Source organism: Cytophagales bacterium, from assembly GCA_033344775.1.
GTDB lineage: Bacteria > Bacteroidota > Bacteroidia > Cytophagales > Cyclobacteriaceae > JAWPMT01.
The window spans coordinates 807,402-865,072 of record JAWPMT010000001.1; the positions used below are offsets into that span (position 1 = coordinate 807,402).

A 57,671-nucleotide genomic window follows, 5' to 3' on the forward strand; every position below is an offset into this window, starting at 1 on the left:
TGGCGAGCATTTGTATATATCGATTATGTGGTTCTGGCGCTTCCGGATGAGTATCCTGGTATTTGCCCAGGTATTCGTCTTCATTGAAGCGTGGAGGGATTGCCAATCGCTCAAACTCCTCTACTTCGGCCTGATCTATATAGACCTTGCCATTAGCAATCAGGTGTTCAAATTTATGGAGCCGTTCATCAGGCGCATATTCACTGACTCCTGTATCGTACCGGTAGTCCCAGTTGTGGAGGCCACAGATCAAATTGTGTCCGTCAACAAATCCGTCGGATAGTAGTGCACCACGGTGCAGGCATCTTCCATATAGCACGGACACCTCTTCACCATAACGGATGATCACCAGGTCGGTGCCCAGTACTTGTCCATGTGTAGGTTCTTTATCGTTTAGCGAAGCCATTTCGGCGACAACAACTGGCTTCAAAAATTCTTGGTAATCACTCATAGGGCGATTTTGTAGTTAATGGGTTTCTTTCAAGTATCAAAGGAATGTCATGCTGAGCTTGTTGAAGTAGACATTCCGGTCTAATAAAACTAAAGGATTTTATCTGGTTGAACGTGTCTGCCTTTCGACAAGCTCAAGGTGACACGACATCAAATCAACATCGCATCGGTCATGATCTCTACGGTACCTGGTCCATCATGCTTCATGAGACGGTCCAGTGCCTCATCCAATTCAGAGGCCTTGGTGACCTTGATGCCCAGCGCTCCCGTGCTGCTCACAAAAGCTGCAAAATCAGGATTGACCAGGCTGGTTTGCCACACATCAAATTCCGCCGCTCGCTGTTCCTTTGAGATCTTTCCCAGCTCCTTGTTATTTAACAAGATATGTTTGATCGGCATGTTGTATTTAACTGCTGTAGTAACTTCCATGGGGTATTGTCCAAAGCCTCCGTCTCCAGTCACAGCGATGATCTGTCTGGAGTCTCCAACCGCAGCCCAAAGTCCCATGGCCGCAGGATAACCAAACCCAATGGACCCGAGGTAACCGGACATGACAATGGATTGCTTTTCACATTCAAAGTAGCGTCCGAAACTGTAGGTATTGTTTCCCACATCTACCGCCATCGCCGCATCATCCTTCACATGACGTTTCATGGCTTCAAAGACCGCTACCGAGCTTACCCCATTGCCATTGTCTTCTTTCAGTCGGACTTGTTTTTCTGCTCGCCAGATGGACCAACGTTCGGCAATGGCTGGTTTCTGATCTTTAGCATTCAGGCTTTGTCCCTTCAGGCCTTGCAGCATTTTATCAGCAGTTACACCAAGTTCGGCCCAGATAGGCACATCAATAGAATGGAATTTGGCCAAAGCCAGTCGATCAAAATCTACCTGGATGGTTGGTATCTTGGGTGTAATGCCTGTATGATTCGAAAAGGAAGCGCCAAAGACCAACAACAAGTCTGCTTCATTCATGAAATAAGAAGCAATGGGGGTTCCACTTCGACCTAGCACCCCACATCCCAATGGATGGGAATCTGAAATCAGCCCTTTCCCTTTGAAGGTCGTCAACACCGGAGCATTCAATCGCTCGGCCAGCTCCGTGATCCGGTCCATTTCGAATCGGGCGCCGTGACCAACGATGATGGTCGGCGTTTTGGATGCTTTGATTTTTTCGATTGCCTCGGCTAAAACGGCTGCCGCAGGTTCAATTTTTGGATTGGCAATTCTATTTTCCATGGTCCCGGCTTCCTTCCCTTCTGCTTTCAGGATCTGGACATCATCCGGAAAGGTGATGTGAGAAACATCCCGATTCACAATCGCATGCTTCACTGCTAAATTCATCAACTCGGCATGCTTGCTATCAGATTGTGTCCGATGATTAAAATCAGCCACCGCCTCGAATGCCGCTACCAGATCCACTTCCTGAAATGCGCCAGTTCCTACCACCTGGGTCTGAACTTGTCCAGAGAGAGCTAATAAAGGTGCCCGGTCATTTTTCGCATCCCACATGCCCGTGTACATGTTCGTCGCTCCGGGTCCGGCGATACCGAAACATGCAGCAGGCTTACCGGTCAGTTTTCCATAAGCCGAAGCTGCAAAAGCTGCCGCTCCTTCATGTCGAATGCCGAAATACTTAAGCCTTCCTGCTCTTTCTTGTTTCCTCATGGCATCGGCCACGCCCAGGTTGGAGTGTCCTACCATACCAAATACGGTATCCACACCTGCATTTACCATCGTTTCGATCATCACATCGGAGACCGTACGCGGCTGAGGGGCTTCTTCTTCCAATTGGATATAAACGCCATCATCGCGGATCTCTACCGGAAAAGATTCCACACCATCATCGAAACCTGGTGCTTTTCCGCTGATTGGATCATAGTCCCAACCGTGCCAGGGACATCTAAGCAATCCATTTTCAATGGATCCTTCCCCTAGCGGTCCTCCCTGATGGGGGCACTTGTTATCAAGGCATCCAAATTTTCCTTCGTGATGGGTGAGACAAAAACTCTTGTGTCCGGCGGTGACAGTCATTACCCGTTCGTCAAGTAGCTGATCGGCGTTTTCAAGCACTTTGACCCAGGTTAAATTCTTTTCAGACATGTAGTGGTAATTATTGGGTTTGGTGATTCAATGCTAAATATATTAAATCCACCGAGCAATTGATGATTGCCAAAACAATCTTCTTTGGTAGATGGAGGACACTTTGTTGAAAACATTTCTTTCCATCATCATGATATTCACATTTGACACCTAATTCAATGGAAAACTTTTGCTGATCCTAGAGTCCTGCTAGATTTGCGATCTGATTTTTGGAAAGATACTTCAATGATGAAAGATTTTGTAGCTGAATTGACCTGGAGAGGCATGATCCACGATTCCATGCCGGGTGTAGATGAGGAACTGAACAGTGGCATGACGGCTGGCTATATCGGTTTTGATCCTACCGCGGATTCACTGCACATTGGTAACCTGGTTCAGATCATGACGCTGGTGCACTTTCAGCGGTGTGGGCACAAACCTTTTGCATTGGTCGGTGGCGCTACTGGTATGGTAGGTGATCCTTCCGGAAAATCAGCAGAGCGTAACCTCCTCGATGAAAATACCCTGAACCACAACCTGAGTTGTGTCAAAGGTCAACTGGAAAAATTCCTGGACTTCTCGGGAGAAAATGCGGCGGAAGTGGTCAACAACTACGACTGGTTCAAGGAATTTAACTTTCTGGACTTCATCCGGGACGTGGGAAAACACATTTCTGTGAACTACATGATGTCCAAGGATGCTGTAAAGACCCGACTGGAAACGGGACTATCCTTTACAGAATTCAGCTACCAGTTGGTGCAGGGTTATGATTTCTACTGGCTTTGGAAAAACAAGAACATCAAATTGCAGTTAGGTGGTTCGGATCAATGGGGTAACATTGTCACCGGTACCGAACTCATCCGTAGAAAAGGACAAGGATCTGCTTTCGCCATCACTACGCCTTTGATCACCAAAGCAGATGGTACCAAATTTGGCAAGACGGAAGGCGGCAACATCTGGCTGGACCCTGAAAAAACCTCGCCCTACAAATTCTACCAATACTGGATCAATGCTTCGGACGAGGATGTGGAGAATTACATCAAGATCTTCAGCCTGAAATCCAAGGAAGAGATCGATGCATTAATCGAAGAACATCGTGATGCACCTCATATGAGACTGTTGCAAAAAACATTAGCAGAAGAGATCACCATTCGGGTGCATTCAGAAAAAGATCTGGAGACGGCCATCAAAGCTTCTTCCATCCTATTCGGAAAATCTACGAGTGAAGACCTGATCAGCCTGGATGAAACAACCTTCCTGCAAGTATTCGAAGGAGTGCCACAAACAGAAGTGAGTAAAGACGTCCTGTTGAATTCAGAAAATGCGATCAATTTACTCAGCGAAGAAACCAATGGCCTGGTGTTCAAATCAAAAGGGGAAGCTCGCAGGATGATCCAACAAGGGGCGGTAAGCATCAATAAGGAAAAAGTGACTAATGGCAATGCAAAGGCAGAATTCCAGTTGTTGAATGATCGCTATTTATTAGTTCAAAAAGGCAAGAAGCATTACTTCTTAGTTATCGCTGTGTAGCGGAATGGCATTACAATTGCCATAAAGTTCAGAGTACATGGCGGTTAACTCCCTCACTAGAGTGAAGGAGTTAATGGGTTATTTCGTTTTCCTACTTCTGAAATAATGATTTCCCGGTTCTGGATTTCCTGCCGAAGGCATGGTGAACCATTTTGGGTGGTACTTTCCCGTATGGCTGCATCATGCAATGATTGAAATTTCCTTGTTGGAGATAGCTACTTGAATGCAATTCGTGGACCAGTTTATGTCCTTTTTATTACGTATTCAAGTTCATTCCAAGCCTTCGTTTCAGTCTTTTGATTCCGTTCATAAAGTAGTACCACAAGCGTGGACACAAAAAAACCACGAACATGAACCTAAAGAACCACGCCCATGGATATTTTAAGAGATCACTATAATGAACGTTTGTAAAGGCGTCTAGACTTGTTAAGGGAGCCGGACATAGATTAGATTAGCCAGAATATATTAAAACCTTTATGGCTTTAGAGATTGAACGAAAGTTTTTGGTAAAGAATGACAAGTGGAAGTCTAATACAACTCGGACTCATGCCATGAAACAGGGCTATCTCAACTCTCATCCGGAGCGAACCGTTCGAGTCAGAATTTATGACGGGCAAGGTATACTGACGATCAAAGGAAAAAGTGAAAACCTGACGCGTAAGGAATATGAATACGATATTCCTGATTATGAAGCAGTGTCCTTGTTGGAATTATGCGAAAAACCACTCATTGAAAAGACGCGTCACCTCTGTCAGTACCATGGCCACGTTTGGGAGGTAGACGTTTTTGAAGGTGATAATAAAGGTTTGGTGCTCGCTGAAATTGAACTTACCCGTGAGGATGAGGATTTTTCTATACCGGAATGGGCGGGTGAAGAAGTATCCACTGATCCAAGGTATTTTAATTCGGCTTTGATCAAAGAGCCCTTTAGTAAGTGGTAGATCCGTTATTTTAAATAAATCGAATAAGATGAGGCATCCACGCAATTAGCGGCCGAAAGTAAATCGATTCAACCAGGTAGTAAATATCTGTACTAGTCAAACATATAAAGCAGTCCCAAGGTGAAGATGCTACTACCGCCACTGGGAGTATCTTGTGCACCATGGGGTGTTGAATAGCGATATTCTACCAAAAGGTTCCACCAATCCTCGGTGATAAGTATGGCCCCTACCCCAATATTCAATCCAATTTTATTGGTGGCGGGGCGGGAAAACTCCCCTTGTACCCGATAATCTGACGTAAAGCGCACTATTCCCAAGAGTCCGTATGTCTGCAACCAGTCCAGTCCACTGTCCAGATAGTACTTGCCATTTAAATTGATGTAAAGAGACTCATAGAAGTAATTTCTATTACCCACGCCGAATAACAATTGATTTCCACCGGACCGGAAATATTTGGTCATGCCTAAGTTGACACTAATGCCATCCACAACGAAAAACTCTAAACCGGCATTGAGTCCTATCCCAGTTTTAAATCCCCTGTCGCCACCAGCGAAATCTGAGTCGCCGACAGCAAGATTGCTTCCGAATGCTGCACCGGTATAAGCACGAATTTCATACTGATCCTGGGCAACCAAAGACAAACAGGTGATCAATAAAAGAAGGGTGAATAATGGTTTCATGAATGATGGATTATATATGTCTGGCAGTGAATTGATAAAGGATTGTAGGTTAGTTAAGCTCTTCCGTCAAAGGCATGTCTTCCAGCGTTCCCGACATTACGAAACTGGTATTATTATCGAGTACGGTACCATCTAACATGAATGAAAGGGTCAGCAATTGATTTTGGCGATCTACTTTTTCGATGGTAATAATGAAGGTATTGATTCCTCCCAGGTGTACAGCAGAATAACCAGCACCCTCTAGTCGTTGATAAGTTACACCCTCCTCGAAGATCGTTCCAGGATCCAGACGTACATCGGCATTGCCAAAAGGAAAATAATCCAGGTACAAATAGAATTGTTCTTCATTATTTCTGATGCGATGACTAAAGCGACTCATGACCCCACATTGATTGGTATTGTCACCAATGAGTAAGGTGGCTCCACTTTCACAAGGAGCTACTTCAGCATCCTCATCACAAGCGGTGAAAACCAAGGTCAGGAACGCGAAAAACAGGAATTTATGGGTCATATCAGTATTAATTTTATGACCCAAAGAAACCAGAACCCATCAGCCATTGTAATACCGTCATTCCCTGATATTTGACTGCCCCGGCCTACTGAGCGTCGGAAGTTTCAGCCTCTTAGTGGTACGGATTCCCTATTTTTCTATCATGAAGCATCAAGCGAAACCAACAGAAATTCCCTACAGCAAATCAGGATATATACTTGGCTTTTTGCTTTTACTTGCTGTCCTGGGGTTCTGAGAATCGTATTTCTCGCAACTATTAGGGGCTTCAGAGACATTCAATGGCTATTTTCATTTTCATGCGATCATGGCGTTGTTGTGGTTGCTCACCTTGATCATTCAGCCATTATTGATCCAAAGGAAACAATGGCAGCTTCATCGGAAGATCGGAATGCTTGCTCATTTCATTCTGGGGCTGTTCTTCGTCTCTGCTATTCTACTTACACACTACCAACAATCGAAAGACTTCCATTACATCGGAGTGTTGATCCCGTTTCGGGACATGACCATGATCTCTTTAGCTTATCTGATCGCCTTAAAGTATCGAAGTATACCTGGCATTCATGCGAGGGGAATGATCGCCACAGGCGTTGCCTTCATCGAACCCGCCCTCGTAAGGGCCCTTGGCTTCATGTTCCCAACCATGAGCAATACCTATTATTGGACAATTGCACTCATCTACCTCACACTTGTAGTACTCACTATCGCAGGAAGAAAATACCGAATGGGCCAATGGGTATTTCCACTGATTTTAGCACTGAACATGGTCTTTCATTCGGTCATTGTTTTCAGAATTCAAGTCGTTTGGTTCGAACGATTTGCAGAGTGGTTCATCAGCTTGCCTATGAGTTAATTGAATGGTTTTTGGTGCAAAAAAAACCAATGAGAAAGATGTATTATCCAGGCTATTCTTATTTAATTTCAGCCTTACGAAAGAACCAAGAAAATGAACTCCGATCGCCCCTTGCTCCTCACGAAAGACCTGCCAGTCAGAAGCTATGACATTGATGTACTCGGGATCGTCAGTAACATTGTCTACATCCGATGGTTTGAGGATTTACGCACTTATTTTCTGGATGAGTATTATCCTTTTCAGGAGATGCTAGAGGAAAACACTTCTCCCGTGCTGAAAGAAACACATATCGATTACCAATATCCGATCACCATTCAGGATCAGGTGAAAGGTCAGGTCTGGCTATCCAACGTAGGCAAAGCCAAATGGGAATGCGCCTTTGAGATCTTCAATGATTCCCGTGTATTTGCAACCGGCGAACAGATTGGCTACTTCATCGATGTAGAACGAAAACGTCCAGTGAGAGTCCCTTCTAGGTTTAAGGCGCTGTGGGACCATGCGGTGGATTTGCCATAAGGATCAACTGACTAAAGTATTTTAGAAAAGAAAATAGCCAACTGCAATGAAAGAAATTGACAAACTCGCGCTGATCGATCTTGAAAATGGTCAAATCCTTGGGACCCGATCCAAAGGAAAGACTACATTTTATCTCCCAGGAGGTAAAAGGGATCCTGGAGAGTCCGATGAACAAGCGTTGATCCGTGAAATCAAAGAAGAACTCAACGTAGACCTCCTTACGGATACAATTGATTATTTAGGCACCTTTCAGGCTCAGGCAGATGGAAAAGCTGCTGGCGTGACCGTAAAAATGACCTGTTACACGGCAAATTATGATGGCATCCCCGCCCCTACCAGTGAAATAGAAGAAATACGTTGGCTGACTTATCTGGACATTGATCTGGTATCAGAAGTCGACAAGAAGATCTTTGATTTCCTAAAAGAGAAAGGAATGCTGGTTTAGGGGTTGAGTACCCTCAATGATATTCATGACATCAATGAGCAAAATTTAGTGATGGCCAATTAGCTATTGACTCTCCCAGTGAAATAAGGTTGATCAAGAAAGTACGGAAAAAATGATGATCCATTTGACCTCTTGTATTTTTGATCCGTTAATAAACTAAACGATCAAATTAATTCTTTTGATGAAACAGAGACCCCTAACCGATCTCAGCGACGAACAATTGCAGCAACAGCATAAGAAAACAAAAAATGGCACCTGGTTCAGTGGGTTTGCTATTGGATTTTTGATTGGCGTGGCGATCTATAGTACCATCAGTAATGGCATTAGTTTCTGGTCCTTCTTCCCCGTATTTTTCATTTTGATTTTTGTCAACAACGCCCAAAAACTCAAAGAAACTAAAGCGGAGATGTCCAGTAGAAATTTGAATTAGGATATCTCAAATTGAACAGATGGAGCATTCGATTCTCGAAGATGTATTTACCGGCAATGGAATTTCTCAGAAAGACCTAACCACCATTGGTTCATACCTGAAAAAAATTGAACTGAATAAAGGTGATTTTCTCCTGCATAAAGGTGATACAGTTTCATACACACATTATGTTTATAAAGGATGTCTAAGGAGCTATGTCATAGACGAGACTGGGAAGGATCATACCTTACAATTTGCCATCAAAGACTGGTGGATCAGTGACTACACTTCCTTGTTTTCCGGAGGCCAGGCATTGATGACCATTCAGTGCATACAAGACACCACCTTGTATCGACTATCCCGAAAGCATATGGTAGAGCTCTATGAAGAAATTCCTGCTTTCGAGACCTATTTCCGAAAGAAACTGGAAAAACGAATTGAAGCTTTTCATCAACGAACCCTGGGTAATCTGGCCCAGACAGCTAAAGAAAGGTACAAGACCTTTATCCAAACTTATCCTATGATCGAACAGCAAGTGAAGAATTATCACATTGCCTCTTACCTGGGCATCACAACAGAAAGCCTAAGCAGGGTCCGCAAAGAAATGGCGCAATAGCCTTTTCTTACCATACATCAATTTTTAGCTGCTTATAGGCTTCTAGGTTTGCGTATTAAACATTAAATCAAGCCTTTGATCCATGGAAAATCATATCACGGTGGTTGTATCGCACTTTGTGAAAAAAGGAATAGAACAAGCATTTGAAGCAGCACTGAAAGAAGTCATTGAGAAAGCTAAATCTTTTCAAGGTTATGAGGGAATCCAGACCATGCAGGTCAATGGTAAAGGGGAAAATGAATACATTCTACTGGTACGATTTGATTCGGAATCAAGCTATCAGGTCTGGAAGCATTCGGCCACTCGAAAAGCCTGGTCCGTTGAATTAAAGTCATTCATCACCCGAGAAAGTGAAGTGTGTTATCAGGAAGGACTGGAATTCTGGTTTTCCATCCCTCAGGTTACTACCACCGAACCTCCTAAAAAATGGAAAATGGCCATACTGACCTGGATGGTGATTTACCCGCTGGTATTGACGCTCAGTTCTTTAGCCGGATTCTTCCTTGATTTCTTTCCCTTGTTTTTGCGAATGTTGCTCGTTTCCATGGTCATGGTTACTCTCATGACGTACCTGGTAATGCCAAAAATCACCGTTCTTTTTGCGCCCTGGATCTTTAAAAAACAAGTGAAAATGGTGTCTTGAAGAACAACCTTGTGCTTTCTTACCATACATCAATTTTTCAGCCGACCCCACATTCTAGGTTTGTCTCATCAATTAAAAATCAGAAAAAATGAGCAAGATATTATTGGTATTGACCAGTCATAGTGAGTTAGGCGATACAGGAGATAAAACCGGCTATTGGTTAGAGGAATTCGCAGCGCCATACTACTTCTTTAAAGATCGAGGTGTCGATGTTACCTTGGCCTCACCAAAAGGAGGTCTGCCTCCAGTGGATCCAAAAAGTGAATTACCGGACTTTCAAACAGACGCCACTCGTCGATTGGCATCGGATCCAGCAACAATGGATATTTTATCAAAAACGGTGACATTATCGTCCGTTAATTCAAGTTATTTTGATGCGGTCTTTTATAGTGGAGGATACGGTCCAATGTGGGACCTTGCAAATAATCAAGTATCGATTGACCTCATCGAATCATTTTACAACAGCGATAAGCCTGTCGCATCGGTGTGCCATGCTCCGGCAATTTTCAAGAACACCAAAGATTCGACAGGCATCCCATTGGTTAAGGGTAAAAAGGTCACTGCATACTCCAATTCGGAAGAAGAAGCAGTACAGTTCACCGAAATCGTCCCGTTCTCCGTTGAGGACATGTTGATCGCTAATGGAGGTATCTATTCCAAGGGAGAAGATTGGAGTTCCTACGCACAGGAAGATGGTAATTTGATCACTGGCCAAAACCCAGCTTCGGCGGAACTAGTAGCCAACTTGCTCTTGAAACAGCTGGCTTAAGTTTCTTGATTGCCAATTCCATGGATGCGGTCAGTCTAGCTTACTGACCGCATTTTTTGTTGGACTCCTTCGATCAGAACAACATAGCATTCTCACTTCCATTGATTCAAGTGGCTACCTTATCTTTGGTCCGACGCCAACCACTAGTACATGAAGCAAGTAAAGCTCTTAATCCGAGCAAGCACACCGCTGTTTATCTTACTGTTCTTTCGCATTACCGGAACCACCAAAGCAGAATATGAAGCCAATTTCCGCAAAGTCGGTGGTGATGTAAAAGGGCCTTACATCTTAATTTTTGAGAATTTTAATGTTGTGACCAACGACTCTCTTAGAGGTGGTGACAATGCATTCAGCGAATTCCAGTCCCTCATTTATCGGCATGACCTTGATCGTCCCTATCGCAAATTCCTAAAGGAAGTTAAACAACACGACATGAATTGGAACACACATCAAATCGACTCTTTGGGCACTTTGCCTACCGAAACAGCATGGAACCAGATAAAAGCCAGAGAAGAAGGTTTCGTTTATTCACGTGACACGGTCTTTCATTCTGAAGCTCGCTATCCGATTGATATTCCGGTGAAACTCAGTGTATTTCGCTCTATCTCGGCTCGGGTATTCTTTTCATTAGGTGAAAGTCCGGATAAGTTACAACTCGTCTTTCCGGATGACGAAGAGAAAGAAGACCCCTATGGATTGCGTAAACGCATCCGCATGTCACGGGGAGGTCAATTAGCAGGTAAATACACCTACCTGGCTGACTACTATGAACAACTCCAACAATTCACTTCGCAACATGCTACACTTACGGCAAAAAGACTGAATACAAAAGCCATCAATGGCCGGGTCTACAAAGTATGGAATGGGGGTGATGAGCTGATTTTTGAAGATGAAGAAGGGTTGAAAGGACTGGAATACCAAACCACCGCATATGGCATGATCGACGTAATGAGCGAGGAAGGAGATGGTCGATTCATCTTGTGGTACGATCACTGGTACATGTATCTGTTAATGGGTATTCAGCTCTTGATTTACGCAGGCTTACTACTCGATTGGAAAGATCCAAAAAAGTATGAACCCGAAGCTACGGATGAATGAATAAGCGAACCGTATGGCCAACATCGGATCAAATTGAATGGCTACTGATTTAAAGCAACCCCCTCCTACCAATCAACGCATAAAACTGCTCCTGATGGGTCTTCCCGATGGGGATTCTCTTGTCTCCTATCTGAATAACTGACCGTTCTATGCTGTCAATTTTATCGATAGCAACCAAGTAAGATCGATGCACCCGGACAAAGTAGTTTTCCGGTAACACTTCTTCAAAAGCAGAAAACTTCTGCAAACACATGATCGGTTTTCCATCCGTGACATGGATCCTCAGATAGTCGCTCATGCCTTCGATGTACAGGATCGAGTCCATCAGTACTTGTTCAATCCGGTATTCCGTTTTAACGAAAATGCAGTCATTCGCCCCTGGATGGTTAGAGGCGCGTAGTGTGAATTCCTCATAAACTTTGTCCACGGCTTTGAGGAATCGTGCAAAATCAAAAGGCTTGAGCAGGTAATCGCTCACGTGCAATTCGTATCCTTTTAAGGCATATTCCTGATAGGCAGTGGTCAGAATCACCAGTGGCTTTGTAGTCAGGCTTTCTAATAGTTCAATGCCAGTCATTTCATCCATCTGGATATCTAGAAACACCAGATCGACCTGATTTTCTTTGATGTACTGAAGTCCCTGAAGGCTGCTGTGGAAACTCTCCTGAAGCATCAAATACGGCGACCGCTTGATGAAACCTTTCAACTTTTCCGCAGCCAGCGGCTCATCTTCGATAATGATACAAGTGAGCTTCATTTTAGTTGTATAGACAAATTGACTTCAAACAAATTGGCTTTGGCATCAATCTGTAGATCAAAGGAATTTGGATAAAGTAATTCCAATCGCCTGCGGGCATTCGCCAGCCCGATGCCTGTTCGCTTTTCAGGATCTTTTTTAGCGTTTGGATTGAAATAGTTCTGACAATACAATTTCACCTCCTGATCTGAAGCATCTACATGAATCTTAATCGCTGGCATGGCCGTGGGTTGAGAAACGAATTTAAAAGCATTCTCGATAAACGGAAGGAATAACAGTGGAGCAATCGTAAGTTCTTTGTTTGTCTGACGCACCTCTAATGCTACATAATCCGGTTGTTCAAACCGCAACCGCTGCAATTCTGTTAATTGATAGATGTATTCAATCTCTTTTTCTAAAGGGACCTCCTTCCCATCACTGTCATAAAGCATGTACCGAAGTAGCGCCGACAATTTGATCAGCATCGCCGAAGCTTCATCTTGTGACTGGTAGATCAGCGAATCGATGTTATTGAGGGTATTGAAAAGAAAATGCGGACTCAATTGCGCTTTCAGCATGGCCAGTTCATTCCTCAAACTTTGGTTTTCAAGGGCTGTTCTGTTTTGCAGGTTTTCGTTCCAGCTGATGAATCCACGCAACAAGCTTCCACACTGACTGATCAAAAAGGAACCAGCAATACTCTCCAGGTACTTTTGCTGGGCATGTTCCCTAAACTCCGGATAGATCAGCCAGAAAATACCCACGAAAACGGCGGACATGACCACACTGAAGCTTACCGAAACCAATAAGTAACGAAAATATCTCCGAGTGTCCAGAAATCTGGGTTGGAAGTAGAAATAGAACGTATAAAAGTTAAAGGCTCCCCAAAGCATCAGGATAACGGGAGCCCAAAGACGACCGGTGATGAATGCAATTTCATCGGGATTTGATTTAATGCTCATCCATGACAATGCAATGAATGTCGACCAAAACAAAAAATGAACAATAAAATAGAGCAGTTTCTGCATGTACCCGGAAAGCTTCAAGATCTCTTGCAAATTAATGCACAGCAATCGGAGCTGTTAATTCCTGCTGATACTTGTTCCATTGCCGGCCGATCATTGCCAGCATGGCCGGATACACAATCATCAGACGAAAAGGCTTGATCAAGGCCATATAAAACCCACCAAACCAACCCTTTGGTTTGACATAAATGGTCATTTGTGCACCGTATTTTCCATTCGCCTGGAGCACCCGACCGAAGTGTGCTGCAGCCAGCACCGTTTCATTCTCGATCTCTGCCAACATTTCCTCCCTCAAGTCGTACACAGGCACGAAATCTCCAAAAGCCGGATAACTCATTTCTAACCGGGTCAATCTCTCCTGTTCTGCATAGCGCGCCCGAATGCTCCCTTCCGGAAATTTATCTTTGGCTTTCTCCTTGTCTTCCCATCCAAATACCCGTCCCAGAAAGAAACGCAAACGGAATAATGCACCCGCTGCACCAGTGGTAGCCGTTTTTTCCATCGCTTTGACAAAAGTGTGATACAATTCACCCACACCTTGGTGGTCATCCATTTCGACAGGAAGTTCCCAGACATCTTCAATTCGCAGGTCAGGGAGTAATCTATGAACCCGCCAGGGTTGTTTCAGGTGTTCCTCCTTATTAATGCGCATAACGTAGGTTTTTTGATTGGAACAATGGCACGACAAACAGTAGCACCGTAATGACAAGGAATACTGCAAATCCCAGGCTTTTTTCAGGAAAATAGAATTCCATGGCCAATCGGGAAGCATAAAGGACAGCCATCATCGCAAGGAAGTGCTGACCAATGGCAGAAGTAAATAGTTCTTTGGTCTTGAATAACAATACAAACGTCGTATAGCCTAAAAACACGATCGTAAACAAGTTGAGCATCTGCATGATGTTGCTATTCATCACCGTCAACTTGACCAGTTCTGAAGGCCAGCTGAAAAGCTTCCAAAAACTAATGTGCAGGATGGCGACCAGTAAATTGATCACTCCTCCTAATCGAATGAATATCAAAGCACGTTTCATCTTTTTTTTGGCAAAGGAATCTGTGAAACGAGTGGTGATCAAATGCAATCGGTGAACGTGCGAATTGTCTCTGCGAACTTCGATTGTAGGCGGAAAAATTGTAATTTGATGTCATGTCCGATTACTACAAGACTCAGGCATCCGTAGCTGAATACATCCAAATGGCAAAAGATGTGAATGGCGGAGCTTTGATCAAAAAACTACAAATGCATCTCCCTGCACCTGCCTCCATATTGGAAATTGGTAGCGGACCAGGCACGGATTGGAATTTACTCACAGCGCATTATGAGGTGACTGGATCTGACAATTCACCTGAATTCCTTAAGTATCTCCAAACTAACTATGCCAAAGGGCAGTTTTTGGAACTCGATGCGGTTACACTTGAGACCACAGAAAAGTTTGATGGACTGTATTCCAATAAAGTATTGCATCATTTACGAGACGAGGAACTCAAGACCTCAATTATCCGTCAAAAAGCAATCCTGAACCCTGATGGGATCATTTGTCACTCCTTTTGGAAGGGTGAAGGATCTGAGATGTTTAAAGGAATGTTGGTCAATTACCATGATCACACATCACTCCTCGATTTTTTTGGAAAAGATTTTGAACTTTTATTGACGGAACCCTATGCGGAATTCGAACCGGAAGATTCTATATTGATGATCGCTAAGCGGAAATAACCGAAAAACATGACCATTTAGTTAAGGATATCATCAGATTGAAGAAGTCACTCCAGAATGGAGTCTATAGAAATTTTGAGTAGCTTGTTTATAGAACTTCATAGCCTCTCTTCGAGAGTGACCTAAACTAAATGGCATGAGCCCAACAAAACCATATGGACACCCTGGAAAAACCAAGGATATCACGACTTACAGCCATCATCACGCAACTTCAATCAAGGAGATTGGTGACTGCCAACTACCTGGCTGAACACTATCAGGTCAGTATCCGAACCATCTATCGTGACATCCAGACCCTGATCAATTCTGGCATTCCTATCATCACGGAAGAAGGCAAAGGATACACTTTGATGGATGGCTATCAGCTGCCTCCCGTTCTGTTCTCGGAACAAGAAGCCAATGCCCTGATCACCGCTGAGCGACTCGTCCAGCAAAATAAAGATCAATCCCTCAGTGAAAATTATTCCAGTGCCATGACCAAAATCAAGTCGGTACTAAAGCGTTCACAAAAAGGAAAAGCAGACTTACTCACAGACCGGGTGTACATTGGAGAAAAGCCCATCCAAAAGTCGAGTGGGTTCCTTATAGAGATACAATCGGCAATAACCAATTTCCGATTTGTGAAAATCACGTACTTATCAACAGATAGTAAACTTACACAAAGGACCATTGAACCTTTTGGCTTGTACAGCACGCAGGGGAATTGGCTATTGATTGCCTATTGTCAGCTTAGAAAAGACTTCCGAGTATTCAGAATCGATTTCATTCAAAAACTTACGACCATGAATGAGACCTTCGAGCCCCATCAGCTTACCATGGAAGAATATTTTTTCAACTATGTTCAAAAAAAACGCACCACCCCTGACATACCCTTGTCATAGCCCCCTTCTAGCTTTGTGTTGAATAACAAAAACACATGACTAGAATGGAAATCATTAGCACGGTAACACTCTCACTTTCAGGACTTTTATTGACCATGGTCGGCACATTAAGGTTGACTAACCCTATCAAGAACTACGCAAAAAATTCTGGCATCCAATTGGCTCAGGATACAGATCTATTGAATGAAGTTCGCGGAGTAAGTGCTGTCATGCTCTTTGCGGGGACCATCCTTTTATCAGGAGCTTTCGTATCTGCAATCACCACTTCAGCCCTGATGATTGCAGCTTTGATTTTTCTTGGATTTGCGGTGGGAAGGATCCTGAGCATCTCGATAGATGGCAAGCCAAACAAACAATTGATTACTGGCCTGGTGACGGAATTGATTTTAGGTACGGCGAATGTCATTTGCCTGTTGCTTAACTTTGGGTAAAAACCAATGCACCCTCTGGTATCCGTAGACTGGCTCAATCAAAATCAGCACAATCCCGATCTGATCCTGTTGGACGCAAGCTTGCCAGGAACAGTCGAAGGAAAATCTGCGGATACCGGACAGGCGACTATTCCAGGGGCAAGGTTCTTTGATTTGAAAAAGAAATTCTCGGACCTTAATGCACCTTTCCCAAACACCATTCCTTCTCCGACACAGTTTGAAAAAGAATGCCGCGATTTGGGAGTCAACAACCACTCAACCATCATTGTCTTCGACAACATGGGCATTTACTCCAGCCCCAGAGTCTGGTGGCTTTTCAAAACCATGCGACATCAGAAGGTTTTTGTGTTAGATGGTGGCTTGCCGGAATGGATCAAAGCAGGTTTATCAACAACAACTACTCATGCCATCAGTGAAACATCGGGTGATTTAATTGCAAACTATCGTAGCGAATTCCTGAAGACTTTTGAAGATGTTGTAAATAATTGTGAACACCCACATTTCAAACTCATAGATGCCAGATCCGCGGGCAGATTTTCCGGGGAGCAATCGGAGCCAAGAAAGCACCTCAAAAGCGGGCATATTCCTGGTTCCGTCAACCTTCCTTTTGGAGAAGTCTTGGAAAACGGAAAGTTCAAATCCAAAGAAGATTTAGATGCGATCTTTCAAAACCTCGTAGGTAATGAACAAAATCTCGCTTTTAGCTGTGGTTCTGGACTTACAGCTTGTATCATCCTATTAGCCGCACACCTTACAGGCAGGGAAAGCAAACTACTCTATGACGGATCCTGGACCGAATGGGCAGAAAGAAAGAGGTTAATAACAACTTGACCTCACCTTAGGGTTTTACCTTTATTCCCTCTCATTGCCAATCGCTTGATAATCCCTTAAAAGTTTTGTTCAACATCACTTGTTTTTCGTTCTTTGCATGAGGTATACAGCCGCACCAATTGTTATTGCAAAAACTCGATCGAACCAGTGGAGGTATTTTTTTACGGTCTGTTCATGGATACTGCTATTTTATGGGAAAGAGGAATCGAACCCTTACATCCAAGAAAAGCCTATTTGAAAGATTACACCCTGAAGATAGGAGAACGCGCATCACTGATTCACTCCAAAGGCGACTCCTGCTATGGTATGCTCATGGTTTGCGATAAATACTCTCTCCAAAAACTTTATAGTGAGCCCAGTGTGGCTGAGTATGTACCTGAAGAAGTTAACGTCTATACAGATCAGGGGGAATCTATTTCGGCCTTGTGTTACAACCTCCCTCCTGAACTGATCAAAGGAACCAATACCACGTATGCTGCGTCTCTTCTTCAACTTGCAAAGCAATTGGAATTTCCTGCCATCTACCTGGAAAATATCAAGGCAATGGCAGCAGGATAGGATCGCTCCGCTTGATCATGTCATGTTATTTTTGCTCATAAGCTACAGCAACAAGTTTCGTTTCATATGACTTTGCTTTAGCAAGTGATCATGCCCATATTCTCCATTATCGTTACCTGTTACAACCGCATTCAATATCTTGAAGAGGCACTGGATGCTGTGCTTGATCAAACCGTGTCTTCATTTGAGGTAATCGTTGTGGATGATGGATCGGACACCAACGCAGCTGAAACCATTTCAACACTTTGCAAAAAAGATGATCGTATCGTTCTGATCAAAAACTCAACAAATACCGGTGTATCCAGCGCTCGAAACAAAGCCCTGGCAAACGCGAAAGGTGAATTCATTAGCTTCCTGGACGATGACGATCAGCTTGCTCCCACCTTCCTTCAGCTTGCACTGGACTCATTTAAGCAACAACCCAATATTGACGTAGCACTTTGTCAATCATCTGTGGATTCAAAATCGGAAAAGTCCTTTTTTCGGTACCATACACTTAAAGAGACGCTGAGAAGTCAACCGCTGAAACGCACCTATGAAACATCCCATGCCAGTCTTTTGTATCAATTCCCTCCTCAAATCAATGCTATGGTATTCCGAAAGCGCATTTTTCAGGATCACCAGTTTGATACCAGTCTAAAAATCGGAGAAGACATCTATCTATGGTTCAAGCTGTTAGCTGCCGGAATTCAGTTTGGTAAGAAGCAATCCAACCAACCCCATGCCTTAATCAGGGTTCATGGTGATGTTCAGCTCTCTGCAACAGACAACCAGCAAGTTCTTGATTTCCAGCACCGACTAAAAGCGGATTTTCATTTTCCGGACCCATCACTAGAAACCCTCATCGACTTTAAGTTATTCATGAGGTTTGCCCTGGTAGGTAACCTAAAGCGTGCACTACAAATGCTCCTACAATCTATGAAGCATCCAGGGTACTTTCTCCGTATAGCCAGTTCACAGGGTTGGCTTAAGTTTCGCATCTTAATAAGCTATACTTTGTACAAGATCATGAAAATAGATTGGTGATGCTTTGCTGATTACCACCCTGTTTGCCGGTAGAGTCTGACCTTGATTATCTCATCACATTTTATTGATGCAGTAAACTGCACTAATTACTTTTCACAGACCGCTTATCACAGCTTGGTTCCCGGTCTTGGTGGATTTAATTAAGTTGCCTGCCGAAAAACCTGATCAAAAGAAATTATGATGAAACATCTCTTCTCCTGCTTGCTGTTTTGCGCGCTTACATTCGCAGCATTCGGCCAAAAGCTGGACATGGACGATTTCAAAAACATGAAAGCACGCTCCATCGGTCCGGCAGGTATGTCCGGCCGAATCACAGCCATCGATGCAGTACATAGCAATCCTGATGTCATATACGTGGGTGCAGCCTCCGGTGGTGTATGGAAATCTACCTCTGGCGGTATTGCCTGGGAGCCTGTTTTCAATGATCAAACCACCGCCTCTATAGGAGCGATCGCTATCCAACAATCCAACCCTTCTGTGATTTGGGTAGGAACCGGAGAAGGCAATCCCAGAAACTCCTTGAATGGTGGTGATGGTATCTATAAGAGTTTGGATGGTGGTAAAAGCTGGAATAAAATGGGTCTGGCAGCCACCAGGCACATTCACAGGATCATCATTGATCCCACCAATCCCAACACGGTCTATGTTGGTGCCATTGGATCACCCTGGGGTATACATCCTGAGCGCGGTGTATTCAAAACCACTGATGGCGGTAAAACCTGGAATAAGATCTTGTTCAGCAACGAAAAAACGGGTGTTGGTGACATGGTCATGGACCCCTCTAACCCAAACAAGCTGATTGTAGGTATGTGGGAGCACAAGCGTGATCCATGGTTCTTCAAATCCGGCGGGCCCGGATCAGGATTACACATCACCTACGATGGTGGTGAAACCTGGAAAAAACTGACCGACAAAGAGGGACTTCCAAAAGGTGAACTGGGAAGGATCGGACTGGCCATCGCCCCTTCAGACCCCAACCGCGTTTATGCCCTTATTGAGTCAAAGAAAAACGCATTTTATCGCTCAGATGATGGGGGTGAAACCTGGAAAAAAGTCAATGACAAATCTGAGATCGGAAATCGCCCATTCTACTACAGTGACCTGGCGGTTGATCCAAGTAACGAAAATCGCATCTTTAGCATTTTCACTTACGTGAATGTATCGGAAGATGGTGGAAAATCGTTTTCCCAACTCATGCCTGCTTACGGGACCTCCAGAGGTGTCCACCCCGATCACCATGCCTGGTGGATCGACCCAAACAACCCGGACTTCATGATGGATGGCAACGACGGTGGTCTGAACATCACCAGAGACCAGGGCAAGACCTGGAGATTTGTTGAAAACCTTCCTGTTGGGCAGTTCTATCACATTGCCGTAGACAATGAGTTCCCTTACAATGTATACGGAGGCATGCAGGACAATGGCTCCTGGGCTGGCCCAGCTTACGTATGGAAAGCACAAGGTATTCGCAACAACTACTGGCAGGAAATCTCATTCGGAGATGGTTTCGACGTGATCCCTGACCCGGAAAATAGCCGTTTTGGTATCTCTACCTCTCAGCAAGGATTTGCTGGTATCTACGATCGACAAACAGGTCAGTTTGAGATTGTGAGGCCTACTTACCCAGAAGGAGATGCGGAATTACGTTTCAACTGGAACTCCGCCATGTCTCGTGATCCTTTCGATCCGGCTACTATCTACTTCGGCAGTCAATTTGTGCATAAGAGTACCGACAGGGGACAAAATTGGGAAGTGATCTCTCCTGATCTGACGACCAATGATCCTGAAAAGCAAAAGCAAGGAGATAGTGGTGGACTGACCATGGATGCTACCGGAGCAGAAAACTATTGTACGGTCATTGTGATTGCGCCCTCTCCTACTGAGCAAGGCATGCTATGGACAGGTTCGGATGACGGACGTGTTCACATCAGCAAAGATAGTGGTGCCAACTGGACCGATGTATCAGCAGGTATACCGAATGGTGTTTGGATCACACAGATCCAGCCAAGTACAAAGAACAAAGGCGAAGCCCTTCTGGTAGCGAATGATTACCGTCGTTTCAATTACACACCGATGGCTTATCGCACCAAAGATTACGGTCAGACGTGGACAAGGATCGTCGACGCGAACGATGTGGTGGGTTATGCGCTGGCGATAGTCGAGGATCCTGTTGAAAGTCGACTGAAATTCCTCGGAACGGATGATGGGCTCTATGTCTCTGTCGATGATGCCAATACCTGGACCAAGTGGACCTCTGGTTTTCCTACCACCAATGCCATGGACCTGATCATTCACCCTCGTGAGCATGACCTGGTGATCGGCACCTTCGGAAGAGCAATCTACGTACTCGACGACATTCGACCGCTGCGTGAGTTGGCAGCCTCCGGTGCGAGCATCATGGACAAAAAACTGCACGTATTCGATCCTCCCACTGCCTATCAGGCGGCCAACCAACAGGCCACTGGAACAAGATTTGGTGCAGATGCAACTTACAATGGTGAGAACCGGCGCCGTGGAGCCATGCTGAGCTACGTGATCAACAAGCCGAAAAAAGAAAAGAAAAAGGAGCCTGAGGCCACCGGAAAGAAAAAAGGTAAGAAGAAAAAAGACACACCTGCTCCGGAACCTAAACCAGAAGACTCCATGGAGAAAAAGGTGAAATACGATTCTGTATTCATCGAAATCTTTGACGGTGATGCCTTGATCCGAACCATGAAATTCAAGGCGCCTAAAGAGAATGGTATTCATCGTTCTTATTGGAACATGCGAAAAAAAGGGACCTTCAACTTGTCGAGAAGGAAAGTTAATCGCAAGCGAGAACCAAGCGGAAGTAGTGTCAGACCAGGGACTTACAAAGTGAGGTTTACTTATGGTGATCAAAAGGATTCTACCAATGTTACCGTGGCCTATGATCCACGTTTATCGATGAGTTCAGCCGACATCAATGCTAAAAATGCAGTGTTAGACCGCATTGAGAATGGAGAAAAATTGGCCTTCGAAGCAGTAGAAAGGCTGAAAGAAAGCATCAAGCTGGCCGGTGATTATGAAAAAAAGTTGAAAGAGAAAGACAAGGAAGGGTTGAAAGAGGCCATTGAGCTTAGCAAAGCCACCAAGGATACCCTGAATACCTTTCTGGATGCGTTCCTGGGCAAAGAGGACAAACGACAAGGCATTACGCGTGGACAGCCTCAAAGTGTAAGCAATAGCCTGAGAAGCGCTCAATTTTACACAGGCTCTGCGACACATGCTCCCGGCACTACCGAGTTAAAATTGATCGAGAAATTCGAAGAAGACCTTGCTGAGGCGATTAAAACCGTCAATGACTATTTTGAAACGGAATGGCCGAAGTTCAGAGAAATCATCGAGCCGATCGACCTTAGTCCATTTAAGGACTATGAGAAGATCGAGTAGATTTAGTTGAGTTTGAGTTATTGAAAAGCACGCTCTTTGGGAGCGTGCCTTTTTATTTTCTTCGATCAGGCCGTTTTTCTGATTTTGTATCGTTGGGCAGTTAGATCCTCTGCAATTCTATCATTGAGTTCACCAGCTGCATTCGTAATGTAAGTCGGCTCAAAATGTGCTTGATACTTAGAAGAGACTCTCTTGACCGGTGTATAGACACTGTCCAGTATCTCCGTTGAACTGATATGAGTTCTTTGGGCTTTATTGTTCCAAAAATTGCCCAGATTAGAAAACGTTGATGGCGAAAAGAGCCGCAATGTGCTTAACATGGATACTGTTTTCTGATCGAAATTGAGAGAACGATTGTTTTTGAGTAAAAACCGCAATTCATGTCCCATCATCTTTCTTCTATATCCCTCAAAATACTTGGTCCGCCGGATAAATTCGGCTGTATCTTCAATACTGTCCTCTCCGGGTCTCAAACTCAAGGTTGAACTTTCAAGGTCTCTGACTTTGGTATTGGGTAAAATCAGTCCCGCTTCGTATTTATCTTGAAAAAATGGGGTTCCGGGAAAAGGAATTGCCGTGAAAAAGAAAAGTGGTGTAGGGATCACCGAATTACTGTTTATGTATGCAATTTCATTCTTCATAGAGGTAATGGGGCGTTCACTGGGGTCGTAAACCAACCCGAACTGAAACAGAATACCTGCATCGAGGCTTTTCTTGATCAACTGAAGTTGTTCCTTCTTGTTGTTCTGCTTCTTATTCACATGCTCCAGCCAGTCCGAATCAAATGACTCCACACCAACGAATAAGGCGAAGCATCCCGATTCTTTAGCCAAAGCCAGTAATTCATCATCCCAAAAGAAGTCATTGGTCAGAATGGCCGCCCAATATTGAAAGTACCCTTCCTTTCTTAACTCCTTCAGCAACTCCAATTTTTCTCGAAAAAGTCGTTTGTCGTTACCATAGAATTGATTGTCTAGAAAGTACAGTAATCGCACTTTCTTCAGCTGCTTTATCTGATATCGCAGATAATCCAGGTTTTTCTTCTGGAAAGTCACACCTTCCCCGGTCAGCGAACAGAAGGCACATTTGAAATTGCAATTACGACTGGACTCCACATAACCTATTCGGCTCTTCATCCAATAAGCCAGGTCATACCTTGGCAACAATTGTTCTGCTGCATACTCCTTCCCTATTTCCGAAGTAATCAAATCAGTCAACTCTTCTACGTCACCCAGGCACACATAATCCACGATTCTGGCCGCCAGATTCCTAAAAGTCCGGACTGCTTGTCCTCCGGCTATGGTGATCAACTTTTCATTCCGATCCTTGAAATAAGCGCTCAAATGCATGATCCGATCAAAAGAGAAGGTCAACCCAGTGAAAACTACAACGTCCGGCCATTCCAATAACTCAGGGTGGAAAACCTCAATAAAACCACTATTGACTTCATTATAAATCTGAATGGCACAAGTATCGTCAGCAAAAGCTCCGGCGATAAAAACCGGTGCCAGGGTATTAGGGATCTCATTGGTCAGCTGGATCGGCCTTCTTACTTCAGGGAAATAGACATTAATAACCAGTACTTTTTTCTTACGGTTATCAAGAGCAGAATTAAGGATATATTTTTTCATACTGAAAATCAGTTTTCTGTTACCGAAAATTCAGCACTTAGGTAGGTCGGTAGCAACAATCCGGACCTTAAAGAGGCATATTCAATCAATAGGTCAATTCTAATTTAACAGAAAATGGTTTCATTTCCAAGTGAATGGCCGCTTTTATAGAGTTATAGACGATATTCTTCCATTGATTGTTTTGACCTTCTATCCACACTCGAAAAGCCTTAGAATACAAATTTTCCAGGAGCAGGTTTTTTTACATTATCTTGAGCAACAACATGAAGAAAACAACTTTATTGCTCCTTTTGATGGGATTACTCATGCAAGCCTATGCTCAGGAGAAGACCAAAAGACATGAAATAGGATTATCTCTGAGTGATTTCAACAGCTTCGGAGTGGTCTATCGCTTTGGCACCGAAAAGTCTCTTTGGAGAATAGCCACTCTGGAAACCTTCATTCGAAGAAGGGAAACCTCTACTGTTAATTCTGTCACGAAAAACAAGGACACATCTTACGGCCTGAGGATTGGGAAGGAATTTCGAACCAAAGTGGACGAAAAATATCAGTTCCGCTGGGGCTTTGATGTCTCCTATTTTTTCCTCAAAGACATGCAAGACTTTGACGTACTGAACTCCACGGATCTTGATCGCCTCAGAAGATCAACCACCCATGTAATTGGCGTAAATGCGGTGTTGGGCATGAATTTCCCCATTAGCAAACGGTTACTACTTGGAGTTGAAATACTTCCAACATTTAGTTATGATTTTGGCAATCGATATGAAGAATTTGTCAATCCAACCTTTGTCAATGACATTGATCATGAAGATTTTCAATTCAGGCTTTCCAATGATGGAGCCATTATAGTATTCACCTATACCTTATGAACCTGATGAAAAGTGAAAGATACGTTTTTTTGATTACTCTTTTTGCAGGAACGCTAGTCTATCCCGTCATGGCACAGGAAAAGACCAAAATACATGAAGTAGGTGTAGCGTTTAGCGATTTGAATCGATTTGGGCTTACTTACCGTGTGGGCAAGGAAAATAAAAGGTGGCGATTTAACCTCATCCAATCCAACATAGAAGAAAGGGAATCCAGTGATGATAACAGCATCTTTCAGTCAGAAAGGTTTGATGTAGACCTAGGTGTGGGCAGAGAGATTCGAAAGCTTTTAAGTGACAAACTGTACCTTAGATATGGCCTGGATCTAACCTTAGGCTATTCCAGAGATAAAACCCTCCGATTTGGAAGACAGGACCGGGAAAATGATTCCCTTTCAAAAAGTAAGGGTTGGAGTGTTGCAGCCAGCTTTGTCGGTGGATTGAATTATGAATTTAACGACCACTTGTTGATGGGCATGGCGATCCTCCCCTCTTTTGGATATTCAGAAAGTCAGTCTGAACGAGATTCCGCCGGGAGCATTTCCAATAATGAATCATCAGGTTACTTCTTTCGGCTTTCCAGCGGCGGTGCATTGGTGAGTGTTATTTACACTTTTTAAGGCTAAAGGCTATACGTCAGATACAGGGTGAGTAACGTACTTGCCTTTGAACACAATTCTAATGGTTCGCTGTGTCCATTTTTTCAAGAATCCAAAAGAAGCAATAGTGATGAATAAGGTTCCACTTATCGCGATAAATACCGGGTTAACGGACCAGCTCTGAAAGGTAAAAGTCCCCAATACCACAACCGTTGAAAATGGCAGTGAAATGGCCAGGGTAGACAAGGCAAAATTGATATCGAACGTTTGATTCTCACCTTTCTCCAGGGCACTTACAGCGGACATATGAGCAAAGGGCCAGAAGCTACAAGAGCTTTGTGGAAATACCACAATCAGCAGCATCGTGGGAAGGCTCAATCCAGTAATTACGAACAATAGCATTGCACTCAAAACCAATAATATTCCGGACCGCAACATCAGGGCTTTGAGGACCAATGCCAAATCATTTTTTGTGATCTTGACAGCTAAACCGATAAACAATAAAATCAGCGGCGCCATGATCCCACTCATTCGCAGGATTACTTCTGATACGGCAATGGGCAGGGATTGTAAGTTGAATCCAAAACCCAACATAACCAGTGCCACAACCATCACCAAATTGATCGGCTCTCCAATCAGTGCGACTAATACTTGTTTGACACTACTTTTGGAAGAGGTGTCCTGATTAGCCCGATGATACCAATGCATTGCCAACAAGTAAAGCAGGATCAGCACGAAGACTTTATTTCCCACATCTGCCAAAGCGGCAAGGGCAAGGGATTCATCACCCAGGTATTCGGCGATGAATGGAAAACAAGACAGACCCGGTGCAAAAGAGGGCAATAACATCATCAGGGTTCGATGACGTGCATCTTGTAAACCGGAAAAGAGCGGTTTCCCAACATAGGTGATTGCCAGAAGAATACCATTGATCACCAATGCCATCAACGGAAAGATGAGCATGTTTTCACTCAACTTCACGTTTAGCAAGGCCACAAAAATGGTTGCCGGCAAGGCCACACTCAGGATCAAAACCTTCAATCCCTTCAATTGTTCGGAGGAGCTAATTTTACGTTGCAAGGCCAGCCCCAATCCTATCATCAACAGTAAACCTACCGTCTTCTCCACACGCAGCTTGTTTTATGGTAGTTTACTTGATTAGATTAATACTGATCCCAGTGCACTTACAAAAAGCTTCATCTCTTCCATTGTTCCCATGCTCACCCGACACCAGTTCTGATCCACTATATCAAAGGCACGGACAGCCACCTGTTGTTCTTTCATCTTTTCAAGGAAAGATTTGCCTTCCATCTCGATGGGGAATAGCACGAAACTGGTCACGGAGGGAACATATTCGAATCCCTTCTTTTTTAGTTCAGCACAGACGTATTCACGAGCTTCGGTATTCAATTTCCTTGACTTATCCTGAAACGCAGTGTCTCCCAGACTTTCAATAGCTGCCATTACCGAAGGATAAGTAATCCCCATACCCGCTCGGGTAATGGCCTGAATCTCTCCCAGTGTATCTTCTAATCCTACGACATAACCGACTCGTAATCCCGCCATTCCGTGAATTTTCGAGAAGGTTCGCGCAACGATCACATTTTCTCCCTCTGCAACAAGTTTTGCCATGCTTTTTTGTTCTCCTTTTGGCAAAAACTCGAGATAGGCCTCATCCACAAATACCGGCACTTTTTTTGATACACGTCGACAAAAATCTTCCAGTGCATTTGCATCCGTCAGGGAACCAGTCGGGTTATTTGGATTACAGACATAGACCAGTTTCGTGTCCTTGTCTATGGCCTTTTCCATTCCCTCAAGGTCATGCGACCAATCTGACTTCAATGGTACACCTTTCCAGGTAGCACCTGTGGCCTCTGCCACTCGGATCATTGACATGTATGCAGGATCGGCAGAAACGATGTTTCCTCCTTCCAGAAAGAGCGTAACCCCCGTCTTTTCCAACAGATCCGAAGATCCAGGGCCCATCATGATGTTCCCGGCAGTCACTCCTTCCTTTTCGGCAAGCATGTCCATCAATTGAAACATCTCCCGCCATGCATATCTATTTCCTAAAGTCGCTCCTTTTTGGTGTGCTTTTACCGCTTTGGGTGAAGGTCCATAAGGGTTTTCGTTGGCGTTTAGTTTAGCAAGGATGGCTTTCTTTTCATCAAAAGGATCTGCCAGGTATTCTTTGAAAAACGGACTGTACAAAGCATTCCCTGATGCATCCAGCTTCGGTGCACTTCGCCAGGATTCCGACATACTCAGGTGTGGAGCAACAGTAAGTCCTCCTACAGTAAGTAAACCTGATTTCAACAAAGCGCGTCTGGATGCATTCATGATCGGGAACGGTTAAAAGTTTAACTAAGTAGTATAATTCGTAGTATCTAACAATAATAGAAGTCGATCCTGGTTTGAAAAAATCAGCAACCTCCCTTACATCTGTACCAAATCGGACACTACCAGCGTATCCTTTACATGATTTTCATCACCATCACCTTGCTATTGAAAGAATGCCAAGAACTGGCAAAGCTCAATCTCACTTGATGAGGCTATTGTAAAAATGCACCATTAGGATTTTTATGAACATATTTTCAATATTCACAAAATAAATAGAAAGTATTGCAAAAATTTTAGCATCAAAACACCACAAAGTATCATAACTCACCGAAGTAATACCCACTGAATCAATCCAATAATTTCCATTAGATTGGTCATAAAACTCAAAAGCCATGAAAATGCTATGCTGGTTTGGAGGCCTCTTTTTTCTTGCAATAACCAGTTGTTCCCAAAGCGGCCCCTCCCACCCAATTCAGTCAACACAACATTTGGAGGCCAGTGTTGACTCCTTGCTGAATTCATACATCACTTCCGAATCGCCTGGTGCAGCGGTACTGATCGTGCACGAAGGAACACCGCTATTGAAAAAGGGATATGGATTGCGCAACCTGGAAACCCGACAACCAATCACTCCCGCCACTAATATGCGGATGGCCTCGGTTAGCAAACAGTTCACCGCCCTATGTGCACTCACATTGGTCGAAAAAGGTTTGATCAGCCTGGATGATCCAGTCACTAACTATTTACCCTATCCGGTATTTAAAGGCATTTCTATTGAACAATTGATGAAACACTCATCGGGACTACCTGACTATTATGGACATTTCGATAAAAATTGGCCACGTGAGAAAGTGGTAGAAAATGCAGATGTCCTGGATTGGCTGAAGACCAACCCCGAAGCGGAATTTGAACCAGGAACGAAATGGGAATATTCCAATACCGCGTATTTGATGTTGGCAGTTATCGTTGAAAAAGTCAGTGGCACGGAGTTTTCGCAATATGCAAAGACTCAGGTTTTCGAACGTTTAGGCATGAACCGCACGATGTATTATAACCTGGCCAGGCCCGTCGATATTCCTGAAAGATCCATGTGCCATGGTCGTACCAACGGTGTTTATCAAGGGGAAGATGGCTTTTTCATGAATGGTGTTATGGGTGACGGGGCAGTTTACACCAATCTCGAAGATTATCTCCGATACGATCAGGTGCTTCGAAAGGATAGCATCCTGTCAAAGCAGGTCTATGATTTGATTTGGAAGCCAGGAGATGTAGCTGTCAGTGATGATGTGAATTATGCTAGCGGGTGGTTTGTCGACACGAAAATGGAGGAATCGTCCCATTCAGGCGGTTGGGTCGGCACGAGCACTTACGTCTATCGTGGGTTAAAAAATGGAATTACGGTGGCGGTATTTTGCAATGCTACGAACTTGTTAGACCCGGGCAAACTAGCCAAACAGATCCGTCAGATGACTGAATGTTATTTGGCAGAACAGTAATCTAAAATGCTAAATGACCATTTAAAAAGTGTCTAAATCTGAAGTAGGATTAGTATTGAAAAAGTACTAGTTTGAAGCTTTATGGGCCACGCTCTTACCCAGCTAGCCAATTTTTTACCGATAATTTTTTACTTATGAAACTAGGAGCATTCTCCATCAGCCTGACGGTCAAAGACCTTTCCGTATCACAAGCTTTTTACGAGAAATTAGGTTTTACCGTATTTGCGGGAAAACTGGAACGTAATTATCTGATCATGAAAAACGGCAATGCACTTGTCGGGCTTTTCCATGGCATGTTTGACAAGAATATTCTCACTTTTAATCCCGGTTGGGATGAAAATGCCAACATTCTCGCGGAATTCGATGACGTTCGCAAGATTCAATCACACCTCAAGGACAATGGCATAGACCTGACCAAAAATGCCGATGAGAACTCCTCAGGCCCGGAAAGTATCATGCTTGTTGACCCTGATGGCAACCCTATTCTGATCGATCAGCACGTATGAAAATGTACATCCTGCTCAAGGATTCGGTTCCTGATGAATTCGCGCCAGTGATCGCTGCTCATGCATCACTGGCCTGTTACAAGCAATATGAATCCGACCCAGACATGCAGACCTGGATCAATAGCGTGTTTAAAAAAGTAGTTTGCCGGGTCAACGACAAAGAATTCATCAAAGCAAATGAGACTGACAGGTCCACCCTGCTTACGGAATCCGCACTTGAAAATCAGGAGGTAGCACTGGCATTTTGCCCTCGAAAGGAGTACCCACAAGCATTCAAGTTTTTCAGGAAGTGGAGGCCTCAATAGATGTCTACGTTGAATGACGCACTATATATAGTAAGCATGTAAAAGCCCGCCTTACTTATCAGGCAGGCTTTAATGCTAGTAATTACGGCTTCAAAAGCGTCTTCACATCTGCGATCAATTGACGGACTGACGTTTTGTTCAAACCATTGTAAATACCTCGTATTCTGCGGTTTTGATCGATCAGGACAAAATTTTCCGTATGGATAAAGTCCTCAGGGTCTTTCTCTAATCCCAGGTCTTCTTCGATAAAATATTGGTTACGTCCCAGGTCATAGATTACAGACCGGTCGCCCGTCAACAAATGCCACTTTTCACTTTGTATACCTTTCAATTCCGCATATTCCTTAAGCACCGGAATACTGTCGTATTTAGGAGTAACAGAATGTGAAAGGATCATCACTTCTTCAGTATTCAAAAACGCCTCCTGTACGAGCATCATGTTACTGGTCATTTTAGGGCAGATTCCCGGACATGATGTAAAGAAAAAATCAACGATCGTTACCCGATCAACCAGGTGTCGTTCCGTGATCCGTTCACCTTCCTGATTGACTAATTCAAAGGCAGGTATGCGATGAAAGTCATCAGAAACATCCTCCTCACTGACCCAATTCGGCGTAAAAGTAGCTTCCTCATAAAAAGGGAGCTCTGGCACACGGCTTTTGCTTTCTTCCACCGGATGACATGCAGCCAACACAACGATGACCGCTCCTACCAAAAAACTATTGATTAAAGACGACTTGTTCATTATCTAATTCGTAACATAGGTTGGCCCTTTTAATTCCGAATACACGACCATTGCGAGCTTCATAATTGGCGTATAAAGCACCATTTTTTCTAAATGCCTGCTGCAATCCGACTTCTTGACCGGATTCCAGGTTCAGACGCTTATGCAACTCGCCAGTTGTGTACCATTTCATTTGTTCTCCATGAGGTCTACCCCCATTATATTGTAATAAAGCCACCAGCTGATAACCACTTTCCATCGACCATCTTTTTACAGTGCCATGAAGTTTATTGGCCAGATAAGTTTCCGCAAATCGCAGGCGACCGTCAGGAAAGTAAGTCAATTGAACACCTTCCATTTTTCCGTCCACAAAGCCTGTACTTCTAAACACCTTCCCAGCAACATCGTATTGCTTCACGTACCCGGAAATCAAGCTTGAGTCGTTTTTTAAGAACCATGTATTGTTGCTCCTGTCCAGGAATACCTCTGTTTCAGACCAGGCGATATTAGGTACTTCCTTTACCTCAGGCACCTCGATTACCACCATGACTGATGGCGATTCCTGCCGGCAACCATAAAAAGCAAGCGAGATTAAAAGAGCAGTTATCAGCTTCATTGATTACTGAATAGAATTGGGAGTACCCTGAAGATCCACACCAAACAATAAATAGTATTGGTTTAAATAGATCTCATTGATGATATGGTAATGATAAAAGGCTTCATCACCATGCTGTGTAAGAGAAAAGTGACCACCAGACTCATCAAAGTCGGTAGGGTAATCTCCTGTTGCATTGCATTTTCTACCATAAATCAGGAATCCATCTGCCATGATTCCCAGCAAGCGATCATCATCAATTGGTAGTGGAGAAGTCTCTCCTACATCCCTCGCTTCAACATGATAATGATATCCTTGAGGGCCATTATGTCCTCCTGCCCAGTCAAAACCTGACGCTGTTCCTTCTGTAACATCCGTAGGGCCTTCAGATTGATTATAGATGGGCACACCTGATACTGAAATGCCAATTGCACCTAAACCTGTTGCAGAGCTTGATGCGGCTAATGCTGGTGCTGCAGGTACGGTCAACGTGTAATTTCCTTCTTGAATAAGACCAGGAGAGATATTCTCTTCCACCGCGATAATCGGATCAATATAAAGGTCTTGATTGGTATTCCAATACGGGGAAGTGTGGTTAGGCAACGCGGTGGTCATGATGGTTACTTCATCTTCGTCATAGGCGATGGTAACAGAACTGGAATTAAATTCATCAAAAGCTGATGTTGGCGTACTTACCGCATCTGTGGCGTTTCCATTATCATCATCATCGATCACATTTGTACCATCATCTGAACTACTGCATGAAAGCAGTACTAAACAAAAAGCAAAGGTAAAAAAATTGAAAGTGGTCTTCATTTTGTATTGATTTTGGAGCAATACGAGACCATGCGAAGAAATGGTTGCCAGGTACGAAAAAAAACAAAACAAAAAAGCACCTCCTGGGAAGAGATGCTTTTTCAAAAACCTAACCTAAACCAAATGAAGAACTACGATCCTGACTAAAACGGCAGGATCTGAATTCCTATCGTGTAGTTATTAAAACGCCAGACACTCGCTAAGGATGTTTGAATCCGATCATTGGCTGGGATCTCTCGATGATTGGAGGAAATTTGCTGTTGGGTAAACGATTGTAACTGGCCTGCTCAAAATTGTAATCAGGCGAGCCAATATTTCTCCTTATAATTTTCAACGAAGAACTTGATCGCATTTTCCTTGCTCTCCTGAATAGGCTGGGATGTAGGTGTGATTTCAGGGTGGAATTCTCGTAGGTTGCCATCACTCCAAAGCACCGACGACAATAAGCAGTTGGTTCAAAACCTGGTAAGTGATGTGCTATTTGGTGAAAATCCAGCCAACATCACGAATTACATCAGTCAGGAACAGTACCATCAACACAACCCGCAAATTCGGGATGGCCTGGATGGTGTTCAAGAGGCATTCCAATACCTGATTGCCAATAATGACATGTTCCGCTACACCAAAACTCACAAGATCATCGGTGAAGGAAATTTTGTACTGACCATCAATGAAGGCATCTGGCATGAAAAAGGTCATGTATTTTACGACCTGTTCAGGGTTGAAAACAACAAGGTATTTGAGCATTGGGACGTGATTCAGGAAATACCCACTGAAAATCTAGCCAATAAAAATGGCATGTTTGGGTTCTGAAGTTATCCATTTCCATTCGAGCTGGCAGCTACTGACCTGCCCAAAATCACATAAAACAAAAAAGCATCTCCTGGGAAGAGATGCTTTTTCAAAAACCTAACCTAAACCAAATGAAGAACTTTGAACCGGATCTCAGTCCGTGTTCTGAATTCTTATCGTGTAGTTAATAGAACGCCAGACGCATGCGAAAGATGTTTGAATCCGACCATTGAACAGGATCTCCCGATGATTGGAAGGAAATTATGGTTAATTTGAACACCTAAGGCAGCAACGCGTTACTGTTACATCTACCCTACACAAAATGCTCGATACTGATTCCATAAAACCATTCGATTACATCATCGCAGGATCAGGTTTAGCAGGTTTGAGTTTGCTGCATCATTTATTACTAAGCGATCAGTTGAACAAAAAGGAAATTCTGGTCCTGGACCTGGCCACAAAAAATCAAAATGATCGTACCTGGTGTTATTGGGAATCAGAAGCCAGCGTTTTTGATTCGGCGGCGATCAAAAGTTGGGACACCCTGCAATTCATCTCCCCGTCTGTTGACAAGACATTCAAGCTAAAAGCTTACCGGTACAAAATGATCCGCGGCATAGATTTCTATCAATATGTATTGGATCATGCAACTGCATTTGAGAATGTAACCTTTCGTAATGAAGCCATTGAGGAAATTCTGGAAGAAGATGGACAGCCATTGGTAAAGACGGATCAACAAACGTATCGTGCCGAATATATCTTTAACTCAACCGGGCTTTTCCATCCTAAGATGTCGCCTGATGATACATTACTTCAGCACTTCATGGGCTGGAACATCAAATCGGAAAAACCTGCTTTTGATCCTACTCAGGCCACACTCATGGATTTCAGGCCTTCTCAGAAACACGGCACAACGTTCATGTACGTGCTTCCTATAACGGAGACAGAAGCACTCGTGGAGTATACTTTATTTACTCCGGAAGTGCTGGAGAAAGAAGCCTACGTTAAAGCCCTGGAGGCTTACCTCTCCAACCAACTACAATTGGAATCTTATAAAATCGAACATGAAGAGTATGGGATCATCCCCATGTCGCTAGCCAGGTTTCAAAAACAGGTAGGTAGTCAAAAAAGGATCATTAATCTAGGGACAGCCGGGGGCTATACGAAAGCCAGTACAGGATATACGTTTCAATTCGTACAGCGACACGTCAGGGCCATCATCAAGTTGCTGAGTCAGGGACAGCCGCCAATTATGGAGCGGACATTTCGGGACAAAATGTTCGATTGGTATGATCGAACGCTGCTTGATGTGTTACTTTCTGAGAAAATGACAGGGGAAGAAATATTTACAAGCTTGTTCAAAAAGACAGATCCTGAATTAATTCTGGCATTTCTTGACAATAAAAGTGGCTTCTGGAAAGAATTCATCATCCGAAACAGTGTTCCTCAGATCCCTTTCATGACCTCCGGCATGAAACAATTGTTCAGTCGATAGTTCTTTTCTCTTATTAAGGGATGAATTGTTTGTACTGATCGTAGCGTCTCAAAATGTCTTTGACATAGTTCACAGGTTCTTCACCGCGTACGTACCCATGTTGGATCATGGGCTTATTGAAATGCTCAGGGTCAGTGAGCGCCAAAACCATGGGCTCCACATTATCATCCCATAAATTAGGATTCAAACCATTGTGCGATGCCAACCGCTGGGCATCCTTCATGTGCCCATAACCACAATTGTAAGCAGCTAACATGAATTTGATCCGTGTGAGTGGATCCTCAATTTCTTCAAAGTTATCGTGAAGCCATCCCAGGTAGCTCACTCCACCACGAAGGCTCTGCGCTGGATTCGTCAAATTCTTGATACCGAGAGATTTCGCTGTTTTAGGCATGACTTGCATCAGCCCTTTTGCACCTGCCCAGGAGTCTGCCTTAGGGTCAAACCTTGACTCCTGATAAACCTGGGATGCTAATAAACGCCAATCCCAATCAATTTCTTTCGCATGCCTCTTGATCAACTCGTCGTATTGACTGATCTGTCGATTGTTCAGGCTATAGAATTCACTTCTTTCTCTACTTCTGAAATTGCGTTTATTCTTGAAGTACTTATTGTAGGTAACATTATAGTTTGTGCGTTTCCGTTCCGATAAGATCCATTCATTGACTGCTTTTCTAAGTTGCGGAGATTTCTTACGGGTGACCCAGGCAATTCGCTGAGAAAAAGAGACGGGTACATCAATCTTCAATATTGGATGATAAGCGGCATTTATCTTGGCCAGGTTCTCATCAGCAATGGTGTATTTGATCTCTCCATCAATAACCATCTTGATGATTTGGTCTGTTGACAGGTTGCTTTTCAGTGTATCGATGTAAATATTACCTCCTATTTCATTAGAAAGGCTTCTCATGCGCTCTGAATAGGCAGAGTTCTGACGAATCGATACCGTATCATTGATCAGTTCTATGGGGTCATGGATCAACTGTTTTTGCAAATCCGACCATTTCATGTCCCGGAAGTTATCCGGTTGCCGTTGCACCAAAACCTGCCGGGTCAAATAAAGGTATTCGGTAAAAGCTACCTCCCATTTCCTTTCATTGGTCACCGTCATGCCATGAGCAATGAGGTCCACCTCTCCCCGGTTCAACACTTCAAATTCTGAATCCAGATCCGCAGAAATTACCAATTCCAGTTTCAAATCAAGTCTTTCGGCCAGTTGTTCCAATAATTCATATTCAAAGCCCATAGGCTCACCGCGATATAGGAAATAACTGGTACTGCTATAAATGATCAAGGCACGCAAAACACCATCTTTTCTGATCTCATCCAGGTCCCTTTCAACCGAGTTGGCAACAATCCAATTGATCGTATCAGGATTTACTTCATCGACAGTAAGATCAGCCAGGGTCTTTCGAACCAATTCTTGTTTGACGGAATCCGCAACGACCCTTTCACAATCACAAGGCGGAGGGGTTTGACAGGAGAAAATCAACGCAAAGAGGCCTATCAAAAGACCATAATTCAAGTATTTGTTTGGCTCCATGTCAATAAATCTAGGTGCAAACCCTTCAATAAAAGATGTTTTTGAGTGGTTTTTTATTGATTGATGTAGTCATGAGAAGTATCATTGTTGAAAAAGCAGTCCACCTACCCGGACCTACTTCTTACTGATCCATGCCACATATCCTGCAAAATCAGCACCTATCGCTTCATATTGACCTCCCCGAAGAAAATTATCAGTTGTCCCGATTTGACTGGACTGGAAAGATCACTCGTTTCACTTTCAATCGTCAAAACATGACCGGACACGAACTACCTGACTCTCAGATACCCAATCAGGGTGTGGGATTATACAATGAATTCGGGATTGATCAGCCGGTTGGATTTGAGGAAACTGCCATCGGTGACTGGTTTCATAAAATTGGTGTTGGCTTGCTTCGAAAAGAAAATTCGACCTATGATTTCAAGCAGCCGTATCCGATTAAATCCGCTATATTTCAAGTGCATCCTAAAGAAGACGAATTAGCCATCGTCTGCTATTCTGATGCGTATTGTGGTTTTGCTTATATCCTGAAAAAAGTAATTAGATTGGAAACAGATGGATTCTCCATTCACTACAAATTGATGAATAAGGGAGTGAAGCCTATAATAACCAATGAATACGTACACAATTTCATGGCATTTGATGGACAGCCAATTGATCCCTCTCATGCGTTGTACCTGCCTTTTAAGACAGCACCTTCTTTATTCCTTGAAACAGTAAACCCAGAAGGATTGGTGAATATCGGAGAACGCGACATCAGCTTTTTGGGCCGACCCAAAGAACCTTTCTTTTTCAGTAATCTTTCAGGTGGTAAGTCGGTCGAAGCTTCGTGGACCCTCGTAAACAAAGCGCAAAAATTAAGCCTCTCAGAAACCGGAAACTTCAAAACATCGGCTGTGAATTTGTGGGGTTGGGGCCATGTGATCAGTCCGGAATTATTCTTTCAGATCGACCTGGCCCCAGGTAATGTAGTTAGCTGGTCGAGACGCTACCTCGTCGCGAGTCATCGCGATTCAGTAACCTGATCACTTAAGTAATCAGGTTACTCTTGCTCCGCAGGAGCAACCAGCTCTTTCTCGATGATCTCTTCCAAAGCATGTTTGGGAAGTGCACCATTTTGCATCATTGGTTTCTTCTCCGCGTCTGTTGGAATGAACAACAAACTTGGAATGCTTCGGATCTGAAACAACGCAGATAATTCCTGCTCTGCCTCGGTATCCACCTTATAGATGACCACATCATCGCGTTCGTTGGAGATCTCTTCAAATATGGGCGCTACCATCTGACAGGGTCCGCACCAGTCTGCATAGAAATCTATGATGGCGGGTTTATCTCCTTTGTAATTCCATTCTTTTTCTGTGGTATAGTCAAAGACTTTTTCTCTGAAGTCTTTTGCCGTCAAATTTATCGTTGCCATAATGTATGCTTTATCAATTCTATGTGTTCAACATCTGCATCAACGACTTTGATTCACTTAAGGTGATCATTAATCAACAAGAGACAGCACGCTGACATTGCCGTCTAACTGACAATTCAAATGCCACGGATAGAATGCTAAATGAAAACTGCTATTTAGTTATTAGCAACAATTCTGAAACCAAAGTGGTTATTTCCCCGATTCGGGGGATCTGATTCTCTTGCGTAGGTCAGCAGAGTAGTTCTATGATAGTTCCAGGCTCCACCTCTTCGAATACGTTTGGCTTCAGCTCCTGCCGAATTATTGACCGGATCGGTTGCACCATCTGCATAAAAGGTAGCACTATAGTAATCCTGACACCATTCCCAAACGTTACCACCCATATCATACAACCCATATGGGTTGGCCGGAAAGGAACCGACTGAAACAGAAGTTCCAGTTGCATTGAATACTCCTGGAGTGTCACCATTATAATTAGCCTTGGTTTCGTCCAGTGTACCATCATCCGTCGGATATTCTAGTTGCAGGCCGCCGCGTGCGGCGTATTCCCATTGTGCTTCAGTTGGTAGATCCATTTGAAAGTACTGGGTAAAAGCATACGCTCCATACCATTTCACCCAGTTTACAGGCCAGTCAGCCTTTGAGTTATCAAGTAGAACAAAGGTTTCATTTGCGGTATCAAAAGATATCCAGCTCTTGTTGTTGATATGTTCCGCATGACCATCACTGGTACATCCACCCGTTTCACCGAGTTGTAAGAATATTTCTCCCGCATTAGGCGCATCACCAGCCCCTATGACCATGTTTTCTGTATAAGTTCCACAAGGGTCTGTAGTTGATTGTGCAGCAACCGTAATCCATCCATCGACATAGGCAGCATTCAAAAACGAAATGTATTCCTCGTTGGTAATTTCCTTTTCAGATATCTGAAAAGCAGATAAGCTAATCGTTACTTCCGGAGCATCGTTAGCGTTTGTTCTACCTCCCATGGTGAATGATCCAGCAGGTATGTCTTTCAATATAATGCTACCGGGAAGCTCGCGATCCAAATCCACAGTGATCATTTCATCATCGGTTCCACAGGCCACTAAAAAAAGTAGCATTATTAGGAAGCCTAAGCTGGTGAATAGATTGTCTTTCATCATGTCTATTGAGTGGTTAGTATATGACTCGATGATAGGAAAAAATATCGAGTGCCCCTAATTACCAATGAGTAATTTCAGCACAGAAAGAATAAAAGAGAAAAGCATCTCCTGGGAAGAGATGCTTTTCAAAACCTAACCTAAACCAAATGAAGAAATTTGAACCGGACCTCAGTCCGTGTTCTGAATTCCTATCTTCTAACAAATTAAACGTATTGAAATACCTCAAGATTCATGGATACGATCAATGAAGGAAAATCATCGATGAATGACGGTAATTTTATGATTAATTGATGAATATATTGAATTATTCCAATTAAGATGATTAGCCTTGATCGGAAGGAAGTGACTATAGGTTCTGAATTTTTGAGCTCAAAAAAGCAAGGATAATTCTTCCCTCAGGCAGACCCCCGAAAAGTTATTTGATCATTCAAAGCATGAAAAACAGTGTTGAAAAATTAGAAGGGTTATAAAAGAGAAAAGCATCTCCTGGGAAGAGACGCTTTTCAAAACCTAACCTAAACCAAATGAAGAATATCTTAATTCCTTTCTTGTAGGTATATGAACGCTATCGATAACTGTAAGTTTTCATGTTACGATAAACTGTCGCATTTTCCCGTTGAATGGTCATGTTTTTAGGATGAAACGGAGATTGAATTAAATAATTCAAAGAAATCCTGGTCATCATGAATATAATCATCTCATAGTTGATAATTCATAGTATGCTGGATATTGGTTAAAATGAGCCTTGTGAGATGAGAGTGGAATTCTGCGTTCATCCACGAAAAGTTTGTAGCAATTCGGTCGTATTGATGGACAATAGTCTAGGTGGTCACCGGTTCAAAATCAAACTAAGCTGGTATAAAATAGAAAAGCATCTCCTGGGAAGAGACGCTTTTCAAAACCTAACCTAAACCAAATGAAGAACTTTGACCCGGACTAGTTCCGGGTTCTGAATATCTTTCTTGTAGTTTTATGAACGCCATTGGCAACTGTAAGTTTTCAGGTTACGATAAACAGTCATATATTATCGTTGAACGGTCATAATTTTATGATGAATTGAAGATACAATTAAATAATTCAAAGATATTCTCATCCGAACAGGCTATAATCTCTTCATCAATCGCAACTAGAAGATGTTGTTTACTCGCTAAAAGCGACTACTGCGTCCCGAGAATAACGCATCCTTCCTCAGGCAATAAGTTTCGAGCCGTTTAATTGTATTTAATGGTCGCATTTAGGGATCAATCTGAATTTTTTTTTGGACAGCTTGTACTGAAAGGAGTTGTCGTTTCGCATCGGCCTTGATTCATTTTAGGATTTTGAATCAAATAAAAGCAGAAAAGAATGCGGACGGCCAGTTAAAATTCTGTTCGAGCATGTAGCATCTTGAATGATTTGGTTTCTCAAAATGGCGAGTTTATTTTATTCCTGCTATTTTGGTTCAAAATGCTTTAAAAAATGAATCCGGTCCCGGCGGGGAACCGCTAGATTTTTGCACCACTTTTCATCGCCGCGCGGCGTACCGTGGAAAAGTGGGAATGAATAGCGATGCTTCTTCGCTCAAAAGTCCCTAAGAAGATCATCTAAGTACTACAACTAATTTTAGATTCTTAAAATTACATTCAGTTAAAAGTCTCCCCAGAAAAATTGCTTGATTCCATAATTTCAGCATCAATCTGAAATGGTATAAAAGAAAAAAGCACCTCCTGGGAAGAGATGCTTTTAAAACCTAACCTAAAACCAAATGAAGAATTTGTACTACTAATCGTGTGTTGATAGTAAGAACGGCAAAGGAGCATCCTGGATTCGTGAAAAAGCTGACTGGTGGTATTTACCCGATGACCTGAGGGTAAATTGCGACGAATGACTTACACGATGAGTTTTTTGAAAACTGGATCGCGCAAAGTGCCATTATCGGTGATCATTGAGTACTCTACTTCACACTTCAAGATGGGTACCACCCATGTAGATTTACCCTCCTCATGTGCTTCCTCGGATACGGGTTTAGGCACTTCATTCAACCCATCAAGCAAGCCTCTCAGGTGTTTCAATAGTGCATCATCAAACCCGGAACCTACTCTCCCCCGATAGATCAATTGCTCTTCATCCGCTTCTGCAATCTGTAAGGATCCGAAATACGACTCCCGCTCCCCCTCTCCGCGGGTATATCCAATGATCACCAGATCTTTCGAAGCTTTCACTTTCACCTTTACCCAGGTATCTGATCTCCGATCCGGGTAATACTTACCCAGTGGTTCTTTGGACATGATCCCTTCTACACCCAGTTGTTTCGCCGCTTCAAATAAAGCTTCTCCATCTTCTACTACCTCCGAAATGCGGTAATGACTGTCCTTTTTGATGGAATCCTTCAGCCAATCCCTTCTTCTAAGCAGCGGTTCCTGGGTCAACTGTTTGCCATCCATATAGAGACAATCAAACAAGTAACAATAAGCTGGATTTCTTCTACTGAGGGCATCAAAATTCTTTTTTGAACTTAGCCTCCTAATCACCTTTTTGAAATCGGCTCGTCCGTGTGCATCAAGGCAAACGATCTCAGCATCAAATACGGCGTTGTTGACCCGGAAAGCTTCTTCAGGAATGCTTAGTTCAGGGAATTGATCCGTGATTACATTCATATTACGGCTTCGGATCGTTAATTCCCCTTCATTCAAAGTGATGATCGCACGAATACCATCCCATTTTACCTCATGCAAATAATCACCTTTCGGAGGACGCTTCACAGAACCTGCAAGCATCGGTTTGACCGGCGATCCAAGTAAGTCTTTTTGCGGTTTATCTACACGTTCCAGCAACCACTCTTTCCCTTTCATCAAATGCATGCGATACTCCGCATTAAAGGTCCTACTACTCAACCTGAAATAGAAACCATTCTTCTTTTCCTTGGTGATTTCGTAAGTCCCGGATGCATAGACCCACATCATGCCTCCACCGTATTCCCCTTTTGGAATCTCCCCTTCAAAAGACAGGTATTTTAGCGGGTGATCTTCGGTTTGCACCGCCAGGCGTTTCACTCCAGGTTCGGGAGGCATCCCTCTGGGTATTGCCCAGGATTTTAAGGTCCCATCTTGCTCCAATCGCAAATCATAATGGAGATTCGTGGCGTGATGCCTTTGGATCACGAAACGATTGCCTGCACTTTCTTCTCCTACGATATCCGGCTCGGGAGTTTTATTGAAATCCCGTTTTTTCTCGTATTCCTGCAGTTGATCAGTGGTTTTCCTTTTATCATGCGGTGGATGATCTTTTTCCAATACAGCTCGCTTATCCGTATGGATCGGGATGGCCCACGCCCGGATTGATTCCCAGGCATCTCCCTCCTGCTCTACAAGTTGCGGGACAGAGGATATGTTCATCTCCGCCGTACTGGAAAGCCCTTCCAAATACTCCCATGTGATCGGCGCGCTGGCAGTTGCTCCGGCCTTCCCCCTCAAGCTATAAGCACTAACAATGGTCTGGGAAGGTCGGTTTCGGTAGATATCCACCAATACCCTGCCCTTGCGGGCCTCTTTTTTGAGGTGCAGGGTAGCTTGATTGTTTTTTTCCAGAAAGGACGAGGCCAGTGCTTTTGCAGCCTGAAAACATTCCTCAAACGTATAGCGAATCGCTATCGGAGTAACCAGATGAAGTCCTTTTCCACCCGTCGTTTTCACAAATACATGATAACCATGCCGTTCCAAATGTTCCTTTAAATGAAAGGCCATGTCTTTGAGCTGCAGAAAATTGTACCCTTCTGGCGGATCCAGGTCATAAACAATGTAGTCCGGAGCCTCGGTGTTATGACTGATGCAATGCATTTGATGTAACTCCAGACAAGCGAGATTGGACAACCAGACCAAGGTTGCCTCTTCATTGGCCACCACATATTCCTTCTTCCGGTCCTTGCCTAACCGGACATAATCGATCCAGTCTGGGGTCCAGTCCGGGCGATTCTTTTGAAAGAACTGTTCACCTTCAATACCATCAGGGTATCGAACCAGGGAAAGCGGGCGCCCTTTCAAATGGCGAAGGATCGTAGGGCCCAGGTTGAGGTAGTACTGGATGACTTCCGCTTTGAGTACCGCATCATCGGGATAAAGCACTTTATCCAGATTGGAAAGGTCCAGTTTCCTTTTCCCGACTTCAACATGTACTTTTTTCTTGGCCATAAAAAATCCCGTACAGGCAAAATAAAGACTGCTACGGGATTTTTAACAATTAATGACCTGAGCTTTTACTAAAAATTCTGCAAGACATTAGAAAACATTTTCTCCCAAAAAATTATCCAACTCATTTTTCTTTGGCTCTGCACGACGAACATAGAGTTGGCCAGTTTTGCCATTGTTCTCCTCAATTTTATCGGACAAATCAGAAAAATAACTTTGCCAAAACTCATGACCTTTAGGGAACGGATCTGGTGCAACATTTCTGTAAAACCAAGTGCTTGTTCGACCATCAATCGCAAGAATAAATACGGTCCAAATGTCCTTACCACCGATGTTCTTCTTCCTTACTCCAAACATTCGATTACCCGTTACGGGATGATACCCATCATTATTCGTGTATTCTCCGGGATTGAATGGACCAGCACTAAACTGACCGGGAGTGTATATCGTGGTGAATATCCAGTAGTCCGTACCTAATTCACTTAAAACAACACTTCCGTCCTCTAGCGATCCAATCCATGAGTCTTTCAAAAGAATGCTAACCACTGCTCCTTCTGCATTGGCACTGTTCCAAACTGGACCATCGATATTATTATCCAAAGGTGTAAATACCTCCTTCTCTAAGATCACATTAAAACCCTTTCGAAAGGATTCGAAAATATTGTTTTCATCCAAACCGGTAGGCATTTCCAGAATATCCATCCAATAAAGGTCAATATTCACCGTATCTGAATACGTGTCTTCTTTGATTTTAGGAATGGCATCAGCTCCAAACCTTGCTTCCAGAGAAGCCGTCATATTCGTACCAGGCCGATGTGTCAACAGTTTCTTGTAAGTCGCTTTTAGGTCCGGATCACCAGAGATAAACTCTTTCATCAAAGTCCAATCATCAACATCTAAATTGATCTCGGTATCCTGAGAGTCACTAAGTCCATAACCACGTCCCGAGGTAAAGGTAATTTTGCCCAGGTCATCACTTGCTTCAAAACTTTCGAATTGTTCCGGGTGATCAGGAATCATTCCTTTAATGGACTCTGGATCTCTTTTGGGTAAATCCTGGCTATCTTTCATCAAAGAAGGGATCCTTGATTTGATGTTCTCCACATGCAATTCATCCCCTTCCTTTTTGCTGATTTTACCATCATCAACAGCCTTATCGATCGCATCGGCAGTCTTTGCAGAATTCTTGATCGAACTAGCATGCATTGCAATTTCTTTGGCCATTTTAGCAAATTCCTTCGCAGCATCAATGCTCTTATCGAAAGCACCGCTGGAACCAGAAGAAGCAGCCTTTAAGGCTTCCAGTGCATTTTTCTGATTCTGATCTAGCCCAGTTATGTTGTTGAAAGCATCCGAAGCAGTCAATGCATCAATTGCTCCCGCAAAACCTTGAGGATTCGGGGCATCGGGAGCATTTTGAATGTTTACAATTGGTGTGGCGAAATCCTTGGCCGTCAGGTCACTCGGCGCAGCACGACGTGAATCCGTACTGATTGGCTGAATAACTGTAGGTTCATTTCCACAAGGCACTTCCGTAAAGCGCCAGTGACGACTCTCATCAATCTTCTCACAACTGTTGCAATTACCCATAACAGCTTCTGCATAAACACCTCGGGTCGGCACACTGATCCGAAATGGTGGCATTGGAGAATCCGGTGTGTAGTGCTTCAACAAATCTATCTGCTTGGTCAACGTTACAGACACACTGCTGCTCTGGCTCTCACCTTCTTTGACCAGCTTGAATGACGGATCTATACGTACACCTGGAGCTACCGGCATCACAAGATTGTTCCCTACGATATCTACGAGTCGGTTTTCCACTACAGAAGCTACACTTCGTCCATCGGCATTAGGAGCAGTAAAACCATCCAGCATCATGTAGCGCTTGTTGCTATCAAGGGCTCGCCATACGCGCTGATGATAGTACTCCAGGTGATCATTGATGTGTTCGATCAATCGGTTGGCGGTTCGATATGCTTCCTTGATTGGGCTGAATCGCTCTTGCTTGTTCAGAGGCGTTGGAATATCGATTCCTTCTTCCGGTAGCTCCTGATGTCGCTTAAGGGTACTGAACAGCTGTTCGTTCAGTCGCTCACTTTGATAGTTCAGGAATCCTCCGAAAAATACGATCTTCGAACCTGTCGGGAGGTCCATGGTATTGCTTATTCTTATATCACGGATCTGACGTCTGCTGATCGTATTGTCACCAGGATACATCCTAAGGATCAGTTTCATTTCATTTCCTGGGCGGTAACCTTTCATGCGCCGGATTTTCAATGACTTTTTCAGGCCTCTTCGGCCTCGGATCCGGTTGAACTTGGTCCGAACATTAGGTTCGACCTGCATCTCAAGATCCAGATTAAGAGGCTGCTCTGAAGAATCGTAAGCATCCACTTCAATTTGATCCAGCATGTTCACAATGACCTCCGGCAATATTTGAGCACTCCAGATCAAATCACGTTCCTGCGAAGATTTGTCCTCAAAAGCTGAAAGTACTTTTGACAGATTCCATTCGCCCAGAAACGGCAGCAATTCATCCCAATTCTCTGCTTTGAATACCGGCACTTTTTTAGTTATAGTACCTCCTGAAGCTCCTACTGCTGCAACAGGAACTACTACTTCTACCATTTCATCTTCCGGGCGATTGATATTCACAGATAAAGTGATCTCACCGTAAACTTCCTGGATCAATTCGTCCGCAAGGATCTCATCGGGACCGGCATACTGATATTTGCGTTTGATATCTTCCAAAGCAACAATTCCATCTCTGAGACCGGCCGCCGGAAGAACACGGAACAATTCGTCTTTCCATCTCAGGATCTTCTCGGAAGTGAAAGGCGACATTTCCAGTGGAATGAATAAACACTCTTGTGCAGCCACTACTTTTTGCTCAACAGCAAGGTGCCTTAAAACCTCAAAATACTGCACTGTCATGGAATGACAATGATTGTGATTGGCAATGACCTCCGTCTGCACATTAAGTGTCTCGTTTTGATCAAGCGTCTCCACTACGGTACTTCTCTGACTCCTTACTGAGCTTGCCGATTGCATGATCGAATCCTTAAGGCTGTTCATGCTATTCGCCGAAAGGTCACGGGCTGAATCCTGCCAGGCAGATGAACTCGAATTGGACTCATTGACTTGCTTTCCAAAGCCACCCGAGAGTCCTCCAGATACTCCTAACGACATGGACCCACTAGCATCCACAGGCAATCCTGTTGCTCCTGCTGGTAATGATGCGGAAGCTGAGCTACCAAAAGAGCCACCGATGCCTCCACCAATACCTGAGGTCTTCGATTTGGAATAAAGTTCTGATTCTGACCCTCCCTTGATTTGTTCGGACAAACTGGTATTTATGATGTCCGTCACGTCTCTGTCTCGAGAAAGGTGCGAGCTCAAACGATCTTCTGCAGTCAAAGACTCGGTGCGTCCGGTGCTTTCCGATCGACCCCAATCAAAAATCGCAATCTGTTTCTTTTGACAAGGTGCCAGCGGCAAGCTGTACAACAAGTCCCCCATGGAATAGCCATCTGCACGCCAAATCTGTTTGAAATGTACAATGTGACCATGCGCAATCGACGTATTGTGGTAGAACGTGGGGGTATCGTCCCAATCAATCGGATGTGCGCTATCCACGCCTACCCGGCCCTGCGAACCTTCTTCGAAAAACCTGGTCACAAAGTCCTCCATTTCCTCAGGATTCGCTGGCCTGCGTTGATGCTCACTCATGAATCGTTCGTTGATCCATTTGAGGAAATTTTTCAACTCAGGTTCAGTCTTGTGCGCCTTCTCGTAAATAAACAGAAACAACTCCTCCAATTTCGTCATCCAAAGCTCCACAGGGTTGTACAGTGGGTAGCTGTCAGGAACTGGCGTAAACATCAACTCACTGGTATCTATCAGTTCATACGGACGATCGGTAAAGATCCAACAGGCACGATTTGCTGCCCAGGAGTTTTGAATGTAGAGATAAAAGGGCCTCAGATCAGGAGCTGTTGCTTTTTGCGTAGCTCCTGATGAGGCGGAATCCGAGGTATTCCCATCATTATTATCCGGAGCACTTTCCTGCCCTTCTGAACCTTTGACCATTTTGGCGGACTGGCCGGTTTCGTCGGGCATTTGATCCACCTGGATATCTCCGGCATCAATGACATTTGAGAAATTGGAACCTCCCGGAAGTCTGAGCAGCGGCGGCTTTCGATAAGGCACTTTCTTGAACTCAGGCTCCGTTGTTCTTACGATCTTCACATAAGAAAATTCTTCTAAGGCGCGATTGGGCTGTGTAAAATCAACACACCCTTTTCCGCGATGACTTTTATAGGCACCAGACAATACCAGGTCCTCAGCATCTGGCATCTGAGCATCGTCGGGATCTCCATGACAGCCACAATCGTCTTCATCGTGCTCATTTATGGAGATCACATCATCACCATCCAGCACGATCACCTGGTTGGGATCTAACTGGTCAGCATTTCCTGTATCCGGTTGTAGTAAAAACTGCTTCCCATCAACACCTGCAATCATCAGAAACCCTTTCCATAGCATACCGCCAGGGGCATCAAAAGAGAAGTAGCCGGCTGAATCGGATTTGACCATTTCATGAACCGGGATATCCAGTATCGGTAGGTTTTCATCTGTTGACTTGAGGTGTAGGTGGACAAAAATGCTTGTCTGTGCTATAGGCTCACCGTTCTCAAAATTGATGAGACGCCCACTGATCTTATAAGGTGCTACCTGATCATCTGAAACAATGACTATGACCTGTTGTGGGTCCACCAGAATTTCAAGTGGTACACTATTTTCACCACCACCTTTAGTCTTTGTAGTGGAAGTTTTAGGATCAGGACTTATGGTCGAACTCCCCGTATCCACTATTGTTTTCAATTCCTGATACTCATAATCTCTTCTATAAATCTCACTGGAAGGACCTCTTACAGCAATCCTGACCAGGCCCAGGATGTCTTCTGGTTCATCGATCAGGAAATTGAAAGTCCCTGCTTCGGGGAGCGTGATAGTGACCTGTTCCGGAATACTGACCAGGTCATTGGACTCCCCCTTCTTACGATAAGAGACCGATAGTGTGTGATTTTCATAATTGGCTTCCACACTGGCGTTGAGTGGTTTCACCAAGCCATTACATGATTTCATACTATGTTTTTAATTGACGGAATAATTTCTCAGCTATCAACTGAAGAGTGAGATGCGATGATTTATGGGTATGAAATTAGAAGCCGGAAGCGACCATCATCTCAAACAAATGATATCTGCCCAAAAGGATTTATCAAGTGTAACTCTTACCGTGAAATCCGTTGCGTTGTTCCATTATTTGATTTTGACAGGACAAAACCGATGAAAAATCCAATCTATCTTTATTGTAAGAATATGATCAACCTGTGGAAACTTGTCCTTTTCAATCTCTTCTTATTCCTGTTTCTATCAGTAATTGAAACGCACGCTCAACAATTATATGCTCAGAAATTAGGCATCGCCAAGGGTTTGGAATCCAATAACGTCTATTGCGTATTTCAGGATAAGGAAGGCTTTTTTTGGTTTGGAACAGACATGGGCGTGAGTCGTTTCAATGGCTATGAATTCCAAAACTTCAATTACGAAGACGGACTAACGGCCAATGAGGTGTTCAATATTTATCAAGATCGCCAGGGTCGACTTTGGTTTCTTTCCTTCAATGGTGAATTCTGTTATTACAAAGACGGTGAATTTTATAATTCCAATAATGAGCCTTCACTGAAGGAGCTTCATTCTAAAGATTTCCACACCTTCATGTTTGAATCCAGAGATTCTACTTTGTATGTGGGAACCTATGGCGGAGGAGTCTTTTTGCTCAAAGGGGAGAAAATCAAAGAAATCCCTGTGATCACTAATAGCTATGCTGCATGGCAAGACCAAAACACGGTTTCTTTATTCACCTCGTCGGGTATTGCCCATTTGAACGAGGACAAAATCGATACGATTGGTGGCCTTGCTTTGAGTAAACATTACCCAAGGGTACTAAAGCACAAAGACATTTTGCTCATGGGCTACGGTAACACAATCTACGAGATTCAGGAAAACGAAATGGTACCAAAAGTACAATTAGAGAAAGACCAAATCATAACCTGGATAGGTTTGACAAAAGAAGACAATTATTATGTAGGCACAAGAAAAGGGTTATTGGAATTGTCCGCTACCGATTGGTCAGCGCTAAGTCCCGTCTATTTGCCCTCTTCGATGGTTTCTCATACGCTAATTGATCAAGAAGGTAGTTTGTGGGTCACGACACTCGGAGAAGGGATCTACCTCTCCCCTTCACCAAAACTAAAAGTCTTGTCCAAAGCAGATGGCTTGCCGGTAGATCAGGTGACGAGTCTGATGAAAGGCAAGGGCCACTCTTTATTGATAGGCATGAAAAATGGATATTATGCCCAGATGAAACAAGGTCAAACCAAAATAGCTCGTTTCGAGGATCATGGTAATCAACAAGTAACTACCTTGAGATGGTTATCACCGGACCGATTGGCGATTCCTAACAAGTCTAATGTACTGATCATAGAAGATGAGCAAGATTCCTACCTGAACATGTTTGCCAATGACATCTATTGTACGGGAGATGAGATTTTTCTTGCTGGCAAAATGCTCACTCGATTTGACATTGAAACCTTCAACGGGCTCCTTTCAAGGCACCCGAAAAAACAAGAAGGACTCTATACCGAGACACACAAAGCGGTGGTTAAAGGTGTGGTGTTAGAACTGACCACCAACAAGATTGCCCCTGGGCCTGGGAAAGACCTCTATTTTGGAACGATTAAAGGGCTCTATAAAATGATTGATGACCAAATCCAACAAGTTAGAGATGATCATCTGCTGCGAAACACACAGATCAATGATGTCTTCTACGACAATAAAACAGATCTTTTATTCGTGGCTAGCAATCACTACGGTTTGATCTTGCTAAAGACCGATGAGGTAGTAGCCGTGATCGGTGAAGAGAATGGCCTGTCCAGCAACAATTGTCAATCCTTGTACATGGATGAAGACGGGAACCTATGGATCGGCACCACCGAAAGCATTGACCTACTCCGACTGAATACCCCCCAAGACTATGATTTGGTCAACCTTGGGCATCAATTGGGTATGAATGCTACGATCATTACAGACATAGAGAAAATTGATTCCACCTTGTACATGGCCACAGAACAAGGCCTCATCACATATGACTTAAATGAGCAAACATCAATCCTCACAGCGCCGGATATACGTCTAATATCCATCGAGGTGAATGCGCAACCCACTCCAGTAGATCCCGAAAAAATACTCACACTCAACTATCAGGACAACTCCATAAGTTTTCATTTTCTGGGTCTTTCTTCAAAAAACCTGGGAAACCTGAGTTATCATTATCAGCTAGAAGGCTCTGAAGATAGCTGGTCTATCACCAAAGACAGACAGGTTACATATGCCGCTTTGAAACCAGGCCAATATGGGCTCAAACTTAGGACAGTAACTCCCAATAATCAGGTGGGCTCAGCTTTACATATTCCTTTTATCATCCGACCGCCATTCTGGAACACCCTGTGGTTTAAGTTTTCGGCACTCTTGTTTCTTATTCTGCTTGGTTCAGGGATCTGGTGGTATCGCATCAACCAGCTGAAACAACAATACGATATGGAAAGGCAGTTGGTAACCGCAGAAGTAGAAAAATTAGAATTGGAAAAGTCTTACCTAATCGCAGAACAAAAATCCGGATTGATGCAAATGAATCCACACTTTTTATTCAACTCCCTGAACGCCATCAAAGGTTATTATGCTCAAAATCAATTTCAGGAGGCCAATCGATTCATTTCTAAGTTCGCCAGACTGCTTCGACGAATACTGGAATGCAATACAGCACTCATCCCTCTTCGTCGGGAAATCGAGATCATCAACCTCTACTTAGAATTAATGCGTAAGCGATACGATGACATCTTCCAGTTTAGCATCTTACTTCCTCAGGATGACCCTCAGCTTGAAGACTTACAGATCCCACCAATGGTCATTCAGCCACTGGTAGAAAATGCGGTCATTCATGGCATAGCCCCTAAAGGTCAGGGGAAACTCGAAATCAAGTTTTGCACAGAAACCGGATCTTTGATCTGCACTATACAGGACGATGGTGTAGGATTTGATCAAGGAATCAAATCAACACATCAGTCCGTAGGGCTTGACAACATTAAAGAACGGCTAGACCTGATGGCCCGTCAATATGAAGAACCATGTGAAATCCAAATCATATCCAATCAGACCAAAGCAGGTGAGCAAGGGACTTGTGTCCGGTTAAGGCTCCCATTGAGGTATAAAACTGTGGAAGTATTAACTTAAACCTTCGATGTAACCTATGGAAATCGTAATCATTGATGATGAAAAGCAAGCAGTAGCCTCACTGGAAATGGAGCTGAATGCCGTAGACTTACCGATTCAGATCATTGGCCGGGCTTATTCCGTCAAAGAAGGCATTCATTTATTGCAGGAATTGACCCCTGACATTCTTTTTCTTGACATTAGACTACAAGATGGATTGGGTTTTGACATCCTGCACGAAATACCAAATTTTGGAAAGTTTCATCTGGTATTTACAACGGCCTACGACCAATATGCACTGGACGCATTTCGTCATCATGCTTTTGACTATTTGTTAAAACCCATCGATCCGGACGAGTTACAAGCTACTCTGGAGCGCATTCAGCAATTGCAACAGCAAGAAACAAGGCTACCTGTGGCACAACTTGAACAAATTGTAGCCTTGTCTAATGCGATCTCACCTGACACAAAAATTGCTTTGAATACAGGGCAGGGAATTTACCTCAAGCAATTGTCCAAAGTCATACATATACAGGCGTTCGGCAACTATTCCAAGTTCTATTTCGAAGGAGATGAGATGCCAATGGTCGTTTCAAAAACGCTTAAAGAATTCGAGGAAATGCTGAGTAATGAAGGCTTTTTGCGGGTCCATCAATCCACCCTGATCAATCTGGCACATCTGGAAAGCTACCATCATCAGGAAGGAAATTATGTGGTGATGTCCAATCAGGAGACCCTTACCGTGTCTACGCGAAAAAAACCTGGCCTATTGAAGATTCTGAAGGGTAAAGTATTGCTATAAAAAAAATCCCGACCAATTGGCCGGGATCCTCTATATCGTATTTTCAAAATTTCTTTGAAACAACTTAGTAACGACCTCCGCCGCCACCGCCGTAGCCACCACGACCACCGCCGTAGCCTCCGCCACCGCCATAACCGCCACGACCACCGCCGCCGCCATAGCCTCCGCGGCCTCCGCCGCCTCTGTCTTCTCTAGGGTTCGCCTTTTTAACAACGATCGTACGACCGTCAACATTGGTTTCATTCAAGTTGGAGATTGCCTCCTGTCCTGCTTCTTCATCAGACATCTCTACGAAACCAAAACCTTTACTTCGACCAGTGTCCCGGTCCATAATAATCTTCACAGAATCTACGTCGCCGTATTCCGCAAATAGCTGCTCTATAGTCTCCTCAGAGGTATCATAGTTCAGCTTAGCTACAAAAATGTTCATTAGTAATAATATAATTAGCCGCGGATGATCACAGCTTCACTTAAAGACCTGAGGAAAATAGAGTGACGATGTAAAAACCTACGAGCCGGCAAATGTAGGTTATTCTTTTACCAATTGTAAATGATTGGTCTCATTAACTTTTTCTATTTGAAACATATTTCCTGTGTAGAACAGCTGATAAAGCCCCAAATTGTGGTGAGGAAACTGGTCCATAAGGCTCAAATCATGCCCTAACAGCCAGGAAACGAGGATTCGAATGGCACGACCATGCATACAGATCAAGATCTGTTTTTCTTGATGATTAGATAATATATGTTTAATGGCAATCTTTTGTCGTTGCATGACCTGATTAGGTGACTCACCACCTCCAACAGCTACATCCAGCTCACCTTGCTTCCATTGCTCTACCGTGGCCTGATAATCAGTTAGCGTGCTCTCTGAAAATTTCACTCCTTCCTGCGATCCCCAGCTGATCTCATCGAGCCCTGCTAATCTGGTATATGGCAATCCATCATTGATGAATCCCTCTACTGATTGGTAAGTCCGCTGCAATTCTGACACATATACATGATCAAAATGTTCATGCTTATAGTGTGAGTAAAATGATTTAGCCTGACTCAGTCCAAACGCATTCAAAGGCGCGTCGATACCTCTGCCTTGCACCATTCCCTGCCTGTTATAGTCCGTCTCACCGTGCCTTACAATAAATATTCGCTTGGATTTGGATGTGTCATCCATATTTTTGTTGCTAATTAAGCGGCGAAAATAATCCATTTATGTTTCCAGAAGACTTGTCCATCGAGGCATTGAATGATATAGGAAAAAATACCATGTTTGATGCTATCGGTATTAGGATCCTGGAGGTTGGTAAAGACTACATCAAAGGATCGATGCCAGTCAATGAGCGAACAAAACAGCCCATGGGCTTGTTACACGGAGGAGCTTCTGTGGCTTTTGCAGAAACTTTAGGAAGTATTGCTTCTACATTGGTTATTGACATATCGAAGAAGGCGCCTGTGGGGTTAGAGATCAATGCAAATCACATCAAATCGGCCAGAGAAGGTCTGGTATATGGCATTTGCCGGCCACTCCACGTGGGTTCCAGAACTCACGTTTGGGAAATAAAGATCACCAATGAACAAGACCAACTGGTCTGTGTAAGTCGATTGACATGCTCCATTATTGACCAAAGACATTAGTGTGAGTCTAAATCAGAAAAAGCTAACCTCACTTCAATTAGCACCAGCAACGTGGTGGAAACTGGCCATTAACAAGGGGTATCCTATGGTGACCTGGTCCCTTCCGCAACACAAAAAGTCCTTCTTACTGATTGATACCAGACCTGACCTTGAACCAAAGGAACGTGAACTGGAAGAAATGAAACCCGGATTTCTGATCAACCGGTTTTTATCTTCCCATCCTTGTAAATCGATCCTACTCAAAGCCGATATTCTGATCATCAGTGAGGAACAGGAACATCGCACTGAAATTGACCCGGTATTATCAGGGACCCATTTGGATGGGTTTCTGAATGAAGTCCAGGAAAAACCTGCGCAGATCAAGTCAAATACTACCGATTACAATCAGGAAATTTCTTACCCGGATCTTGTCCAAACGGCAGTTGATGAGATTGCGCAGGGACATGCCCAAAAAATCGTACTGGCAAGGTATGAAGATCATTCAGTGGCTCCGGATCTGGATTGTTTTCAGAAGTTTGAGGAATTGAATCAGCGGTATCCCAACGCCATGACCTATGCTTGCTATATCCCCAATGAAGGGGTTTGGCTGGGTGCTACCCCAGAAGAACTGATTGAATTAGAAGGCAATAAATATTTCAAAACGGTCGCATTGGCCGGCACACAGGCATTACCAGAAGCGGCAAAACTCAGCGACCTTACCTGGACCCAAAAAGAAATTGAAGAGCAGGCGTTGGTCAGTCGCTATATTATCGATTGTTTCAAAAAGATCCGTCTGCGGGAATTCGATGAATATGGCCCTAAAACGGTGAAAGCAGGTCAGTTGGCTCATCTCAAAACACAATTCACAGTGGACATGGAGGCAACGCACTCTCCTCGCCTGGGTACCACCATGCTTGACCTGTTGCAACCTACCTCCGCCGTATGCGGGATGCCTCTGGGCAAATCGCTGGAATTTATTCGTGAAAACGAGGGCTTTGATCGTGCCTTCTATTCTGGTTTCCTTGGGCCCGTCAATATCAGAAACACCACCAACTTGTTTGTCAACCTCCGATGCGCTCGTATCAAAGACCATGTGGCCCGATTCTATGCAGGTGCAGGCATCACTGAAGATTCTGATCCCGAGAAAGAGCACATCGAAACGGATCTGAAACTAAAAACGATGAAACGAGTGATTCTTCATTGATGATGCATCAAACTGTTTTCGATACTTCCGAAATATTTCGACTCCTGGGAGTGGAACAAGTGATCATCTGTCCCGGATCACGAAATGCGCCTTTGACTATTTCATTTGTTCAAAACCTGGGGATCAAAAAAGTCAGCGTGGTGGATGAACGGTCGGCGGGTTTCATTGCCATTGGGATAGCCCAAGCAACGGGTAAGCCAGTAGTGGTTTGCTGCACATCAGGATCGGCAGTCCTCAATTTTGCCCCGGCATGTGCTGAGGCCTTCTATCAGGAAGTTCCGGTGATCTTTCTGTCCGCTGATCGACCGCCCGAGTGGATCGACCAGGGGGATGGACAAACCATTCGTCAATCGAACGTACTGTCTCCCCATGTGAAAGCAAACTATGATTTGCCCGTAGACCTGAGCCACACTGATGCACAATGGGAATACCAACGAAAGCTCAACGACGCGGTGAATACCGCCAATTCAGGCGTAAAAGGTCCTGTTCATGTGAACATTCCCTTTCGGGAACCTTTCTACCCCAAGGACCTGGATCAATATCAATTTTCTGAAAAATTACCGGTAAGGACGGTCCTTGAAGGTACCGCTACTCCTTTAGATAGTCAGGAGAGATCGGAAGTATTTCGAGATTGGATGCAGTACTCCAAGCGGCTGTTTGTACTAGGGCAGGATGAATATGACGAAAAGTTTTTATATGCTTTAAATAAGATCAGCCTGTCACATCACATCCCCATTGTAGCGGATGTGATCAGTAATGCAAATAACTTGAAAGGAATCATTACCAAACAAGACTTGTTCCTCGCCGATCCAGCAGTTGCCGAATCCTTAAAACCGGACCTGGTCATTACGTTTGGAAAAACGCTCATTTCCAAGAACCTAAAAATAGCTTTACGAAAGGACCTGGATCACTGGACCATAGGCTCACATCGTCCTCTGGATACTTTTCGAAACTTACGCAAAGTCATTTCTTGGAACCCAGTTGCCTTTCTTGAGCTCGTGGAAACCACAGGTCCACAGCCAGCGGAATATCAGGTGCTTTGGCAATCCGTTGAAAAAGCTACTGATCTGCATCTTCAAGGTGCTGTCAACGCTCAATCTTTCAGTGAGTTTTGGGTATTTAAGGAATTGATGGCAAAGATCCCGGCACGTAGCCATGTACATTTGAGCAACAGCATGGCGGTGCGATATGCCAACTTCTTAGCACCAAAGCAAAAGCACATCACCTTTCATTGCAATCGTGGCACCAGTGGTATTGATGGGCCGGTTTCAACCGCAGTTGGTTTTGCTTCAACTTCTGATCAGATGAATATTCTTATCACTGGCGATCTGAGTGCCCTCTATGATCGAAATGCCTTTCTAAATGACCTGTCCCCAAACTTGAAGATCATCGTCTCCAACAATTGCGGGGGTGGCATTTTTGATTTGATTCCAGGCCCGAAAGTATTAGCAGCGCAAGACCGTAAGCAATACTTTGAAACCAGACATGATCTTTCGTTTGCCAGATTCGCGGATGAAATCCAATTTGACTATTTCCTGATCAATGACAAGATCGGATTACAATCACAACTGGAAAGTTTCTTGAAATCTAAAAAAAATGGGTTGATGGAGATTCAGACTAAGGCTGAGATCAATGGGGAAGTCTACCGAAAAGTGAAAGGCTATTTAAAAGAAAAGTCCCCTTTCGGGGACTCTTAACAACCTTTACCAGAAAACACTACTCTATCGTTGGTTATTCTGTGTGTGATATCAAACGTAGAAGAAATAATTTGGATTATCTCTTTCGCACTTTTTTTCTTAAATTTTGCTGTCAGCTGACAATTCATCAATTCTTGGTTCTGGAATTCCACTTCCATTCCATAAACTTCTTTCAATAATTTGGCCACTTCAGACAAATTATCTTGTTTGAACGAAATCACGCCGGTACTCCAGGCGAGGTAGTTGTCATCTCCGATCCTTTGCTTCGTGATAGACTCCTCGGAATTTTTCACAATTCCCATCTCCCCTTTAACTAGCAATACCTCTTCCGAGTTTCCTGTAAATATTTCAGGGTTGTGTGAAACAGCCACTCTTCCACTCTCTACCATTACCTCTGTGCCCAGATCAGCATCTGTATCAATAGAAAAAGAAGTACCCAATACCTGGATCATGGCGTCGTTCGCATAGATCACAAAAGGTCGATCGGTATCACGTAACACGTCGAAGTATGCTTTTCCAGAAACCCTCACGACGCGCTGTGTGTTACTCATTTCCACTACTTCGTAAGTAGTTCCCTCGTACAATGACAAGATTGATCCATCGTCCAAAAGAACTGCCGCAGCCATGGGAGGCGTATCGAATGGAATCGTTGTGGGTCTGCTATTCATTACAAACCATCCCGCTACTCCGGCAACCACCAACAAAGCGATCACTGCAGCTACTCTGAACCAATTGCTATTTGATTTTTCTTCTGAAATTTTCTGATCAAAATCTATTGTTTTGGCATGATCATTGAGGATAGAATCCAAAACACCTGCGGGTGCTTCATAGGAAGTGGCAGCATGCCAGGCTGATTTAGCCTCAAAGAAAAAACGAGCATTATCGGCGTTATCAGCACGCCATTGCCTCACTTTTTCAGCTTCTTGTTCAGAAACTTCACCGGAAAAATACTTTCCTAATAGTTCTTCCATTCTCCTTTACAAACAAATTCACATCGGTAACAACTCTTCTTCAAAAAAACCCTATCCAATTTTTTATAAATTATCCGTTTTCGGATCATATTCAATTGGCAGTATGTCGGCGAACCTTTCCCAAGACCAATAACCTATTGTTGTTACCCCCAAAGGCTGCTTGATATGTCCGTTCGCATCGATATTCACATAAGATTCTTTTAATTTCACTAAAGATCTTTGAATATCGGGTTTTCGGGTCAAAAATAAAATATTATCTGTACTCAATAGCACTTTTTCCTCCAACTCCTTGGCCATTTGGAAGAGATACTGGTCACTTTCCTTCTCTTTGAGGTACTCAATGTAGAGGTAATTAGGAAATTCCAGTTGCCATTCCACAGGAGATCTCCGTTGCAAAACCTCTTCTATTTTCACTTTTTCGGTTTGCGCATCTGACAACCCTATGACATTTTCTGATTTGAATACCCTG

General features: G+C 43.7%; 53 protein-coding genes (2 of these 53 cut by a window edge). 30 read left to right on the top strand and 23 right to left on the bottom strand.

Going from position 1 to position 57,671, the window contains the following annotated elements; translation table 11 throughout:
* Nucleotides 1-451, bottom strand: partial view of a glutamate synthase-related protein gene (locus R8G66_03315; protein ID MDW3191359.1) — the beginning only. It extends 1,184 nt beyond the left edge of the window; 451 of the gene's 1,635 nt are visible here — the first part of the coding sequence; it begins with the start codon at nucleotides 449-451; its stop codon lies beyond the left edge, outside the window.
* Between the two features lie 149 nt (nucleotides 452-600).
* On the bottom strand, nucleotides 601-2,550 hold the full coding sequence (locus R8G66_03320; protein MDW3191360.1) for a thiamine pyrophosphate-binding protein: 1,950 nt from the start codon (nucleotides 2,548-2,550) through the stop codon (nucleotides 601-603).
* Between the two features lie 228 nt (nucleotides 2,551-2,778).
* Between R8G66_03320 and tyrS the strand changes: the two genes are divergently transcribed.
* Nucleotides 2,779-4,059 (top strand): tyrosine--tRNA ligase, encoded by a 1,281-nt coding sequence (tyrS, locus tag R8G66_03325; GenBank protein ID MDW3191361.1) that lies wholly within the window; start codon nucleotides 2,779-2,781, stop codon nucleotides 4,057-4,059.
* Nucleotides 4,060-4,535: 476 nt separating this feature from the next.
* Nucleotides 4,536-5,000 (top strand): CYTH domain-containing protein, encoded by a 465-nt coding sequence (locus R8G66_03330; protein MDW3191362.1) that lies wholly within the window; start codon nucleotides 4,536-4,538, stop codon nucleotides 4,998-5,000.
* 92 nt (nucleotides 5,001-5,092) lie between these two features.
* Here R8G66_03330 and R8G66_03335 read toward each other — a convergent pair whose 3' ends face one another.
* On the bottom strand, nucleotides 5,093-5,680 hold the full coding sequence (locus R8G66_03335) for an outer membrane beta-barrel protein (GenBank protein MDW3191363.1): 588 nt from the start codon (nucleotides 5,678-5,680) through the stop codon (nucleotides 5,093-5,095).
* 49 nt (nucleotides 5,681-5,729) lie between these two features.
* Entirely contained in the window at nucleotides 5,730-6,191 is a 462-nt protein-coding gene (locus R8G66_03340) for a hypothetical protein (GenBank protein MDW3191364.1), read from the bottom strand.
* Nucleotides 6,192-6,495: 304 nt separating this feature from the next.
* Here R8G66_03340 and R8G66_03345 point away from each other — a divergent pair, with 304 nt between their 5' ends.
* From R8G66_03345 to R8G66_03380, 8 genes are all read left to right on the top strand, one after another.
* Nucleotides 6,496-7,041: a hypothetical protein gene (locus R8G66_03345; protein ID MDW3191365.1), complete on the top strand. Its 546-nt coding sequence runs from the start codon at nucleotides 6,496-6,498 to the stop codon at nucleotides 7,039-7,041.
* 93 nt (nucleotides 7,042-7,134) lie between these two features.
* Nucleotides 7,135-7,557 (top strand): thioesterase family protein, encoded by a 423-nt coding sequence (locus R8G66_03350; protein ID MDW3191366.1) that lies wholly within the window; start codon nucleotides 7,135-7,137, stop codon nucleotides 7,555-7,557.
* A gap of 46 nt (nucleotides 7,558-7,603) precedes the next feature.
* Nucleotides 7,604-8,002 carry an NUDIX domain-containing protein gene (locus tag R8G66_03355; GenBank protein ID MDW3191367.1) on the top strand — a complete coding sequence of 133 codons (399 nt, stop codon included), beginning with the start codon at nucleotides 7,604-7,606 and terminating at the stop codon, nucleotides 8,000-8,002.
* Nucleotides 8,003-8,183: 181 nt separating this feature from the next.
* Complete coding sequence (locus tag R8G66_03360) at nucleotides 8,184-8,432, top strand: hypothetical protein (GenBank protein MDW3191368.1); 249 nt, start codon at nucleotides 8,184-8,186, stop codon at nucleotides 8,430-8,432.
* A gap of 19 nt (nucleotides 8,433-8,451) precedes the next feature.
* Nucleotides 8,452-9,027 carry a Crp/Fnr family transcriptional regulator gene (locus tag R8G66_03365; protein ID MDW3191369.1) on the top strand — a complete coding sequence of 192 codons (576 nt, stop codon included), beginning with the start codon at nucleotides 8,452-8,454 and terminating at the stop codon, nucleotides 9,025-9,027.
* An 82-nt stretch (nucleotides 9,028-9,109) separates the two neighbouring features.
* Nucleotides 9,110-9,670 (top strand): antibiotic biosynthesis monooxygenase, encoded by a 561-nt coding sequence (locus R8G66_03370; GenBank protein ID MDW3191370.1) that lies wholly within the window; start codon nucleotides 9,110-9,112, stop codon nucleotides 9,668-9,670.
* Between the two features lie 88 nt (nucleotides 9,671-9,758).
* A complete protein-coding gene (locus R8G66_03375) occupies nucleotides 9,759-10,439 on the top strand; it encodes a type 1 glutamine amidotransferase domain-containing protein (protein ID MDW3191371.1) in 681 nt (226 codons plus the stop codon).
* 150 nt (nucleotides 10,440-10,589) lie between these two features.
* Nucleotides 10,590-11,537, top strand: a complete 948-nt coding sequence (locus tag R8G66_03380; protein ID MDW3191372.1) for a hypothetical protein — start codon at nucleotides 10,590-10,592, stop codon at nucleotides 11,535-11,537.
* Between the two features lie 49 nt (nucleotides 11,538-11,586).
* Here the strand turns inward: R8G66_03380 and R8G66_03385 are convergent, their stop codons facing one another.
* Genes R8G66_03385 through R8G66_03400 form a run of 4 tightly spaced genes read right to left on the bottom strand, consistent with a single transcriptional unit; the run spans nucleotide 11,587 to nucleotide 14,332 of the window.
* The gene (locus tag R8G66_03385) at nucleotides 11,587-12,294 is read right to left on the bottom strand and encodes a LytTR family DNA-binding domain-containing protein (protein MDW3191373.1); all 708 of its coding nucleotides are present in this window, start codon (nucleotides 12,292-12,294) and stop codon (nucleotides 11,587-11,589) included.
* Nucleotides 12,291-13,301, bottom strand: coding sequence for a histidine kinase (locus R8G66_03390; GenBank protein ID MDW3191374.1), 1,011 nt, complete (start codon nucleotides 13,299-13,301; stop codon nucleotides 12,291-12,293). Before R8G66_03390 ends, R8G66_03385 begins: the two co-directional genes overlap by 4 nt.
* A 31-nt stretch (nucleotides 13,302-13,332) precedes the next feature.
* Nucleotides 13,333-13,950, bottom strand: coding sequence for a DUF2867 domain-containing protein (locus R8G66_03395; protein MDW3191375.1), 618 nt, complete (start codon nucleotides 13,948-13,950; stop codon nucleotides 13,333-13,335).
* Nucleotides 13,940-14,332 carry a hypothetical protein gene (locus R8G66_03400; protein MDW3191376.1) on the bottom strand — a complete coding sequence of 131 codons (393 nt, stop codon included), beginning with the start codon at nucleotides 14,330-14,332 and terminating at the stop codon, nucleotides 13,940-13,942. The genes R8G66_03395 and R8G66_03400 overlap by 11 nt, the downstream gene beginning before the upstream one ends.
* A 113-nt stretch (nucleotides 14,333-14,445) precedes the next feature.
* On the opposite strand from R8G66_03400, the gene R8G66_03405 reads away from it, so the two are divergent.
* The 7 genes from R8G66_03405 to R8G66_03435 all read left to right on the top strand — a co-directional run bounded on the left by R8G66_03405 (nucleotide 14,446) and on the right by R8G66_03435 (nucleotide 22,150).
* Entirely contained in the window at nucleotides 14,446-15,012 is a 567-nt protein-coding gene (locus R8G66_03405) for a class I SAM-dependent methyltransferase (GenBank protein MDW3191377.1), read from the top strand.
* Nucleotides 15,013-15,167: 155 nt separating this feature from the next.
* The gene (locus R8G66_03410) at nucleotides 15,168-15,893 is read left to right on the top strand and encodes a YafY family protein (GenBank protein MDW3191378.1); all 726 of its coding nucleotides are present in this window, start codon (nucleotides 15,168-15,170) and stop codon (nucleotides 15,891-15,893) included.
* A gap of 44 nt (nucleotides 15,894-15,937) precedes the next feature.
* A complete protein-coding gene (locus R8G66_03415; protein MDW3191379.1) occupies nucleotides 15,938-16,324 on the top strand; it encodes a DUF4345 domain-containing protein in 387 nt (128 codons plus the stop codon).
* Nucleotides 16,325-16,330: 6 nt separating this feature from the next.
* Nucleotides 16,331-17,155 (top strand): sulfurtransferase, encoded by an 825-nt coding sequence (locus R8G66_03420; protein ID MDW3191380.1) that lies wholly within the window; start codon nucleotides 16,331-16,333, stop codon nucleotides 17,153-17,155.
* A 147-nt stretch (nucleotides 17,156-17,302) separates the two neighbouring features.
* Nucleotides 17,303-17,713, top strand: a complete 411-nt coding sequence (locus R8G66_03425; GenBank protein ID MDW3191381.1) for a gamma-glutamylcyclotransferase — start codon at nucleotides 17,303-17,305, stop codon at nucleotides 17,711-17,713.
* A 90-nt stretch (nucleotides 17,714-17,803) separates the two neighbouring features.
* Nucleotides 17,804-18,739: a glycosyltransferase family 2 protein gene (locus tag R8G66_03430; protein MDW3191382.1), complete on the top strand. Its 936-nt coding sequence runs from the start codon at nucleotides 17,804-17,806 to the stop codon at nucleotides 18,737-18,739.
* Nucleotides 18,740-18,916: 177 nt separating this feature from the next.
* Nucleotides 18,917-22,150: a hypothetical protein gene (locus R8G66_03435; protein ID MDW3191383.1), complete on the top strand. Its 3,234-nt coding sequence runs from the start codon at nucleotides 18,917-18,919 to the stop codon at nucleotides 22,148-22,150.
* 65 nt (nucleotides 22,151-22,215) lie between these two features.
* Here the strand turns inward: R8G66_03435 and R8G66_03440 are convergent, their stop codons facing one another.
* Entirely contained in the window at nucleotides 22,216-23,781 is a 1,566-nt protein-coding gene (locus R8G66_03440; GenBank protein ID MDW3191384.1) for a radical SAM protein, read from the bottom strand.
* Between the two features lie 263 nt (nucleotides 23,782-24,044).
* On the opposite strand from R8G66_03440, the gene R8G66_03445 reads away from it, so the two are divergent.
* Both R8G66_03445 and R8G66_03450 read left to right on the top strand, forming a co-directional pair.
* The gene (locus R8G66_03445; GenBank protein MDW3191385.1) at nucleotides 24,045-24,650 is read left to right on the top strand and encodes a hypothetical protein; all 606 of its coding nucleotides are present in this window, start codon (nucleotides 24,045-24,047) and stop codon (nucleotides 24,648-24,650) included.
* Between the two features lie 5 nt (nucleotides 24,651-24,655).
* Nucleotides 24,656-25,267, top strand: coding sequence for a hypothetical protein (locus R8G66_03450; protein MDW3191386.1), 612 nt, complete (start codon nucleotides 24,656-24,658; stop codon nucleotides 25,265-25,267).
* 9 nt (nucleotides 25,268-25,276) lie between these two features.
* On the opposite strand, the gene R8G66_03455 is transcribed toward R8G66_03450, so the two are convergent.
* Nucleotides 25,277-26,374: a permease gene (locus tag R8G66_03455; protein ID MDW3191387.1), complete on the bottom strand. Its 1,098-nt coding sequence runs from the start codon at nucleotides 26,372-26,374 to the stop codon at nucleotides 25,277-25,279.
* 30 nt (nucleotides 26,375-26,404) lie between these two features.
* Nucleotides 26,405-27,589, bottom strand: coding sequence for a histidinol-phosphate transaminase (locus R8G66_03460; GenBank protein MDW3191388.1), 1,185 nt, complete (start codon nucleotides 27,587-27,589; stop codon nucleotides 26,405-26,407).
* A 392-nt stretch (nucleotides 27,590-27,981) separates the two neighbouring features.
* Between R8G66_03460 and R8G66_03465 the strand changes: the two genes are divergently transcribed.
* The 3 genes from R8G66_03465 (at nucleotide 27,982) to R8G66_03475 (ending at nucleotide 29,896) form a co-directional block, all read left to right on the top strand.
* Nucleotides 27,982-29,085 (top strand): serine hydrolase domain-containing protein, encoded by a 1,104-nt coding sequence (locus R8G66_03465; GenBank protein MDW3191389.1) that lies wholly within the window; start codon nucleotides 27,982-27,984, stop codon nucleotides 29,083-29,085.
* A gap of 134 nt (nucleotides 29,086-29,219) precedes the next feature.
* Nucleotides 29,220-29,591, top strand: a complete 372-nt coding sequence (locus R8G66_03470; protein ID MDW3191390.1) for a VOC family protein — start codon at nucleotides 29,220-29,222, stop codon at nucleotides 29,589-29,591.
* On the top strand, nucleotides 29,588-29,896 hold the full coding sequence (locus R8G66_03475; GenBank protein ID MDW3191391.1) for a peptidyl-tRNA hydrolase: 309 nt from the start codon (nucleotides 29,588-29,590) through the stop codon (nucleotides 29,894-29,896). The genes R8G66_03470 and R8G66_03475 overlap by 4 nt, the downstream gene beginning before the upstream one ends.
* Nucleotides 29,897-29,978: 82 nt before the next feature.
* Here R8G66_03475 and R8G66_03480 read toward each other — a convergent pair whose 3' ends face one another.
* Genes R8G66_03480 through R8G66_03490 form a run of 3 tightly spaced genes read right to left on the bottom strand, consistent with a single transcriptional unit; the run spans nucleotide 29,979 to nucleotide 32,031 of the window.
* Nucleotides 29,979-30,641, bottom strand: a complete 663-nt coding sequence (locus R8G66_03480) for an SCO family protein (protein ID MDW3191392.1) — start codon at nucleotides 30,639-30,641, stop codon at nucleotides 29,979-29,981.
* The gene (locus R8G66_03485; protein MDW3191393.1) at nucleotides 30,616-31,236 is read right to left on the bottom strand and encodes a membrane-binding protein; all 621 of its coding nucleotides are present in this window, start codon (nucleotides 31,234-31,236) and stop codon (nucleotides 30,616-30,618) included. The genes R8G66_03480 and R8G66_03485 overlap by 26 nt, the downstream gene beginning before the upstream one ends.
* 3 nt (nucleotides 31,237-31,239) lie before the next feature.
* Nucleotides 31,240-32,031: a YHYH protein gene (locus R8G66_03490; GenBank protein MDW3191394.1), complete on the bottom strand. Its 792-nt coding sequence runs from the start codon at nucleotides 32,029-32,031 to the stop codon at nucleotides 31,240-31,242.
* A 414-nt stretch (nucleotides 32,032-32,445) separates the two neighbouring features.
* On the opposite strand from R8G66_03490, the gene R8G66_03495 reads away from it, so the two are divergent.
* Complete coding sequence (locus R8G66_03495; GenBank protein MDW3191395.1) at nucleotides 32,446-32,844, top strand: hypothetical protein; 399 nt, start codon at nucleotides 32,446-32,448, stop codon at nucleotides 32,842-32,844.
* Nucleotides 32,845-33,145: 301 nt separating this feature from the next.
* The gene (locus R8G66_03500; GenBank protein MDW3191396.1) at nucleotides 33,146-34,318 is read left to right on the top strand and encodes a lycopene cyclase family protein; all 1,173 of its coding nucleotides are present in this window, start codon (nucleotides 33,146-33,148) and stop codon (nucleotides 34,316-34,318) included.
* A gap of 13 nt (nucleotides 34,319-34,331) precedes the next feature.
* Here the strand turns inward: R8G66_03500 and R8G66_03505 are convergent, their stop codons facing one another.
* Nucleotides 34,332-35,861 (bottom strand): transporter substrate-binding domain-containing protein, encoded by a 1,530-nt coding sequence (locus R8G66_03505; GenBank protein MDW3191397.1) that lies wholly within the window; start codon nucleotides 35,859-35,861, stop codon nucleotides 34,332-34,334.
* A gap of 131 nt (nucleotides 35,862-35,992) precedes the next feature.
* Here R8G66_03505 and R8G66_03510 point away from each other — a divergent pair, with 131 nt between their 5' ends.
* The gene (locus R8G66_03510) at nucleotides 35,993-36,886 is read left to right on the top strand and encodes a hypothetical protein (protein ID MDW3191398.1); all 894 of its coding nucleotides are present in this window, start codon (nucleotides 35,993-35,995) and stop codon (nucleotides 36,884-36,886) included.
* Nucleotides 36,887-36,903: 17 nt separating this feature from the next.
* On the opposite strand, the gene trxA is transcribed toward R8G66_03510, so the two are convergent.
* The 4 genes from trxA to R8G66_03530 form a co-directional block, all read right to left on the bottom strand.
* Nucleotides 36,904-37,278: a thioredoxin gene (gene trxA, locus R8G66_03515; protein MDW3191399.1), complete on the bottom strand. Its 375-nt coding sequence runs from the start codon at nucleotides 37,276-37,278 to the stop codon at nucleotides 36,904-36,906.
* Between the two features lie 155 nt (nucleotides 37,279-37,433).
* Nucleotides 37,434-38,381 (bottom strand): SUMF1/EgtB/PvdO family nonheme iron enzyme, encoded by a 948-nt coding sequence (locus R8G66_03520; GenBank protein ID MDW3191400.1) that lies wholly within the window; start codon nucleotides 38,379-38,381, stop codon nucleotides 37,434-37,436.
* A gap of 1,910 nt (nucleotides 38,382-40,291) precedes the next feature.
* Entirely contained in the window at nucleotides 40,292-42,589 is a 2,298-nt protein-coding gene (gene ligD / locus R8G66_03525) for a non-homologous end-joining DNA ligase (GenBank protein ID MDW3191401.1), read from the bottom strand.
* Nucleotides 42,590-42,676: 87 nt separating this feature from the next.
* Complete coding sequence (locus R8G66_03530) at nucleotides 42,677-47,713, bottom strand: hypothetical protein (GenBank protein MDW3191402.1); 5,037 nt, start codon at nucleotides 47,711-47,713, stop codon at nucleotides 42,677-42,679.
* A 255-nt stretch (nucleotides 47,714-47,968) separates the two neighbouring features.
* Between R8G66_03530 and R8G66_03535 the strand changes: the two genes are divergently transcribed.
* Together R8G66_03535 and R8G66_03540 are read left to right on the top strand one after the other, a co-directional pair.
* Complete coding sequence (locus R8G66_03535) at nucleotides 47,969-50,941, top strand: two-component regulator propeller domain-containing protein (GenBank protein MDW3191403.1); 2,973 nt, start codon at nucleotides 47,969-47,971, stop codon at nucleotides 50,939-50,941.
* 16 nt (nucleotides 50,942-50,957) lie between these two features.
* Nucleotides 50,958-51,722, top strand: coding sequence for a LytTR family DNA-binding domain-containing protein (locus tag R8G66_03540; protein ID MDW3191404.1), 765 nt, complete (start codon nucleotides 50,958-50,960; stop codon nucleotides 51,720-51,722).
* 64 nt (nucleotides 51,723-51,786) lie between these two features.
* On the opposite strand, the gene R8G66_03545 is transcribed toward R8G66_03540, so the two are convergent.
* Both R8G66_03545 and R8G66_03550 read right to left on the bottom strand, forming a co-directional pair.
* Nucleotides 51,787-52,152: an RNA-binding protein gene (locus tag R8G66_03545; protein ID MDW3191405.1), complete on the bottom strand. Its 366-nt coding sequence runs from the start codon at nucleotides 52,150-52,152 to the stop codon at nucleotides 51,787-51,789.
* A 99-nt stretch (nucleotides 52,153-52,251) separates the two neighbouring features.
* Nucleotides 52,252-52,890, bottom strand: a complete 639-nt coding sequence (locus R8G66_03550) for a histidine phosphatase family protein (GenBank protein MDW3191406.1) — start codon at nucleotides 52,888-52,890, stop codon at nucleotides 52,252-52,254.
* Nucleotides 52,891-52,928: 38 nt separating this feature from the next.
* Between R8G66_03550 and R8G66_03555 the strand changes: the two genes are divergently transcribed.
* From R8G66_03555 to menD, 3 genes are read left to right on the top strand one after another with little or no spacing between them, the layout of a single operon-like run.
* Nucleotides 52,929-53,351 (top strand): hotdog fold thioesterase, encoded by a 423-nt coding sequence (locus R8G66_03555; GenBank protein MDW3191407.1) that lies wholly within the window; start codon nucleotides 52,929-52,931, stop codon nucleotides 53,349-53,351.
* A gap of 1 nt (nucleotide 53,352) precedes the next feature.
* Nucleotides 53,353-54,534: an isochorismate synthase gene (locus R8G66_03560; GenBank protein MDW3191408.1), complete on the top strand. Its 1,182-nt coding sequence runs from the start codon at nucleotides 53,353-53,355 to the stop codon at nucleotides 54,532-54,534.
* Nucleotides 54,534-56,231 carry a 2-succinyl-5-enolpyruvyl-6-hydroxy-3-cyclohexene-1-carboxylic-acid synthase gene (gene menD / locus R8G66_03565; GenBank protein MDW3191409.1) on the top strand — a complete coding sequence of 566 codons (1,698 nt, stop codon included), beginning with the start codon at nucleotides 54,534-54,536 and terminating at the stop codon, nucleotides 56,229-56,231. Before R8G66_03560 ends, menD begins: the two co-directional genes overlap by 1 nt.
* On the opposite strand, the gene R8G66_03570 is transcribed toward menD, so the two are convergent.
* Nucleotides 56,228-57,202 (bottom strand): FecR domain-containing protein, encoded by a 975-nt coding sequence (locus R8G66_03570; protein MDW3191410.1) that lies wholly within the window; start codon nucleotides 57,200-57,202, stop codon nucleotides 56,228-56,230. The two genes, menD and R8G66_03570, sit on opposite strands and share 4 nt — an antisense overlap.
* 63 nt (nucleotides 57,203-57,265) lie before the next feature.
* Nucleotides 57,266-57,671: the 3' portion of a carboxypeptidase-like regulatory domain-containing protein gene (locus tag R8G66_03575; protein ID MDW3191411.1), read on the bottom strand. Its footprint extends 1,007 nt past the window's final position; 406 of the gene's 1,413 nt are visible here — the last part of the coding sequence; the start codon falls outside the window, past its right edge — the gene reads right to left on this strand; its stop codon occupies nucleotides 57,266-57,268.

Excerpts from the sequence above, each read along its gene's own strand:
- tyrS (MDW3191361.1), top strand. The coding sequence starts at position 2,779 with ATGAAAGATTTTGTAGCTGAATTGACCTGGAGAGGCATGATCCACGAT.
- R8G66_03430 (MDW3191382.1), top strand. The coding sequence starts at position 17,804 with ATGCCCATATTCTCCATTATCGTTACCTGTTACAACCGCATTCAATAT.
- R8G66_03570 (MDW3191410.1), bottom strand. The coding sequence starts at position 57,202 with ATGGAAGAACTATTAGGAAAGTATTTTTCCGGTGAAGTTTCTGAACAA.
- R8G66_03445 (MDW3191385.1), top strand. The coding sequence starts at position 24,045 with ATGAAGAAAACAACTTTATTGCTCCTTTTGATGGGATTACTCATGCAA.
- R8G66_03410 (MDW3191378.1), top strand. The coding sequence starts at position 15,168 with ATGGACACCCTGGAAAAACCAAGGATATCACGACTTACAGCCATCATC.
- R8G66_03470 (MDW3191390.1), top strand. The coding sequence starts at position 29,220 with ATGAAACTAGGAGCATTCTCCATCAGCCTGACGGTCAAAGACCTTTCC.
- R8G66_03375 (MDW3191371.1), top strand. The coding sequence starts at position 9,759 with ATGAGCAAGATATTATTGGTATTGACCAGTCATAGTGAGTTAGGCGAT.
- R8G66_03390 (MDW3191374.1), bottom strand. The coding sequence starts at position 13,301 with ATGCAGAAACTGCTCTATTTTATTGTTCATTTTTTGTTTTGGTCGACA.
- R8G66_03395 (MDW3191375.1), bottom strand. The coding sequence starts at position 13,950 with ATGCGCATTAATAAGGAGGAACACCTGAAACAACCCTGGCGGGTTCAT.
- R8G66_03360 (MDW3191368.1), top strand. The coding sequence starts at position 8,184 with ATGAAACAGAGACCCCTAACCGATCTCAGCGACGAACAATTGCAGCAA.
- R8G66_03440 (MDW3191384.1), bottom strand. The coding sequence starts at position 23,781 with ATGAAAAAATATATCCTTAATTCTGCTCTTGATAACCGTAAGAAAAAA.
- R8G66_03330 (MDW3191362.1), top strand. The coding sequence starts at position 4,536 with ATGGCTTTAGAGATTGAACGAAAGTTTTTGGTAAAGAATGACAAGTGG.
- menD (MDW3191409.1), top strand. The coding sequence starts at position 54,534 with ATGATGCATCAAACTGTTTTCGATACTTCCGAAATATTTCGACTCCTG.
- R8G66_03370 (MDW3191370.1), top strand. The coding sequence starts at position 9,110 with ATGGAAAATCATATCACGGTGGTTGTATCGCACTTTGTGAAAAAAGGA.
- R8G66_03380 (MDW3191372.1), top strand. The coding sequence starts at position 10,590 with ATGAAGCAAGTAAAGCTCTTAATCCGAGCAAGCACACCGCTGTTTATC.
- R8G66_03505 (MDW3191397.1), bottom strand. The coding sequence starts at position 35,861 with ATGGAGCCAAACAAATACTTGAATTATGGTCTTTTGATAGGCCTCTTT.
- R8G66_03385 (MDW3191373.1), bottom strand. The coding sequence starts at position 12,294 with ATGAAGCTCACTTGTATCATTATCGAAGATGAGCCGCTGGCTGCGGAA.
- R8G66_03500 (MDW3191396.1), top strand. The coding sequence starts at position 33,146 with ATGCTCGATACTGATTCCATAAAACCATTCGATTACATCATCGCAGGA.
- R8G66_03415 (MDW3191379.1), top strand. The coding sequence starts at position 15,938 with ATGGAAATCATTAGCACGGTAACACTCTCACTTTCAGGACTTTTATTG.
- R8G66_03540 (MDW3191404.1), top strand. The coding sequence starts at position 50,958 with ATGGAAATCGTAATCATTGATGATGAAAAGCAAGCAGTAGCCTCACTG.
- R8G66_03465 (MDW3191389.1), top strand. The coding sequence starts at position 27,982 with ATGAAAATGCTATGCTGGTTTGGAGGCCTCTTTTTTCTTGCAATAACC.
- R8G66_03555 (MDW3191407.1), top strand. The coding sequence starts at position 52,929 with ATGTTTCCAGAAGACTTGTCCATCGAGGCATTGAATGATATAGGAAAA.
- R8G66_03340 (MDW3191364.1), bottom strand. The coding sequence starts at position 6,191 with ATGACCCATAAATTCCTGTTTTTCGCGTTCCTGACCTTGGTTTTCACC.
- R8G66_03510 (MDW3191398.1), top strand. The coding sequence starts at position 35,993 with ATGCCACATATCCTGCAAAATCAGCACCTATCGCTTCATATTGACCTC.
- R8G66_03480 (MDW3191392.1), bottom strand. The coding sequence starts at position 30,641 with ATGAACAAGTCGTCTTTAATCAATAGTTTTTTGGTAGGAGCGGTCATC.
- R8G66_03405 (MDW3191377.1), top strand. The coding sequence starts at position 14,446 with ATGTCCGATTACTACAAGACTCAGGCATCCGTAGCTGAATACATCCAA.
- R8G66_03400 (MDW3191376.1), bottom strand. The coding sequence starts at position 14,332 with ATGAAACGTGCTTTGATATTCATTCGATTAGGAGGAGTGATCAATTTA.
- R8G66_03460 (MDW3191388.1), bottom strand. The coding sequence starts at position 27,589 with ATGAATGCATCCAGACGCGCTTTGTTGAAATCAGGTTTACTTACTGTA.
- R8G66_03355 (MDW3191367.1), top strand. The coding sequence starts at position 7,604 with ATGAAAGAAATTGACAAACTCGCGCTGATCGATCTTGAAAATGGTCAA.
- R8G66_03485 (MDW3191393.1), bottom strand. The coding sequence starts at position 31,236 with ATGAAGCTGATAACTGCTCTTTTAATCTCGCTTGCTTTTTATGGTTGC.
- R8G66_03545 (MDW3191405.1), bottom strand. The coding sequence starts at position 52,152 with ATGAACATTTTTGTAGCTAAGCTGAACTATGATACCTCTGAGGAGACT.
- R8G66_03490 (MDW3191394.1), bottom strand. The coding sequence starts at position 32,031 with ATGAAGACCACTTTCAATTTTTTTACCTTTGCTTTTTGTTTAGTACTG.
- R8G66_03350 (MDW3191366.1), top strand. The coding sequence starts at position 7,135 with ATGAACTCCGATCGCCCCTTGCTCCTCACGAAAGACCTGCCAGTCAGA.
- ligD (MDW3191401.1), bottom strand. The coding sequence starts at position 42,589 with ATGGCCAAGAAAAAAGTACATGTTGAAGTCGGGAAAAGGAAACTGGAC.
- R8G66_03435 (MDW3191383.1), top strand. The coding sequence starts at position 18,917 with ATGATGAAACATCTCTTCTCCTGCTTGCTGTTTTGCGCGCTTACATTC.
- R8G66_03535 (MDW3191403.1), top strand. The coding sequence starts at position 47,969 with ATGATCAACCTGTGGAAACTTGTCCTTTTCAATCTCTTCTTATTCCTG.
- R8G66_03345 (MDW3191365.1), top strand. The coding sequence starts at position 6,496 with ATGGCGTTGTTGTGGTTGCTCACCTTGATCATTCAGCCATTATTGATC.
- R8G66_03475 (MDW3191391.1), top strand. The coding sequence starts at position 29,588 with ATGAAAATGTACATCCTGCTCAAGGATTCGGTTCCTGATGAATTCGCG.
- R8G66_03420 (MDW3191380.1), top strand. The coding sequence starts at position 16,331 with ATGCACCCTCTGGTATCCGTAGACTGGCTCAATCAAAATCAGCACAAT.
- R8G66_03450 (MDW3191386.1), top strand. The coding sequence starts at position 24,656 with ATGAAAAGTGAAAGATACGTTTTTTTGATTACTCTTTTTGCAGGAACG.
- R8G66_03365 (MDW3191369.1), top strand. The coding sequence starts at position 8,452 with ATGGAGCATTCGATTCTCGAAGATGTATTTACCGGCAATGGAATTTCT.
- R8G66_03320 (MDW3191360.1), bottom strand. The coding sequence starts at position 2,550 with ATGTCTGAAAAGAATTTAACCTGGGTCAAAGTGCTTGAAAACGCCGAT.
- trxA (MDW3191399.1), bottom strand. The coding sequence starts at position 37,278 with ATGGCAACGATAAATTTGACGGCAAAAGACTTCAGAGAAAAAGTCTTT.
- R8G66_03335 (MDW3191363.1), bottom strand. The coding sequence starts at position 5,680 with ATGAAACCATTATTCACCCTTCTTTTATTGATCACCTGTTTGTCTTTG.
- R8G66_03520 (MDW3191400.1), bottom strand. The coding sequence starts at position 38,381 with ATGCTACTTTTTTTAGTGGCCTGTGGAACCGATGATGAAATGATCACT.
- R8G66_03550 (MDW3191406.1), bottom strand. The coding sequence starts at position 52,890 with ATGGATGACACATCCAAATCCAAGCGAATATTTATTGTAAGGCACGGT.